General features: G+C 52.8%; 39 protein-coding genes, 1 tRNA gene and 1 pseudogene. 27 read left to right on the top strand and 14 right to left on the bottom strand.

The window, feature by feature from the left end; genetic code table 11:
- The 6 genes and pseudogenes from SJI19_RS21650 to SJI19_RS21625 form a co-directional block, all read right to left on the bottom strand.
- Nucleotides 1-242, bottom strand: a pseudogene (locus SJI19_RS21650) (Rhs element Vgr protein); the annotation flags it as partial.
- 366 nt (nucleotides 243-608) lie between these two features.
- Nucleotides 609-965, bottom strand: coding sequence for a DUF1493 family protein (locus SJI19_RS21645; protein WP_323480337.1), 357 nt, complete (start codon nucleotides 963-965; stop codon nucleotides 609-611).
- Nucleotides 943-2,307: a VasL domain-containing protein gene (locus SJI19_RS21640; RefSeq protein WP_323480336.1), complete on the bottom strand. Its 1,365-nt coding sequence runs from the start codon at nucleotides 2,305-2,307 to the stop codon at nucleotides 943-945. Before SJI19_RS21640 ends, SJI19_RS21645 begins: the two co-directional genes overlap by 23 nt.
- Before the next feature lie 52 nt (nucleotides 2,308-2,359).
- The gene (gene tssE / locus SJI19_RS21635; protein WP_323480335.1) at nucleotides 2,360-2,803 is read right to left on the bottom strand and encodes a type VI secretion system baseplate subunit TssE; all 444 of its coding nucleotides are present in this window, start codon (nucleotides 2,801-2,803) and stop codon (nucleotides 2,360-2,362) included.
- 97 nt (nucleotides 2,804-2,900) lie between these two features.
- Nucleotides 2,901-4,502, bottom strand: coding sequence for a type VI secretion system protein TssA (gene tssA / locus SJI19_RS21630; protein ID WP_323480334.1), 1,602 nt, complete (start codon nucleotides 4,500-4,502; stop codon nucleotides 2,901-2,903).
- A 90-nt stretch (nucleotides 4,503-4,592) separates the two neighbouring features.
- Nucleotides 4,593-5,084, bottom strand: coding sequence for an Hcp family type VI secretion system effector (locus SJI19_RS21625; RefSeq protein WP_323480333.1), 492 nt, complete (start codon nucleotides 5,082-5,084; stop codon nucleotides 4,593-4,595).
- A 716-nt stretch (nucleotides 5,085-5,800) separates the two neighbouring features.
- Between SJI19_RS21625 and SJI19_RS21620 the strand changes: the two genes are divergently transcribed.
- A tRNA-Gly gene (locus SJI19_RS21620) sits at nucleotides 5,801-5,875 on the top strand.
- Between the two features lie 304 nt (nucleotides 5,876-6,179).
- Here the strand turns inward: SJI19_RS21620 and queG are convergent.
- Nucleotides 6,180-7,319 carry a tRNA epoxyqueuosine(34) reductase QueG gene (queG, locus tag SJI19_RS21615; protein WP_323480332.1) on the bottom strand — a complete coding sequence of 380 codons (1,140 nt, stop codon included), beginning with the start codon at nucleotides 7,317-7,319 and terminating at the stop codon, nucleotides 6,180-6,182.
- Between queG and nnr the strand changes: the two genes are divergently transcribed.
- The 13 genes from nnr (at nucleotide 7,318) to rlmB (ending at nucleotide 23,462) form a co-directional block, all read left to right on the top strand.
- Complete coding sequence (gene nnr / locus SJI19_RS21610; RefSeq protein ID WP_323480331.1) at nucleotides 7,318-8,832, top strand: bifunctional ADP-dependent NAD(P)H-hydrate dehydratase/NAD(P)H-hydrate epimerase; 1,515 nt, start codon at nucleotides 7,318-7,320, stop codon at nucleotides 8,830-8,832. The genes queG and nnr overlap by 2 nt on opposite strands.
- Nucleotides 8,833-8,841: 9 nt before the next feature.
- Nucleotides 8,842-9,321 (top strand): tRNA (adenosine(37)-N6)-threonylcarbamoyltransferase complex ATPase subunit type 1 TsaE, encoded by a 480-nt coding sequence (gene tsaE, locus SJI19_RS21605; protein ID WP_323480330.1) that lies wholly within the window; start codon nucleotides 8,842-8,844, stop codon nucleotides 9,319-9,321.
- Complete coding sequence (gene amiB, locus SJI19_RS21600; RefSeq protein WP_323480329.1) at nucleotides 9,318-10,967, top strand: N-acetylmuramoyl-L-alanine amidase AmiB; 1,650 nt, start codon at nucleotides 9,318-9,320, stop codon at nucleotides 10,965-10,967. The genes tsaE and amiB overlap by 4 nt, the downstream gene beginning before the upstream one ends.
- A gap of 20 nt (nucleotides 10,968-10,987) precedes the next feature.
- A complete protein-coding gene (mutL, locus tag SJI19_RS21595) occupies nucleotides 10,988-12,940 on the top strand; it encodes a DNA mismatch repair endonuclease MutL (RefSeq protein ID WP_323480328.1) in 1,953 nt (650 codons plus the stop codon).
- Nucleotides 12,933-13,877 carry a tRNA (adenosine(37)-N6)-dimethylallyltransferase MiaA gene (gene miaA, locus SJI19_RS21590; protein WP_323480327.1) on the top strand — a complete coding sequence of 315 codons (945 nt, stop codon included), beginning with the start codon at nucleotides 12,933-12,935 and terminating at the stop codon, nucleotides 13,875-13,877. The genes mutL and miaA overlap by 8 nt, the downstream gene beginning before the upstream one ends.
- A 112-nt stretch (nucleotides 13,878-13,989) precedes the next feature.
- The gene (gene hfq / locus SJI19_RS21585) at nucleotides 13,990-14,295 is read left to right on the top strand and encodes an RNA chaperone Hfq (protein WP_323480326.1); all 306 of its coding nucleotides are present in this window, start codon (nucleotides 13,990-13,992) and stop codon (nucleotides 14,293-14,295) included.
- A 96-nt stretch (nucleotides 14,296-14,391) separates the two neighbouring features.
- On the top strand, nucleotides 14,392-15,672 hold the full coding sequence (gene hflX / locus SJI19_RS21580; RefSeq protein ID WP_323480325.1) for a ribosome rescue GTPase HflX: 1,281 nt from the start codon (nucleotides 14,392-14,394) through the stop codon (nucleotides 15,670-15,672).
- Nucleotides 15,673-15,729: 57 nt separating this feature from the next.
- Entirely contained in the window at nucleotides 15,730-16,998 is a 1,269-nt protein-coding gene (gene hflK / locus SJI19_RS21575; RefSeq protein ID WP_323480324.1) for an FtsH protease activity modulator HflK, read from the top strand.
- Between the two features lie 2 nt (nucleotides 16,999-17,000).
- Nucleotides 17,001-18,014 carry a protease modulator HflC gene (gene hflC / locus SJI19_RS21570; RefSeq protein ID WP_323480323.1) on the top strand — a complete coding sequence of 338 codons (1,014 nt, stop codon included), beginning with the start codon at nucleotides 17,001-17,003 and terminating at the stop codon, nucleotides 18,012-18,014.
- A 60-nt stretch (nucleotides 18,015-18,074) separates the two neighbouring features.
- On the top strand, nucleotides 18,075-18,275 hold the full coding sequence (locus tag SJI19_RS21565; protein ID WP_323480340.1) for a DUF2065 family protein: 201 nt from the start codon (nucleotides 18,075-18,077) through the stop codon (nucleotides 18,273-18,275).
- A gap of 100 nt (nucleotides 18,276-18,375) precedes the next feature.
- Nucleotides 18,376-19,674 carry an adenylosuccinate synthase gene (locus SJI19_RS21560; protein WP_323480322.1) on the top strand — a complete coding sequence of 433 codons (1,299 nt, stop codon included), beginning with the start codon at nucleotides 18,376-18,378 and terminating at the stop codon, nucleotides 19,672-19,674.
- 467 nt (nucleotides 19,675-20,141) lie between these two features.
- Entirely contained in the window at nucleotides 20,142-22,634 is a 2,493-nt protein-coding gene (rnr, locus tag SJI19_RS21555; protein ID WP_323480321.1) for a ribonuclease R, read from the top strand.
- A gap of 84 nt (nucleotides 22,635-22,718) precedes the next feature.
- Nucleotides 22,719-23,462, top strand: a complete 744-nt coding sequence (gene rlmB, locus SJI19_RS21550) for a 23S rRNA (guanosine(2251)-2'-O)-methyltransferase RlmB (RefSeq protein ID WP_323480320.1) — start codon at nucleotides 22,719-22,721, stop codon at nucleotides 23,460-23,462.
- 5 nt (nucleotides 23,463-23,467) lie between these two features.
- Here the strand turns inward: rlmB and bsmA are convergent, their stop codons facing one another.
- Complete coding sequence (gene bsmA / locus SJI19_RS21545) at nucleotides 23,468-23,773, bottom strand: biofilm peroxide resistance protein BsmA (protein WP_323480319.1); 306 nt, start codon at nucleotides 23,771-23,773, stop codon at nucleotides 23,468-23,470.
- A gap of 100 nt (nucleotides 23,774-23,873) precedes the next feature.
- Between bsmA and yjfP the strand changes: the two genes are divergently transcribed.
- The 5 genes from yjfP to rplI all read left to right on the top strand — a co-directional run bounded on the left by yjfP (nucleotide 23,874) and on the right by rplI (nucleotide 26,299).
- A complete protein-coding gene (gene yjfP, locus SJI19_RS21540) occupies nucleotides 23,874-24,623 on the top strand; it encodes an esterase (protein WP_323480318.1) in 750 nt (249 codons plus the stop codon).
- Nucleotides 24,624-24,856: 233 nt separating this feature from the next.
- Nucleotides 24,857-25,252, top strand: coding sequence for a 30S ribosomal protein S6 (rpsF, locus tag SJI19_RS21535; protein ID WP_323480317.1), 396 nt, complete (start codon nucleotides 24,857-24,859; stop codon nucleotides 25,250-25,252).
- A gap of 6 nt (nucleotides 25,253-25,258) precedes the next feature.
- On the top strand, nucleotides 25,259-25,576 hold the full coding sequence (gene priB / locus SJI19_RS21530) for a primosomal replication protein N (protein WP_323480316.1): 318 nt from the start codon (nucleotides 25,259-25,261) through the stop codon (nucleotides 25,574-25,576).
- Nucleotides 25,577-25,580: 4 nt separating this feature from the next.
- Nucleotides 25,581-25,808 carry a 30S ribosomal protein S18 gene (rpsR, locus tag SJI19_RS21525; RefSeq protein ID WP_048637617.1) on the top strand — a complete coding sequence of 76 codons (228 nt, stop codon included), beginning with the start codon at nucleotides 25,581-25,583 and terminating at the stop codon, nucleotides 25,806-25,808.
- Between the two features lie 38 nt (nucleotides 25,809-25,846).
- Complete coding sequence (rplI, locus tag SJI19_RS21520) at nucleotides 25,847-26,299, top strand: 50S ribosomal protein L9 (protein ID WP_323480315.1); 453 nt, start codon at nucleotides 25,847-25,849, stop codon at nucleotides 26,297-26,299.
- Nucleotides 26,300-26,516: 217 nt separating this feature from the next.
- Here the strand turns inward: rplI and SJI19_RS21515 are convergent, their stop codons facing one another.
- A complete protein-coding gene (locus SJI19_RS21515) occupies nucleotides 26,517-27,026 on the bottom strand; it encodes an OapA family protein (RefSeq protein WP_323480314.1) in 510 nt (169 codons plus the stop codon).
- Between the two features lie 375 nt (nucleotides 27,027-27,401).
- Between SJI19_RS21515 and SJI19_RS21510 the strand changes: the two genes are divergently transcribed.
- The 3 genes from SJI19_RS21510 to SJI19_RS21500 all read left to right on the top strand — a co-directional run bounded on the left by SJI19_RS21510 (nucleotide 27,402) and on the right by SJI19_RS21500 (nucleotide 29,724).
- Nucleotides 27,402-28,022, top strand: coding sequence for an FKBP-type peptidyl-prolyl cis-trans isomerase (locus SJI19_RS21510; RefSeq protein WP_323480313.1), 621 nt, complete (start codon nucleotides 27,402-27,404; stop codon nucleotides 28,020-28,022).
- Between the two features lie 111 nt (nucleotides 28,023-28,133).
- A complete protein-coding gene (gene cysQ, locus SJI19_RS21505) occupies nucleotides 28,134-28,880 on the top strand; it encodes a 3'(2'),5'-bisphosphate nucleotidase CysQ (RefSeq protein WP_323480312.1) in 747 nt (248 codons plus the stop codon).
- A gap of 637 nt (nucleotides 28,881-29,517) precedes the next feature.
- Nucleotides 29,518-29,724: a DUF1107 domain-containing protein gene (locus tag SJI19_RS21500; RefSeq protein WP_323480311.1), complete on the top strand. Its 207-nt coding sequence runs from the start codon at nucleotides 29,518-29,520 to the stop codon at nucleotides 29,722-29,724.
- Between the two features lie 255 nt (nucleotides 29,725-29,979).
- Here SJI19_RS21500 and SJI19_RS21495 read toward each other — a convergent pair whose 3' ends face one another.
- The gene (locus tag SJI19_RS21495; RefSeq protein WP_323480310.1) at nucleotides 29,980-31,311 is read right to left on the bottom strand and encodes a hemolysin family protein; all 1,332 of its coding nucleotides are present in this window, start codon (nucleotides 31,309-31,311) and stop codon (nucleotides 29,980-29,982) included.
- A gap of 154 nt (nucleotides 31,312-31,465) precedes the next feature.
- Nucleotides 31,466-32,047 (bottom strand): peptide-methionine (S)-S-oxide reductase MsrA, encoded by a 582-nt coding sequence (gene msrA, locus SJI19_RS21490; RefSeq protein ID WP_323480339.1) that lies wholly within the window; start codon nucleotides 32,045-32,047, stop codon nucleotides 31,466-31,468.
- A 285-nt stretch (nucleotides 32,048-32,332) separates the two neighbouring features.
- Here msrA and tamA point away from each other — a divergent pair, with 285 nt between their 5' ends.
- Genes tamA through SJI19_RS21475 form a run of 3 tightly spaced genes read left to right on the top strand, consistent with a single transcriptional unit; the run spans nucleotide 32,333 to nucleotide 38,231 of the window.
- On the top strand, nucleotides 32,333-34,069 hold the full coding sequence (gene tamA / locus SJI19_RS21485; RefSeq protein WP_416347585.1) for an autotransporter assembly complex protein TamA: 1,737 nt from the start codon (nucleotides 32,333-32,335) through the stop codon (nucleotides 34,067-34,069).
- The gene (tamB, locus tag SJI19_RS21480; protein ID WP_323480309.1) at nucleotides 34,066-37,881 is read left to right on the top strand and encodes an autotransporter assembly complex protein TamB; all 3,816 of its coding nucleotides are present in this window, start codon (nucleotides 34,066-34,068) and stop codon (nucleotides 37,879-37,881) included. The genes tamA and tamB overlap by 4 nt, the downstream gene beginning before the upstream one ends.
- A gap of 2 nt (nucleotides 37,882-37,883) precedes the next feature.
- Nucleotides 37,884-38,231: a gamma-glutamylcyclotransferase gene (locus SJI19_RS21475; protein WP_323480308.1), complete on the top strand. Its 348-nt coding sequence runs from the start codon at nucleotides 37,884-37,886 to the stop codon at nucleotides 38,229-38,231.
- A 157-nt stretch (nucleotides 38,232-38,388) separates the two neighbouring features.
- Here SJI19_RS21475 and ppa read toward each other — a convergent pair whose 3' ends face one another.
- Nucleotides 38,389-38,916 (bottom strand): inorganic diphosphatase, encoded by a 528-nt coding sequence (gene ppa / locus SJI19_RS21470; protein WP_323480307.1) that lies wholly within the window; start codon nucleotides 38,914-38,916, stop codon nucleotides 38,389-38,391.
- 256 nt (nucleotides 38,917-39,172) lie between these two features.
- Between ppa and SJI19_RS21465 the strand changes: the two genes are divergently transcribed.
- Nucleotides 39,173-40,786: a methyl-accepting chemotaxis protein gene (locus tag SJI19_RS21465; protein ID WP_323480306.1), complete on the top strand. Its 1,614-nt coding sequence runs from the start codon at nucleotides 39,173-39,175 to the stop codon at nucleotides 40,784-40,786.
- An 81-nt stretch (nucleotides 40,787-40,867) separates the two neighbouring features.
- Here SJI19_RS21465 and fbp read toward each other — a convergent pair whose 3' ends face one another.
- Nucleotides 40,868-41,872, bottom strand: coding sequence for a class 1 fructose-bisphosphatase (fbp, locus tag SJI19_RS21460; RefSeq protein ID WP_323480305.1), 1,005 nt, complete (start codon nucleotides 41,870-41,872; stop codon nucleotides 40,868-40,870).
- Nucleotides 41,873-42,149: 277 nt separating this feature from the next.
- On the opposite strand from fbp, the gene mpl reads away from it, so the two are divergent.
- Nucleotides 42,150-43,523 (top strand): UDP-N-acetylmuramate:L-alanyl-gamma-D-glutamyl-meso-diaminopimelate ligase, encoded by a 1,374-nt coding sequence (gene mpl, locus SJI19_RS21455; protein WP_323480304.1) that lies wholly within the window; start codon nucleotides 42,150-42,152, stop codon nucleotides 43,521-43,523.
- A gap of 193 nt (nucleotides 43,524-43,716) precedes the next feature.
- On the opposite strand, the gene SJI19_RS21450 is transcribed toward mpl, so the two are convergent.
- The gene (locus SJI19_RS21450) at nucleotides 43,717-43,980 is read right to left on the bottom strand and encodes a YdgH/BhsA/McbA-like domain containing protein (RefSeq protein ID WP_323480303.1); all 264 of its coding nucleotides are present in this window, start codon (nucleotides 43,978-43,980) and stop codon (nucleotides 43,717-43,719) included.
- Between the last annotated feature and the right edge of the window lie 173 nt (nucleotides 43,981-44,153).

Raw genomic sequence — 44,153 nt, 5'->3', positions numbered from 1 at the left:
TGGGTGATCACCCCATGTACCACCTTATTATCCCGCATTGAAAAACTGGCGTACTTCATCAGGACCTGTTCAGGGCGAATAGTGCTCTGCGGGGTAGTGAATTCAATACGCCATGAGAAAGGCCGGCTCAGGCATTCGGTGCCACGAAAGCGCAGTACCTCAGGCGTTACCGGGCTGTCATTGATATCAAGGGCATAACGAGAGTGAGAAATGTTGCCTGCTGCTGTTGGGTCCGTCAACATAGTGCCATCCTGATAGTGATCATCGAGCCATATCCTACGGGTGCGTATTACGGTGATTCCGAGCGCGCTTTTCCCGCGCGCTTTCTCTCTCTGAACTCAACTCGCAGACGCTCCATTTTGCCCGCAATGGGCTAACGCCACATAGCGTATCTGCTATGTGTTCAACATTCCTACAACTGGTTACGGGTCGTTCTTGATAGTATGAAAATGGCTCATCCGAGTCTGATGCATACACCGGCTCAATCCGGCCACCGATTACCGGGATCTCTTTAGGATAAAGGGTGCACGCTCACTACCATTTTTAGTGCCATCATCGTTTAAAAATAAGTGAACAGGTACAGCCATTTTTAAGCACCTTGCTTGTGATTATTTGTACAACCATTTCCCGGCCTTTGCTGACTCAATCAACATGCCAATAGTGAAAATGGGTATATCTACGATGTGTTTCTGGAAGGGATTCCATGAAATCGGCACATCAGGGTAATAGGTCTCAAGTTTGAAGTTTCCTCGAGCTGTGTTGAATTCTGTAAAAAATTCATCCATCAATTCTTCTGCGTCATCAACATCAAGTCGCACATCAAAGTGAATATTGGATTGTGCTGTGTACGTGTCGTATTGCTTTTCCCTGAACATGTATATACCGCTGTGTTGAGTGACGAGGGCGATGACTCGGCGTTCAACGTTATCCGTTCGGTATGACCTAGCGGTAGCGGATGAGCGCATAACGATTCAGTAGCTGCGATAAATGACGCTCGATTTCCATCTGTACCAGCGCCGAGTCACCGCTTTGCAGTTGGCGTAGTTGCTCTTCCACCGGGGGGTGCTGGTTGAACGCTTGCATGGATGAATAGACGATGGTTTTCAGCTCGCTTACCGTCAGGTACTTGCCTCGTTTTTCATCCAGTCGGTTGAGCTGGTTGGCCAACTGCTGCAACTGTGTCATGCCTTGATGCCAGCCTTCCAGACTTGCGGCAGGCATGGCACGGGCATCCAATTGTTGTCGCCAGTCGTGGACCAAAGCAAGGGTGTGTGGTGTGTTCGGCCAAAGCTGCTGGGTCTGATGCAATAACCGGGCAGCATACGCGGCTGACCAGTCTGGTGGCAGGTCCGCCAGCGCGGCTAGCCGTGCCTGGGTTTGCGTTGCATAGTCGTTGTTGTTATTTATCCACGACGGCGTTTGCTGAACCAATAATTCCAGTTGGTCACGCGGCAGCGTTACCGGCAGCGGGGCCACCGAGGCCATTAGACTGTCGCGTAACGGATCTTGCGTGAAGCGTAGATAACCCCACCCGCCCAGACACATCATGACCAGGGCGACCATCACACCGGCCATAAATGCCCGCCAGGGCCGGGCAGGGATTGGCGGGGTGATGACAACCGCCACCTTCGGTTCAGGTTCCTGGTAAGCGACGTATACCCAGCGCTGACCGTTGGCTGATGATAGCCGTTGTTTTGACTCGCTTGACGACGGCGGCAGTGCGGGCGTGTCGAATGGCGATAACCGTCGCCCCGCGTCCTCGTTTTGCGTGTTATCACCGACATCGCTGTGTTCCAACCTGACCGCAGCGTTATGCAGTTGGTGTCGCAGTTCGTCCATTCGGCTGAGATGTTTGAGTTCGAGGCGCTGTAAGGCTTCACCTAGCCGTGCCAAATGTTGTTCTGCCTGATATAGCGGGCTGAGGTCGGCATAGCTTAGCGTTGACATGCGCATGATCTGTTGCAGACGTTGACTTAATCCGCTGAGGATCTCCATGCGTGCATGCACCGGCTGCGGCCAGACAGCATGCCACTGATGGGTGACTAACGCGTCCAGTATCGCCAGCCCTTCATTTAAACCATACACTCCGGCCAGATGAGTACGGATTTGCGTATACCAGGCCGCCGTTTGCAGTTCCACGCCGTTATGTTCAAACAGCGCCAGACAGAGTTTTTCAGCATAACGCCAGTTCACATCTGGGCGAGCCGGGTGGGTCAGTTTGTTTAACTCGTCGCGCAATGCGGTATAGTCGGCGAGCGTACGCGGGTCGCCGCCGGTTTTCAGGTAGTGTTGCGGTAGGTGTGTCATGGGTAGACATGTTCCGAAAGGCGAGCGTTAGGGTAATTGGCGCAATAAAATATCACCGGCCTATAATGTTTTGTTGTTTCAGATGACGGATAAGCACCCGTCCCTCAGGCATAAATTCAGTACCGTAACGCACCAATCCGACCTCATTGAGCTCGGCATCAAGGGCATAGCGCAATTCACCCGGCATGTGCTGTTCAAGCAGCGCTATCGCGATATGCTTGATGCGCGGTTCATACTTAAGCAGTACGTCGGATAAGGTGCCGACCAGCTGATGCGCGGTACCGGGCATGCCCTGCAGTATGGTTGTCATATCCGGCAGACCATAGTCCGGCAGGTGGGCAAGGGTTCCCGCCCGGGCATTGAGAATGCGCTGGATATTGTCCAACACCGAGATCACCACCTGCTGTGGTTCACCGAGCGTTGGCAGGTCCAGTCCGCCGGTAAAATTGCCAAACAGCGTCTCATACAAAGAAGGGGTAAAATGTGGGCCATCCATCCGGTCACTCCGGTTGATCCAGTCGTACGACTTTATAAGGTATTGAGTTCGATCCCCCGGGCTTTATCGGGGGGCAAACGATTAGCGACTATTGACATTACCCACACAGCACCATGGCGCGAGCCGGGTCGATGGCGATCAATCCCGCGAGTAACCGCTCCATTTCGGGCTGCAAACGGGCTCGGTCTGTCTCACTGCGTCCCCCCTTCACCCGCAGTAATTTCAGGCAGCGCGCGTTAACCTCAAACAGTAACTCGGGTTCCCAATGCGTGAGCGTCAGCGACACCGCCGTGGCAGCCAGTTCGCCCAGCAGATGCAGCGCCATGTCATTGCGGCCATACTGTTCCGCGACACGGGCCATCAACAGTCTTATCAGCCAGCGGTTTCGGCAGGTGGTGATGTCGGGACGTTGTTGTAACCAACTTAACGCGGCCTCTGGTCCGTCACTATCGGCGAGCTGCAGCGCCTCCGGCTCGAGCTGTAATATAGCGTCATCACCTGCCGTGCCGGCCGTCGGACGCGTGTCATCTTGCCAGCCGACCGGATTATCCATCGCCAGTTGATGAAGCCATTGGCGCGTGACCTCATCGGCAAAGGGGGTGCCATCATTAAATGCCAACACCTCCAGACCTGGCAACCGCAGCAATAACCCTTTCACATCCTGCGCGATGATGTTGGCCCAGGCGGCATAATGGCCGCCCATCCGGGTTAATGCCTGATGGATGTACCACTGCAAATCCAGCCAGAGATGACAGGCACCGCGTGAAAACAGGCCATCAGCCTGCTCAAGGAGTTCCAACCAACTCTGTTGCAAATACAGGCGTTTGAGCAGTGCACGCTGGTCCGGTTTCGGCGGTTCAATTCGGGTGCGTCCATCCCCCGCAAGCGGGGGCAACTGGTGCAGAGTATCGTGACGCAGGCTTTTCATCAGATGATGTCCGGCGAGCCAACCGTCTGGTTGGTCACGCAGATACTTGGCCAGCGCACGGACCTGATCAAGCAGCTCCCGCCCCGAGGTGATCGCGGTTAACGCGGGGCTAACGCCGCTGCTCACCACCGGCTGGCGAGCATCGGTACTGATATTTTGCGGTACGAGCGCATCAGCGCCACCGGATTTTTCCAGCCGAATGGCCAGGGCATGGTAGAGCCCGCCCAGATCAGGGCGTATATCAGCCTGCAACCGTTCGGCGGTCTGTTCAATTAAAAACAGCGCGCCGGCAATGCGCGCCAGGTCATTTTCCGTAACCTCCGGATAGAGCGATAAACTGTCGAGCACGCGCTGTCCTGCCAGCCATTCCAACGCGGCCTTGCGGCTGCGGTTGCGCTGTGGATGGAGTTTGTCACCAAAATACTGTAGCAGTCCGGCCAGCAACTCCAGCCCGTCGGCGAGCCCCGCCTCACCATCACGCTGCAGACGCGCCCAGATATAATAGGTGGCGACGCGGATATCTTTGGTGGTGGTGGTGAGCAGTTTTTCCGCCAGTTGGCTGACCAGATCGGTATCAGCGCCAGACAGTTTATTCACCTGCTCGCGCATGCACTGAAAGTCATCATCATAGCCAGGATCCTCGCCGGTGGGGGCGACGGGTGAAATCGGCTTTAGCCAATTTTCCCACAGGATAAGTTGCTGTTGTGCCTGCTGTTGGACCACTGCTGGTGGCTCCCGGCAGGCGCAAAGTAGGGATTGCAGTGTTGCCATTAGTGGTTGGCCTCCATGTCGTCCCTCGGTTTCAGCCGCAGTGCAGAGATTAAGGAAAAAAACGGACGGGAGTCCCCATCCGCGGGCGTGTTACGCGGTAGCGCGTTCGTTCCAGGAATCGGAATGTATGATATTGCCGTCAATATAGGTCCAGGTGATTTTTTCGTAACGCAGTTCTACCTGTTCCAAATGGTTGTGTTTCTCTTTGGTGGGATCTTTGATGTTATGCATAATCGATTGAATCATAACAACTTTAACATTTTCAAGTTTAGTATTGAAATACTCGACTTCCTGACCCGCGTCGTTGATGCGGTACCACTTGAATTCAGCCGATGCCAGGGCCTTGCCGGTGGATACCGCTTTGTTCAGGTAAGGGCTGGACGCATCAATTTCTTTGGTGAACATGAACGGGGTATGTATGCGGGTACCGGTCAATTTGCCGGTGTTATTGTCGGTGGGGATGTACAGCTTATGTTCCTGTGCTACCACCTCGATACTGCCTTCTCGGTCTTGTACATCCACCGAGCCCTTGATATCCGCACCGCCATCATCTTTCAGCCACAAATAAATAGGAATTGCCATTGAATCGTCTCCATGGTGTTTTTGGTATCGCCACCTTCCGGTGGTGACGTTGTGGTTATGCCGGGTGTCCTGCAAGCATTGGCCTGCGGCACCAAACATCATGCAACCCGGCGGTTCACTGCATGATGAATGCGAAACAACAGGGGAGACCACAGGGTTGCATTCTTATCGTTTCGTGTAACTGTAAAACAATAAACTGAAATAAATCATCAATGCAGTTGTTAAACTTTCACTAAGTTAATTTCTTGGCATATATCACTACATGGTGAAATGATAGGTTATCAACAATAAGGAAGAATATAAAAAGGAGTGGGGTGCTATCGACCTGGCTTCATTGGATTCTCAATCACCTATGTCGATTTATCCGGGTATTAAGTATTCTGGTCCGAAAAGGTGTCCCGTGGGCATTAATTGTCAGCGACCCATAAGCAATCCTTGTTAATGGGGATTTTGGTCTGCATGTCCTCTTGACAGGCCTTAAAAATAAAGCCATAATTGCGTCCTCTCATCGGGAATAATCATTAAAATCGCATAAAAATCAATAAGTTATGTAGTTTTAGTGCTGTAATTCACACTTTGCCGATAAGTGTTTTATGCAGACTCATTTTAGGATGTTGGCGAAATGAGATGTCAAAACTGAACATTACGCTGTCAAGTGAAGCACCGCTCCAGGCGGACATGTACAGTTTGGTAAGCTAGAGATAACCACTTTTAATGCGGGAATAGCTCAGTGGTAGAGCACAACCTTGCCAAGGTTGGGGTCGCGAGTTCGAGCCTCGTTTCCCGCTCCAATTTCAGTGATTGATTTTAATCGATAGTCCAGCGTAACGTGCGGCCAAATGTTCAGCACGCTTAACACGCCAAAAATGTTTTAAACAGAGTTATCCACAGTTTCCTCAATTATTAATCATTTATCGTAATCAATGTTTAAATCAACGATCGATTTTAACATATTGATAATATTCAAAAAAAATTAATTAAAAAACGTCGTATTTTCCTCTTGTCTTTTTTCTGGTAGTTGATTGCCAAAGGATTTTTATTTTTATCCACAGAAGAAAAGTTATCATTTATGGTAATTTTTTTTAGGTCATCACGTTACGCATCACGCAATAAGCCCTTCTCAATTGACCTCACTAGCCGTTGCTGCTGTGCCGATTGCACGTTGACGGCTAAGGCTTGTCGGTGGTTTTGTTGCTGAGCCAGCGCCCATTCAATATGGATATCCAACAGCAGACTTTCGCCCAAGCGAGTTTGCAGGCTTAACACAATGTCATCCTCATAGGGCGCATTGCCCAGGGCCACTGCAATATTGCGCAACCAACGGAAATGGCCGATGCGCCGAATGGCTGACCCTTCGGTCGCGCGCAAAAATTGCTCCTCGCTCCAGCTAAATAATGTGATCAACTGTGGCGCGTGCAGTTCGGCACGTGGGCTGAAGTCGTTTTCATCGGTCAATTGCGCAAAGCGATTCCATGGGCAAATTAACTGACAGTCATCGCAGCCATAGATGCGGTTGCCTATCAGCGGGCGCAAAGCTTCGGGAATCTCGCCCGCCAATTCGATGGTAAGATAAGAAATACAGCGGCGTGCATCCACCGTATAGGGCGCAACAATAGCGCCGGTAGGGCAGGTGGTGATGCACGCGACGCAACGGCCGCATTGTTCTGGCTGCGCGACGTCCACCGGCAGCGGTAAATTGATCAGCAGTTCGCCCAAAAAGAACCAGGAACCGGCTTCGCGATTAAGAATAAGTGAGTGTTTACCAACCCAGCCAATCCCTGCTTTAGCGGCCAACTGGCGTTCCATGATCGGGGCGGAATCTACAAATGGCCGGAAGTTGACGTCTTGGCACCAATCCTGAATTTTGTTGCCCAACTGTTTGAGGCGCTGGCGTAACACTTTGTGATAGTCGCGTCCCAGCGCATAGCGACTAACATAACCTAACCGGGGATTTTTTAGGGTACTGGCAAATGCGGCCTTGGCGGGTAGATAATTCATTCTGACGCTGATAACCCGTAAGGTCCCAGGTAACAGTTCCTGGGGTCGCGCGCGCAGCATACCGTGACGAGACATCCAGTCCATATCGCCGTGATATTGTTGGTCCAGCCAGGTTTGCAATGCGCCTTCGTGAGCAGAAAGATCGGTATCACAAATGCCGACTTGTTGAAAACCGAGCTCACGCCCCCATTGCTTAACTAAGTGGGCTAATTCTATAAGATCAAAAGGGTATGACATGGCCGACCGTAAAAAAGAAACATGCTCGATAAGTTTACCACATTCCGTTTATGGTGCGCAGTGGCTGCGGGGTTGGGAGAGTCAGGCCGCAGAGCTGGCGGGGCTATCGTTGTACCAACTGATGGAGCGTGCCGGTGCCGGCGCGTTTTGCGTTCTGAGCTGGGTTTACCCCTTCGCCCGCCACTATTTGATTCTGGCTGGTCACGGCAATAATGGCGGCGACGCCTATGTGGTGGCCAGACTGGCTGCGGCAAGGGGGAAAACGGTGACGCTCATAGAGTGCCCCGGCCGCAGCCCATTACCTGAGCCGGCTAGTCGGGCGCGCCAAGCCTGGTTAGATACCGGTGGCAGCATAGCGCCGGCCGATACGCTCTGGCCGCAAGATATTGACGTTATCGTCGATGGCCTGTTGGGCACCGGCTTACAGAATGCGCCGCGGCCACCTTGCTCGGTGCTGATTGAGACAGCCAATGCTCATGGCGCGCCCATCGTGGCGCTGGATATTGCCTCGGGATTGAATGCCGAGACCGGTGCGGTGGCCGGTAGTGCGATTCGTGCAGCGCATACGGTAACCTTTATCGCGTTAAAGCCAGGTCTATTGACCGGCAAGGCACGCAGCGTCACGGGCCAACTGCATTATAACGACCTTGGCCTGGGCGAGTGGCTGCAACCTCATCCGCCGCTGATGGCGCGCCTCACCGCCGAGGATCTTACGCGCTGGCTTATGCCGCGCGATCCCTGCTCCCACAAAGGTGATAACGGTCGATTATTGATCATCGGTGGTGATCATGGCCTGTCCGGTGCCATCCGCATGACCGGCGAAGCGGCGTTGCGCACCGGGGCGGGGCTCGTGCGGATACTGACCCGCGAAAGCAATATTGGCTCGCTGCTTAGCGCCAGGCCGGAGCTGATGGTTGAATCGTTAAATGATGATTCTGTGCGGCAGGGATTGGATTGGGCTGATGTGGTAGTGATTGGCCCAGGGATGGGACAAACGGATTGGGGCAAAAACGCGCTGCGTATTGCTGAAAACTGTACTAAACCCATGCTATGGGATGCTGATGCGTTGAACCTGCTGGCAATCAATCCGCAGAAACGTCACAATCGTATTATCACGCCCCATCCGGGGGAAGCCGCCCGTTTGTTAAATATCAACACAGGTGTGATTGAAAAAGACCGCGTAGTGGCCGCCAGAGATATCATCAAGCGCTACGGTGGTGTGGTGGTGCTTAAGGGCGCGGGTACGTTGGTCGCGGATGCCTCCGGTCATATGGCCCTGGCCGATGTCGGCAATGCCGGTATGGCTTCCGGGGGGATGGGCGATCTGCTTTCGGGCATTATTGGCGGGTTGCTGGCGCAAAAACTATCACTGTACGACGCGGCGTGCGCGGGTTGTGTCATCCATGGCGCGACCGCCGACCTGCTGGCGTTGGAAAAAGGAACGCGAGGCATGTTGGCTACGGATTTACTGCCGGCGTTGTATCAATTTGTTAATCCTGAACGAATCACATAGAAATCAGACATGGAAAACAGTGTATTACCTTTGCCGGATGAATCGGCGACAATCGCATTGGGCGCGGCGTTGGCCGCTGCCTGTGATCAATCCTGTGTGATTTATCTGTATGGCGATTTAGGCGCGGGCAAAACCACCCTGTGCCGGGGATTTTTACGTGCCCTGGGCTATCAGGGAAATGTGAAAAGCCCGACTTATACGCTGGTGGAACCGTACGAATTAACGCCCAGAACCGTCTATCATTTTGATCTTTACCGCCTGGTCGATGCCGAAGAGCTGGAATTCATGGGGGTGCGAGATTACTTTGACCATGATGCTTTGTGCCTGGTGGAGTGGCCTCAGCGCGGTCAGGGTATGTTACCCGATGCCGATCTGGCGTTGACGTTGGACTATCTCCCTTCCGGCAGGCGCGCAACGCTGGAATCACACTCGGCCTGTGGCGAGTCGATCCTTGCGCAATTGGCACCACGGTCGGAAATCAATACATGATGCTGAAAATCAGGATAATTTTGGCAGTAGTGTTGTGTTGTCTGATTGGGCAGGTAAGCGCGGCAAATCTCACCGATATCAACGTCACCAACGGGGCAGAACGTTCTACAGTAACGTTGGGTTTCAGCGACAAACCGGTTTACGCTTTTTTTGTATTGCGCAACCCGGAGCGGGTGGTGGTGGATATTAACCACAGCAGCGCAGCCCAAGGTTTGCCGCTGGATTTTAATGGACAGAATATTATCCAGCGCATTCGTGGCAGCAAGCCGGTGAAGTCCGACACCATCCGACTGGTGTTTGAACTGACCCGTAAATCACGGATACAGGCCAATCTGGCGCAGGGAAATGGTCACTATAACCTGGTGTTTACCTTGATTGCTCCCGCGTCGTCAGCACGGACTACGCCATCGCCTAATCGTCGCACCGAGTCGTCACACGCCAGTGTGGGGAAACAAACCACCTCCTCGGTTGAGAGCGTGGCTGTGCCTGCGGCCGCTGCCCAGTACAGTAAAAATGAGCCGGTGGTGGTGGCTATTGATGCTGGCCACGGCGGGCAGGATCCTGGTGCTATCGGGCAACACGGCTTGAAAGAAAAAGATGTCACTATCTCCATTGCCCGCAAATTAAAGCGGTTGCTGGACGCCGATCCTATGTTCCGTCCGGCGTTGACCCGCACCGGTGATTATTTTATTTCGGTCATGGGGCGTTCCGATGTTGCGCGCAAACAGGGTGCCAATGTGCTGGTCTCGATACACGCCGACGCAGCACCTAATCGTAGCGCCACCGGTGCATCGGTGTGGGTGTTGTCCAACCGGCGCGCCAACAGCGAGATGGGTAATTGGTTGGAACAGCATGAAAAACAGTCGGAATTGTTGGGGGGGGCCGGAGATCTGCTGGCCAATAGCGCGGCCGACCCCTACCTCAGTCAGGCGGTGCTGGATTTGCAGTTCGGCCATTCGCAGCGGGTTGGATATGACGTCGCCACCCGGGTGCTGCGTCAATTGCGCAAGGTGGGTCGGTTGCATAAAATCCGCCCTGAGCATGCGAGCTTAGGGGTACTAAGGTCACCCGACATCCCTTCGCTGCTGGTGGAAACGGGATTTATTAGTAACAGCACCGAAGAACGCTTGCTGGGTAGCGAGGGTTATCAGGATAAAATTGCCAAGGCTATCTACCTGGGATTGCGAGCCTATTTTATTTCACATCCTCTGCAAAACGGGCCCAGACTAGAGAATCGCCCTAAGGGCGTGAGCTCCGCAGCAGACGCAGGCGCCAGCGGAACCCAGGCGGTATCGCAACTTACCGCCAGTGTGGTGCCTGCTGCGACGACGCGGCACATTGTCCAACGGGGGGATACCCTCTCCGGCATTGCCGCCCAATATGGCGTCAGCATGGATGCTTTGCGTGATCTGAATAAATTGAAACGCGACGTGGTATGGGTAGGGCAACGGTTAAAAATCCCAGCAGGGTCGGTCACTCAGCGCTCTCAGGTCACCCGTGTGCGTCGGCATAAAGTGGTCTCGGGCGATTCGTTGACCGGGATTGCCGCGCGGTATGGGGTCAGTATCGATAGGATAAAACAGGCCAATAAACTCAAATCCGATAAAGTGATGCTGGACCAAACATTGATTATTCCACCCGCATAAGCCAGAGGACTTTTTTCAAGATGCCGATTCAGGTTTTGCCGCCACAACTCGCCAACCAAATCGCCGCCGGTGAGGTGGTGGAACGGCCCGCGTCCGTGGTGAAGGAGCTGGTGGAGAACAGCCTGGATGCCGGCGCCACCCGTATTGATATTGATATAGAAAAGGCCGGGGCCAGGCTTATCCGTATCCGCGATAATGGCTGTGGCATCGGCAAGGACGAGTTGTCTTTGGCCCTGGCTCGACATGCCACCAGCAAAATCGTTACTCTCGACGATCTTGAAGCGATAGTGAGTCTTGGTTTTCGTGGTGAAGCACTGGCTAGCATCAGTTCGGTTTCCCGCCTGACCCTGACGTCGCGTACCGAGGCACAAAGTGAGGCGTGGCAGGCTTATGCTGAAGGGCGTGATATGACGGTAAGCCTAAAACCAGCCGCACATCCCGTCGGCTCCACGGTGGAGGTGCTGGATTTGTTTTACAACACGCCGGCTCGTCGTAAGTTTATGCGTACGGAAAAAACCGAGTTCGCACATATTGATGAAGTGGTTAAGCGTATCGCGCTGGCACGTTTTGACGTCACTTTTACTTTGCAGCACAACGGCAAACCGGTGCGCCAGTATCGCGCGGTGAGCCAGCCGGAACAACATCTGCGCCGATTGGGCAGTTTATGTGGCCCCGCGTTTGTGCAGCGGGCGCTGGCGGTGTCATGGACTCATGGCGATCTTGCTATTCGTGGCTGGGTGGTGGACCCCCGCAGTGGCGGAGAATTGCCGGAAATGCAGTACTGCTATGTCAACCAGCGCATGATGCGCGATAAGCTGATTAATCACGCTATCCGTCAGGCTTATCAGGAGCAGTTAACCGAGGGGCAGCAACCGGCGTTTGTGCTTTACCTGGAGGTTGATCCACATCAGGTTGATGTTAATGTTCATCCAGCAAAACATGAGGTACGGTTTCATCAGGCACGGTTGGTGCATGATTTTATTTACCAGGCCATCATCGCCGTACTGCAGCAAAGTGCCGAACCGGCCTTGCCAGACCATGATGACGCGTCTTCCTCCGCCCATTGGTCACCTGAAAACCGCGTGGCGTCAGGGCGAAACTCGTTTAACGTTGATGTGCCGCCCGTCGACGGGAAGGGGGCTAGGGCGCTGATCCCCGCTGCGCGTGAGCCGGTACCCTACGCCGAACGTGCGTTAGGCAAAGGGGCTGCCGCACACAGTGACAGCCACCGCGGCCAGGCGCGTGAGCCGACGACGCCCTATCAGGCAGCCGGAGGTTATCAGAAAAAAACGGGCGAACTGTATCGCCGTCTGGTGCAACCCGGTGAACCCCCTGCGACAGCGAGGGCTGGCGCACGCGTCGTCGCCGAGTCCGCACCGGGTGATGATCCCCAGAGTTTTGGCCGGGTACTGACTCTCTATCCGCCTTGCTATGCGCTGGTGGAATTTCGCCACCGGTTGGCGCTGTTATCGATGCCGGTGGCCGATCGATGCCTGAAACGCCGGCAGCTTACCCCGTACGACGAGGCCTTAAAGGCTCAACCGCTGTTGATTCCGCTGCGCATGACGTTAAAACCGCAGGAAGCCGATGCTTATCGCCGTTACCACCAAGAGTTAACCGCGCTGGGCATTCAGTTGGAGGTTAATCAACAGCAAGCCACGCTAAATGGCGTACCTTTACCATTACGCCAACAAAATTTACAAAACTTGATTCCCGACCTGTTAGGCTATCTCGCGGGAATTGAGCATCCTGTCCCTGATGATCGTATTCCTGAAAATAACGTCCCTGAGCATCTTGCGGACTGGATAGCCCGCTATCTCACCAGCGAACAGCGCGAATGGAGTCTTTCCCAAGCGATACAGTTGCTCGCCGAGCTAGAACGTCTTTGTCCTCAGTGGGTAAAAAAACCGCCGGGAGATCTCTTGGTATTGCTTGATCTGGAGTCCGCCATTGAGGCCCTGAACCATGACTGATTCCGTGCAACAACAACCGCGCCCGCCGGCAATATTTTTGATGGGCCCCACCGCGTCGGGTAAAACCGCATTGGCAATGGCGCTTTGTCAGCATTTACCGGTGGAGATCATTAGCGTCGATTCTGCGCTGGTCTACCGGGGTATGGATATCGGAACGGCCAAACCCGGACCGGATGAATTGGCGCGGGCGCCGCACCGGTTAATCAATATAAACGACCCCGCCCAAGCTTACTCGGCGGCAGATTTTAGCCGAGATGCGCTGGCAGCGATGGCAGAGATTACCGCTAGCGGACGTATACCGTTATTGGTAGGGGGGACGATGCTCTATTTCAAGGCGTTGCTGGAGGGATTATCGCCATTGCCCCCGGCAAATGCTGAAGTACGGCAGCAGATCGCCCGTGAAGCTCAAGCTTCGGGCTGGGAGGCGATGCACCGACGATTGCAAATTATTGATCCGGTCTCTGCTATGCGTATTCATCCTAATGATCCCCAAAGACTGTCAAGAGCACTGGAAGTTTTTTTCGTTTCAGGTAACACTCTAACAGAACTGACAAAAACGTCTGGTGAGGCATTACCTTACCAGGTTTATCAGTTTGCGATTGCGCCATCAAGCCGCGAGCTGTTGCATCAGCGTATTGAACAACGCTTTCATCAAATGTTAACAGCGGGTTTCGAGTTGGAAGCCAGAACGCTGTTCCAGAGAGGGGATTTGCATAAAGATCTGCCGTCCATTCGTTGCGTTGGATATCGTCAGATGTGGTCATATTTAGCTGGCGAAATTAATTATGATGAAATGGTTTTTCGCGGAATTTGCGCTACCCGTCAGTTGGCCAAACGGCAGATGACCTGGCTGCGGGGTTGGCATTCGGTACATTGGCTCGATAGTGAGGAACCGGACTCGGCCTTAGATAAGGTATTACAGGTTGTTAGTGCATAGGCCGGGTGATTGTGTACAATTGAAAAGTACTGAACGCATTTTTTTTTACATCGTTAATTTTAGAGCCGCAGGGTTCTTGTTACAAACAACAAACAAATAAGGAAAAGATAGAATGGCTAAGGGGCAATCTTTGCAAGATCCGTTCTTGAACGCATTGCGTCGGGAAAGGGTTCCGGTTTCTATTTATTTGGTGAATGGTATCAAATTGCAAGGCCAGATTGAGTCATTTGACCAGTTTGTCATTTTGTTGAAAAACACGGTCAGCCAGATGGTGTATAAACATGCCATTTCAACCGTAGTGCCATCACGTGCGGTGTCGCATCACAATAACAATCCGGCCACTGGTGCGAGTAATTTTCATCATGGTAGCAATCCTGCGGCGCCTCAACAGCCCCAGGAAAACGATGACGCCGAATAAGGCGTATCCAGCTTGACCATACTGCGGAGTTTTAGCGTGTCGCTGATGCTAGAACTCCGTTACAACAGCGGTTTATCCGCGTGAGAGGTTGTACGCTTGTTTGACCGTTACGATACCGGTGAGCAGGCCATACTGGTTCATATTTTTTTCTCGCAAGACAAAGACATGGAAGATCTACAGGAGTTTGAATCGCTGGTATCTTCCGCCGGGGTGGAAACATTGCATGTCATCACCGGGAGCCGCAAGGCACCCCATCCCAAATATTATGTCGGAGAGGGAAAAGCTGATGAGATCGCGCAGGCGGTTAGAACCAGTGGTGCGTCTGTCGTTCTGTTTGATCATGCTTTGTCCCCGGCTCAGGAGCGAAATCTCGAGAGCCTATGTCAATGCCGTGTCATCGATCGAACTGGACTGATTTTAGATATCTTCGCACAGCGCGCCCGTACCCATGAGGGGAAATTACAGGTTGAGCTGGCCCAGTTGCGTCACCTTGCCACGCGGCTGGTGCGGGGATGGACACATCTTGAGCGGCAAAAAGGCGGCATAGGTTTGCGCGGGCCGGGTGAAACTCAGCTTGAAACCGATCGCCGGTTGTTGCGCAACCGCATTACACTTATTCTCTCCCGTCTGGAGCGGGTGGAAAAACAGCGGGAGCAAGGACGTCGCGCCCGCAATCGCGCCGAGGTACCCACTGTATCGCTGGTAGGCTACACTAACGCCGGCAAATCCACCCTGTTTAACCGCGTGACCGAGGCGGGAGTGTATGTCGCCGATCAGTTGTTCGCAACGCTTGACCCCACGCTTCGGCGTATTGAGGTCGTGGACGTTGGCGATACCGTATTGGCGGATACGGTGGGTTTTATCCGCCATTTGCCCCATGACCTGGTGGCGGCGTTTAAGGCGACGCTGCAGGAAACGCGGGAGGCCACGCTATTGATGCATATCGTGGACGCTTCGGATACCCGTGGGCAGGAAAATATCGACGCTGTAAACACGGTGCTGGCAGAAATCGATGCAGATGAAATCCCGGTTTTATTGGTTATGAATAAAATCGATATGCTGGATGACTTTGTTCCGCGCATCGATCGCAACGAGGATAACCTGCCGGTAAGGGTGTGGTTGTCTGCTCAGTCCGGTGACGGCATTCCGCTGCTTTTCCAAGCGTTGACCGAACGTCTATCGGGCGAGATTTCCCAGCATCAGCTACGGTTGCCGCCGCAGGCTGGCCGGCTGCGTAGCCGTTTCTACCAACTTCAGGCCATTGAAAAAGAATGGATTGAGGATGATGGCAGCATGGGATTGATCGTCCGGCTGCCCATCATTGATTGGCGGCGTCTTTGCAAGCAGGAAAATGAGTTGGTGGACTATCTTGTCTGACCGTCCTTTGGGAATTAAAGCCTGAAGAATACTAATTAAGTAAAATGGAGCTAAAACATGGCGTGGAATCAGCCCGGAAACAACGGACATGACCGCGACCCGTGGGGAAGCAGCAATAATAATAGCGGCGACTCTGGCGGTAATAATAATAAAGGCGGACGTGAACAAGGACCCCCCGATTTGGACGATATATTTCGTAAACTCGGTAAAAAACTGCGCGGGTTCGGCGGCGGAAATAAAACCCCGGATAATACCGGTGGTAGCAAAGGCCCCGCCCATAATGGCCGCTATGTCACCCTGGTCGCCGCGGCGGTGGTGATTGTTTGGGCTGGCAGTGGTTTTTATACCATTAAGGAAGCCGAACGCGGCGTGGTGACACGCTTTGGTAAATTCGATCGGCTGGTGCAACCCGGGCTGAATTGGAAACCGACCTTTGTCGATCATGTCATTCCCGTCAATGTTGAATCTGTGCGCGAGCTTGCGGCTTCCGGGGTGATGCTTACCGCTGATGAGAACGTGGTACGGGTTGAAATGAACGTGCAGTATCGGGTCACCGATCCAGAGCGTTATTTGTTTAGCGTTACCAATGCGGACGATAGCCTGCGTCAGGCTACTGACAGCGCACTACGTGGCGTGATTGGTAAATACACCATGGACCGCATCCTTACGGAAGGACGGACCGTGGTCAGAAACGATACGCAGCGGGTCTTGGAAGAAACCATTCGTCCCTATGATATGGGGATTACCCTGTTGGACGTTAACTTCCAGGCTGCCCGTCCGCCGGAGGAAGTGAAAGCGGCCTTTGATGATGCTATTGCCGCCCGTGAAAATGAGCAGCAATACATTCGCGAAGCCGAAGCCTATGCCAATGAGGTACAACCGCGTGCCAACGGCCATGCACAGCGTATTCTGGAGGAAGGCCGGGCCTATAAGACCCGTACTATACTCGAAGCGCAGGGTCAGGTGCAGCGTTTCGCTAAATTGCTGCCGGAGTATAAAGCCGCACCGGAAATTACCCGTGAACGGCTCTATCTCGACTCCATGGAGCGTTTATTGAGTCATACTCGTAAAGTTCTGATTAGCGATAAGGGCAGCAATAATCTGATGGTCCTGCCGTTGGATCAGCTATTGCGCAATGCCTCTGCGACCGATGCTACGGGCAAAGCGACCAGCTCTTCATCCCTACTGCCGTTGCCACCCTTGACTAAACCTGCCGCCGGCTCGGTGGAATCAAGTTCATCTGACACCAGCAGCTCAGGTTCGGTTATGGACCAGCGCAGAGCGAATGCCCAGCGTGGCAGTACCACGCGTGTAGGGGGAGAATAACCATGCGTAAACCCTTAATCTTTATCGTTGTTGTGGTGTTGGTTGCCCTCTACGCCTCATTGTTTGTGGTACAGGAAGGCCAGCGTGGCATCGTCCTGCGCTTTGGCAAAGTACTGCGTGATAGTGAAAACAAACCGGAAATTTTTTCACCCGGTCTGCATGTTAAAATTCCGTTTATCGAAACGGTTAAGACTCTGGATGCCCGCATCCAGACCATGGAAAACCAGGCTGACCGCTTCGTGACCATGGAGAAAAAGGATCTGATAGTCGACTCTTATATCAAATGGCGTATTAGCGACTTTAGCCGCTACTACCTGGCAACGGGCGGCGGTGATGTCTCTCAGGCTGAGGTGTTGCTTAAACGTAAATTCAGCGACCGGTTGCGTTCTCAATTAGGCCGGTTGGACGTTAAGGGCATTGTTACCGATTCCCGCAACCGTCTGATGACCGATGTACGTGATGAGTTGAACAGTGGCACCGCCGGCGATGGTGAGGTGGAAACCACTGCAGCGGATAGCGCTATTGCTTCCGCTGCCGCAAGGGTGGAGCGTGAAACCAAAGGCGTGCAGCCAGCGGTTAACCCAAACAGTATGGCGGCGCTGGGTATTGAAGTTGTGGATGTGCGTATTAAGCAGATCAGTTTGCCCGCAGAAGTTTCAGACGCCATTTTCCAACGCATGCGGGCAGAACGCGAAGCGGTAGCCCGTCGCCACCGTTCACAAGGTAAGGAAGCTGCAGAAAAACTACGGGCAACAGCGGATTATGAAGTGACCCGCACGTTGGCTGAGGCGCAACGTACTGCGCTTATCACCCGTGGTGAGGCTGATGCCGAGACCGCCAAGCTGTATGCTGATGCATTCAGCCAGGATCCGGATTTCTTTGCTTTCGTTCGTAGTCTGCGAGCTTATGAAACCAGCTTTAGCGGTAACAACGATGTTATGGTATTGAATTCCGACAGTGATTTCTTCCGCTTTATGAAATCACCGGCGGTAGCCATTCCGGCCGCCCGTCACTGATTCATACCACCACCAATATGCCAAGGCCCGTTTACGCGGGCCTTTTTTTTAGAGGTCATGATGAACCCTACTATTTGGATGGCCCTCGGGCTAGTGTTGGTACTCGAAGGTTTAGGTCCGATGCTGTTTCCCACGGTGTGGCGCAAGATGATCGGAACCATGGCCCTGCTGCCCGATAAATTATTGCGACGTTTCGGTGGCGGTTTAGTGGTTGCGGGCGGTGTAATCTACTACATGTTGCGTAGCAGAATGGGAGGATGATCGCACAGATAAAAAACAGTGAAAACTGGTGTTAAAAAGTACTGAAAGCAGCGGACTGAGATGGTAGAATCCTTTTTTAAGCAATCTGGTGAATTGAGAGATGGGTAAGAACGTTGTCGTACTGGGCACCCAATGGGGTGACGAAGGTAAAGGCAAGGTCGTCGACCTGCTGACTGAACGGGCTAAATATGTTGTTCGCTATCAAGGCGGCCATAACGCCGGTCATACTTTGGTTATCAACGGTGAAAAAACCGTTCTGCATCTGATTCCCTCTGGTATTTTACGTGAAAATGTAACCAGCATCATTGCCAACGGCGTAGTCTTATCGCCGGAAGCGTTAATGAAAGAGATGGGCGAACTCGAAGCGCGCGGTATTCCGGTACGTGAACGTCTATTGATCTCCGAAGCCTGCCCCCTAATCCTTTCGTATCACGTCGCTCTGGATATGGCCCGTGAAAAAGCCCGTGGCGATAAAGCCATCGGCACGACCGGGCGTGGTATCGGCCCTGCGTATGAAGACAAAGTTGCCCGTCGCGGCTTACGCGTTGGCGATCTGTTTAATATGGAAACTTTCGCCGTCAAGCTGAAGGAAATCGTTGATTATCATAATTTCCAATTGGTAAATTATTATAAAGTTGACGCGGTTGATTATCAGAAAATACTCGACGATGTGCGACCGATTGCCAGTATTATCACCGGCATGGTGGTGGACGTCTCCGAATTGTTGGATGTTGCCCGTAAAAACGGCGAACTGATCATGTTTGAAGGTGCTCAGGGTACGTTGTTGGATATTGACCATGGCACCTATCCTTACGTGACCTCGTCTAATACCACGGCGGGTGGTGTTGCCACCGGTTCAGGTATTGGTCCGCGTTATGTGGATTATGTGCTGGGCATCGTCAAGGCCTACTCCACCCGCGTGGGCGCAGGTCCGTTCCCTACCGAACTCTTTGATGATGTCGGTGAATATCTCTCCACCAAAGGCAATGAGTTCGGTGCGACCACGGGCCGCCGCCGCCGTACCGGTTGGCTGGATGCGGTTGCGGTGCGCCGGGCGGTGCAAATTAACTCCTTGTCCGGTTTTTGCATGACCAAGCTGGACGTCCTTGATGGTCTAAAGGAAGTTAAAATCTGTATCGCGTACCTCATGCCAGATGGCCGGGAAATGAAAACGACGCCCTTGGCAGCCGAAGGTTGGGAAGGTATCGTACCGGTTTATGAAACCCTGCCGGGTTGGAGCGAAAGCACCTTTGGCGTGCAGGAACTGGCTAAGCTTCCCGAGGCTGCTCGGCGCTATATCCGCCGGGTTGAAGAAGTGACCGGCGTACCGATTGACATTATCTCAACCGGACCTGATCGCACTGAAACCATGATTTTACGCGACCCATTTGATGCCTAAAGGCGTCGAAAGCGTAAAACAATAAAAATGTAACAAACCGGGTAATTCCCGGTTTGTTTTTTGTTTTCATAGAGTTATCCTTCCTTTAACCTCTGTCTCTGTCCCAGTCGATGACAAGTTCTATAGCCTGTTTGGTTCCTAAAGGTTACTCTTATTACATCTGTTTACCTGTCATCCGTCGCGTCGTCGTCCTATATCGGGTTGGGCGGGAATACACGGTTAGCAGGGTTAACATCCCGATCGATAAATACTGGTTTATTTGTAGTGCGACCATAATGCGTAATCTGGTCTTTCACTCTGCCCACCGTTTGAAACAGATGTGGCAGCAGGGGATTGTGATACGTCCATCCCATAATCGATAATCCTTGAAGGTGAGATTTTAGGTGAAAAGGTCCGTCGCTCTACAGAATATTGCTTGTTGAATGACATCAGCATAGCAACCCGTTTTTGGCAATGGAGATAGCGCAATGTCACAAGATCCCTTTCTCGAACGAGAGGCAGAAAAATACGAATTTCCCATCCCTAGCCGGGAGTTTATCCTGGCTCACCTGGCCAAACGGGAAACCCCGGTCAGTCGTGAAGAGTTGGCCAACGATTTAGAGATCACCGGAGAAGATCAGGTTGAGGGTCTGCGCCGCCGCCTGCGTGCCATGGAACGTGATGGACAGCTTATTTTCACCCGCAGACAGTGCTACGCGCTGCCTGAACGGTTGGATTTGCTCCGCGGCACGGTGATTGGTCACCGCGACGGTTTTGGTTTTTTACGCGTGGAAGGCAGTAAAGACGATTTTTATCTTTCCGCTGAACAAATGAAAATGGCCATTCACGGTGATGTTGTGATGGCCCAACCGCTGGGTGCCGATCGCAAGGGCCGACGTGAAGCCCGTATTGTTCGGGTATTGGTTCCCAAGACCAGCCAGATTGTCGGCCGCTATTTTACCGATGCAGGCAGCGCCTTTGTGGTGCCGGACGACAGCCGGCTCAGCTTCGATATCTTGATTCCGCCAGAGGAAACAAGCGGCGCCCGTATGGGATTTGTGGTCGTGGTGGAACTCACGCAACGGCCAACACGCCGGACCAAGGCCGTCGGCAAAGTAGTGGAAGTTCTGGGCGAAAATATGGGTACCAGCATGGCGGTGGATATTGCCCTGCGCTCCCATGACATCCCTTATGCCTGGCCGCCGGAAGTTGAGGAACAGGTAGCGGAACTCAAAGAGCAGGTTCCCGAGGCCGCCAAGCGAGGTCGCGTAGACTTGCGTAGCCTACCGCTGATGACCATCGATGGAGAGGACGCGCGCGACTTCGATGACGCTGTGTACTGCGAGAAAAAACGTGGCGGCGGTTGGCGATTGTGGGTGGCTATTGCGGACGTCAGTTATTATGTGCGTCCCAATACGCCGCTGGATAATGAAGCGCGCAGCCGCGGCACTTCGGTCTATTTCCCCTCGCAGGTGATTCCGATGCTGCCTGAGGTGCTTTCTAATGGGTTATGTTCGCTCAATCCTCAGGTAGATCGGCTGTGCATGGTTTGCGAAATGACCATTTCATCCCAGGGCAGGCTCTCGTCATATAAATTTTATGAAGCGGTGATGAATTCCCACGCACGTCTCACTTATACCAAGGTCTGGCATATACTGCAGGGCAATAGCGAGCTGCGCGAACAATACCACCCTATGGTCAAACCGCTGCAAACGCTGCATGAAATGTATCAAATCCTGGAACAGGCCCGGGTGCAACGTGGTGGGATCTCTTTTGAGACCGAGGAAGCCAAGTTTATCTTTAATGCCGAGCGGCGTATTGAGCGTATCGAACCGGTTATGCGCAATGATGCACATAAACTGATCGAAGAGTGCATGATCCTGGCGAATATCGCTGCCGCGCGTTTTGTTGAGAAAAATGGCGAACCGGCGTTGTATCGGGTACATGATCGTCCTAGTAACGATCATATTACGTCACTGCGCACGGTTCTGGGTGAACTAGGGCTGTCGCTGGGCGGCGGGATTAAACCCGAACCGAAAGACTATGCTGACATGATGACTCTGGTTGCCGGTCGGCCGGATCATGAGATGCTGCAAACCATGTTGCTGCGCTCAATGAAGCAGGCCATCTACGATCCTGAAAACCGCGGCCACTTCGGCCTGGCGTTACAGGCCTATGCTCACTTTACCTCCCCCATTCGCCGTTATCCGGATTTGTCGCTGCATCGGGGCATTAAATATTTATTGGCCAAGCAGGAAGGGGAAGCTAACGGTCGCGCGACATCCACCGGCGGCTGGCATGCTGAAATGGCAGAAATGCTGCAACTCGGCCAGCAAAGTTCCATGAGCGAACGACGTGCTGACGAAGCAACCCGGGACGTTGCGGATTGGCTGAAATGCGACTTTATGCAGGATCACGTCGGCCAAGTGTTCAACGGCATTATTGCCAGCGTCACCGGCTTTGGTTTTTTTGTCCGTCTTGACGATCTGTTTATCGACGGTCTGGTGCATGTTTCCACCCTGGACAATGACTACTATCGTTATGACAATGTGGGTCAGCGTCTGATTGGCGAGTCGGGCGGTCGAGTATATCGCCTGGGCGACGCGGTAGAAATTAAGGTGGAAGCGGTTCATATGGATGAGCGGAAGATTGACTTCTCCTTGGTCTCCAGCCGTCGCCAGCCAAGAGGTGCGGGTAAAACCGAACGTGGGCGGACGCAACAGGCAGCCCGGGGTGCAGCCACCAGTGGCACGTCCAGCAGCGATGGCAAGCCGCCGCGTCGTCGCCGTTCCAGTAAAAAACCGACTAATTTCGAACCAGACAGTGCTTTTCGCAAGAGTGATGACAGTGGCGCAAAAGCCAAAACGCCCGTGGCCGAATCTCCTGGCGGCACCCAGCCTAATGCGCCTAAAAAAACCACGAGCGGCAAACCGCGCCGCAGCAGAAAAAAAAGCAGTGCGCAATCGAAACCGGACCAATAACCCGGCCTGTTTTACCCGCGTCCGATAATAACGGCGACACACCACCTATGGGCCGGAATGGCCCATATAGCGAAAAAGAGCAACATGAGCGAAATCATTTACGGTATTCACGCCATCAAGGCATTATTAGACCGCGAGCCGCAGCGTATTCTTGATGTATATATAGCCAAAGGCCGCGACGATCGCCGCCTGCACGAACTGGTCGTTCAATTGGAAACGGCGGGTGTGGTGATCCAGGTGGCTAATCGCCAATGGCTTGACGAGACCGTCGAAGGCGCGGTGCATCAGGGCATAGTGGCGCGAATTCAAGAAGGACGCCAACTGCAGGAAAATGACCTGGAGGCGTTGCTCGAACAGCACGCGGCACCCTTTCTACTGGTGCTTGACGGTGTGACTGACCCGCATAATCTGGGTGCTTGCCTACGCAGTGCCGATGCAGCAGGCGTTCATGCGGTCATTGTGCCTCGGGATCGATCGGCACAACTTACGGCTACGGCCAAAAAAGTGGCCAGTGGCGCGGCGGAAACCGTACCGGTGATCCGCGTGACCAATCTAGCCCGCACCTTGCGCTTGTTGCAAGAGCATAATGTCTGGATTGTTGGCACCGCCGGCGAGGCGGATCATGATCTTTATCAGAGCAAATTGACCGGTCCGCTGGCGCTGGTCATGGGCGCTGAAGGTGAAGGCATGCGGCGCTTGACGCGTGAACACTGCGACGAGTTGATGAGCATCCCCATGGCCGGTTCAGTGTCGTCGCTGAATGTCTCGGTGGCGGCGGGGGTTTGTTTGTTCGAAGCGGTACGCCAGCGTCAGCCGGCCAAGGTTTAGCCTGGCTAGCGGTATAAAATGGCTTCTGCGCGCCATATCCCCGGAGTAATGGTTTCCCCCAGCATGATAATCTGGTAATAGGTGGCATGGTGGGCATTCGCCTGGTAGGCAATTGCCCGCTCTGCATCCATCGGACTGCCGCGCTCATTAACGGTAACCCGGTCGAAGGGGGTCAGACTGGCGGTCTGGTCTCGCTGGATCTCCTGCGCGCGATCGGTGGGCGCGGGCGGAGCCACGGGGGTGCCGGTCAACACGGCGCAGCCGCTCAGCAGCATAGCCAGAATAAACATAATAGCGGGAAGTGTTTTCATCTATTCATATTCCACTGTTTACTCGCTCAAGTATACAGTAATGGTCGGTGAATCGAGCGATAAAACAGCGCATTTTCCATCAGATCTATCAGGAGGCAACGTGGTCGAAATGCATCAGGAAACGGTGGACGGCATTGAGGTGATTCATGCGGTGCCGGCGGGCCGACACTCGCACCCGTTGCCTACGGTGTTCTTTTACCATGGTTTTACCTCCTCGAAAGAGGTGTACAGCTATTTCGGTTATGCCCTGGCGAAGGCCGGCTTTCGTGTCATTCTACCCGATGCCGCCATGCATGGTGCCCGATTTGACGGAGATCAGCACCGGCGCTTGAGCCACTTTTGGGATATCCTGCGTTGCAATATCGATGAACTGCCGGCACTCAACGATCATTATGCGCGGCGGGGGCTAATCGACCACGCGCGCGTGGGCGTCTGCGGCGCGTCTTTGGGGGGCATGACGGCGCTGGGCGCAATGGCGCGTTATGATTGGCTAAACGTGGTGGCCGATTTTATGGGGGCCGGTGATTATTTACCGTTATCGAAAACCCTGTTTCCGCCGGTAGCGCTCGCCGCCAGCGAACGGCAAATGCAATGTGAACCACACCTGGCGCCCTTGGCAGAGTATGAGGTGTTTCATCAATTGGACAAACTCGCCAACCGCCCGCTGTTAATTTGGCACGGCGAGGCTGACCTACTTGTACCGGTGGAGCACAGCCGTCGTCTGTATGAGGCTCTGGCATCCCGTGAGGGGTCACATCAGGCGACATTACTGACTGAGCCTGACATTGGCCATAAAATCACCGTCACAGCACTGTCGGCGGCGGTGGATTTTTTCCAAGCGCATCTGTAACGCAGCGGGCCAATAAAAACACGCCAAAGCACGGGGCTAAATCATATGCCCCCTTATTTTCGTTGTCCGTTGCTCGTTGCGCGGTTTTTCCCACCATCAGCCCTTGTATTCTTCGCCCCATAAATGTAAGATTGCGCGTCATTTTTCAGCCGCACAATTATCACGTTCCTTGCTTCCATGGGCCGCGGTTGACCCTGACAGGAGGCTGAATAATCCGTAAGGAGCAATTCTGTATGCGTCATTACGAAATCGTTTTTATGGTTCATCCTGACCAAAGCGAACAGGTACCCGGCATGATTGAGCGCTACTCCGCTGTTATCACCAATGCGGAAGGTATCATTCATCGTCTGGAAGACTGGGGCCGCCGTCAACTAGCTTATCCGATCAACAAACTGCATAAAGCCCACTACGTTCTGTTGAACGTTGAAGCTTCGCAGGAAGTGATCGATGAGCTGGAAACAAACTTCCGCTTCAACGACGCCGTTATCCGCAACATGATCATGCGTGTTAAGCATGCGGTCACCGAAGCTTCACCGATGGTTAAGGCGAAAGATGAACGTCGCGATCGCCGTGAAGATTTCGCTACCGAAGCTCATGATGATAATGATGCTGGGGATTCTGAAGAGTAATCGCTGATGGCGGCGAACCGACTAATGTTGTCCGGCACAGTATGCAGGGCACCCATTCGTAAGGTCAGTCCGTCAGGTATTCCTCACTGCCAGTTTGTGCTTGAGCATCGCTCGCAGCAACAGGAAGCCGGTTTTTCACGACAAGCATGGTGCCGTATGCCCGTGGTAGTGAGTGGAAAACAATCACAAGAGATTACTCGCAGTATAACGGTCGGTACGCAGCTTACCATTCAAGGGTTTATTTGTTGCCATCAAGGGCGCAATGGGCTGAACAAAATGGTGCTGCATGCCGAGCAGATTGAATTGATAGATTCTGGAGACTAGCCACATGGCACGTTATTTCCGTCGTCGCAAATTCTGCCGTTTCACCGCGGAAGGCGTTATTGAGATCGACTATAAAGACATCGCTACGCTGAAAAACTACATCACCGAAAGCGGTAAAATTGTCCCGAGCCGTATTACCGGTACTCGTGCCAAATACCAACGCCAGTTAGCTCGCGCTATCAAACGCGCACGCTACCTGTCTCTGTTGCCGTACACTGATCGTCATCAGTAATCGGTCACTGTCCAACACGACTTTGAGAGGATAAGGTAATGCAAGTTATTCTGCTTGATAAAGTTGCCAACTTAGGTAGCTTAGGCGAACAAGTTAACGTTAAAGCGGGTTACGCCCGTAACTTCCTGGTACCGAAAGGTAAAGCTGTTCCGGCCACCAAGAAAAACGTTGAATATTTTGAAGAGCGTCGCGTTGAGCTGGAAGGCAAACTGAATGAAGTTCTGGCTGCCGCCCATGCTCACGCCGATAAAATTACTGAACTTGGCAGCGTCACCATCGCGTCCAAAGCTGGCGATGAAGGCAAGCTGTTCGGTTCTATCGGTACACGTGACATCTCCGATGCCATCACCGCCGCTGGTGTTAAAGTGGCCAAAAGTGAAGTGCGCCTGCCTAACGGTGTATTGCGCACTATCGGCGATCATGATGTCAGCATCCAGGTTCATAGCGAAGTTTTCGCTACCCTGAATGTGATTGTGGTAGCTGAAGCTTAATCGTCAGGCTTAAGATAAAAATCTACGCTGAATTACCGATTGAGTGAAAGATAAAACGCCGGCATTATGCCGGCGTTTTGCTGTCCAGAATTGAGTGCCGCAGCGCTACGGTTCCCACTGTCCGGCCTGGTAGGGTGCCGGTGGGGGAACCGTGTCAGTCCTTCCCCGTTGCGGTGGTGAAAGTGTATTTCCATGGTCTGGAAACCTCGGGCAATGGCTAGTTGCGTAGGCGTGAATAACTACCGTCAGCTTGCCGGACAAAACGCACGCTGCTGTTGGTGCCGGTTTCAACGACCAGCGAAGTGACCATACCCTGGGCATTTTGCTCGATATCTACCCGCTGGCCAGGTTGTAAACTGCTTAGCGGTTTGTCCTCACCCTCCGACTGGGCCATCGCAAATACATCCTCTACCGGCAGGTTGTGCTGACGAAATAGCTGTGCCAAGGTCTGCCCCTCGACAATCCGGTAATGGTGTAGTTGGCTGTTCTCAGTGCTGGGTGGCGGTGTGATCGGGCGATTATCCACCAGTTCGGCCTGCATGACCTGATGTTGCGCAATATGAACCGGCACCGGGCGGATCGGGGTATTGGGTGGGGTATAAGGCCAGAGGATAACCAACAAAATAAACATCGTGGCAATCAACACCCAGCGACGATGGGGCAGCGGCAAGGCACCCATCCAATGGAATTGGTCAGGTAAATGCCAAAACGTTTTCAACAGAGCCATCAACCGATGCTGTGGTGGGGCGTTTTCATCGGGTTGCGCACGTGAGGGCCACTTCCATTTGAATCCGCCATCTCTTCGCAAGGAAAAACCCTGAGTTTTGTTTTTCCCGGGCGACATTCTGCCCATGATGACCTCTCTTACAATGGGTTACTTGTGACCAAAGGAAGTATAGAGCGACACAGGGTGAACCTCCATGCTTAATTGAGACGCGAGTGAGTCCTGCTAGTGTCTGCAACGGGCGATCCATCACTGAGTGTGGCCTAATCCTTAGCTGATAGCTCGGTGTGCCACACATAATTGTTAATGAAGATTTTACCCTAATCCCCCACGCTGTTATGCTGCGCCTTTCGCTTTTTACCCATTCAAGGAACAAATATGAGCGTAACATCGTTAGACAGTGTTGAAGCCCAAGCCAGTTATGGTATCGGTTTGCAAGTGGGTCAGCAGTTGCAGGAATCGGGTCTGGAAGGATTAATGCCTGAGGCGCTATTAGCGGGCCTGACTGACGCCTTGACCGGCAATTCACCGGCGGTACCTGTGGATGCCATTCACCGTGCGCTGCGCATCATCCATGAACGCGCTGATGCCGTACGCATCGAGCGTCAGCAACATCTGGCGGTAGCGGGGCAGGAATTTCTTGATAGCAACGCCAAGCAGCAAGGCGTAAGGGTTACCGAGTCTGGTTTACAATTCAAGGTCATAACCCAGGGTGAAGGAACCATTCCTACCCGGCAGGATCGGGTTAGCGTGCATTATACCGGCCGGTTACTTGATGGGACGGTATTTGACAGTTCGGTACAGCGCGGACAGCCGGCGGAATTTCCGGTAAACGGCGTGATCCCGGGCTGGATTGAAGCGTTGACGCTGATGCCAGTGGGCTCCAAATGGGAGCTGTTTATTCCTCATGGCTTGGCTTATGGTGAGCGAGGCGCCGGTGCGTCCATTCCTCCGTTCAGTGCGCTACTATTTGAAGTGGAACTATTGGAGATTCTGTAAAACAGTCACCGGGGTGTCAGCCGAACTCTCCACGGCGGTAGACGCAGGAATCGAAAGCCAAAAATCGCTCGCAGGTAACTGATTAATATAATGTTATATCCGAGGTGCGAAATGATTGAACCTATTTGCCGTTTGGCCCGTGATGCGGGAACAGCCATTATGCGGGTCTACGACGGCGATCGGCCGCTTGAGCTGACTCACAAGACCGATGACTCACCTCTTACCGCTGCCGATTTAGCCGCGCATAAGGTGATTGAGGCCGGTTTGCGTTCGCTGACGCCCGACATTCCTATTCTGTCGGAAGAGGATACCCCTGGCTGGGATATTCGCCGCGGTTGGACCCGTTATTGGCTGGTCGATCCCCTTGATGGCACTAAAGAATTTCTGCGCCATAACGGTGAATTCACAGTGAATATCGCGTTGATTGAAAAGGGTCAACCGGTGATGGGCGTAGTTTACGCTCCCGCTACCGATATTCTTTACGCCGCGGATGCAGGCAAAGCCTGGAAGATGACCTCTGATGGCACTCGGATGGATATCCATTGCAAGGATGCGCGCCCTCCGTTAGTGGTGGTCAGTCGATCACACGGTAATGATTCGGAGTTGCAGGATTATCTATTACAATTAGGTGAGCATCAGACGGTGACCATGGGTTCTTCGCTGAAATTTTGCCTGGTAGCGGAGGGAAGTGCCCAGCTCTATCCCCGTTTCGGGCCGACCAGCGTCTGGGATACCGCTGCCGGACATGCCGTGGCCGCCGCTGCCGGGGCGCAAGTTAACGACTGGACCGGCCAAACCTTAGATTATCATCCTCGGGAATCTTTTCTGAATCCGGGATTCAGGGTATCGCTGTTCTGATCGGTTTTATGCTACACCGCCTGCTAACAGGCGGTGTAATAGGTTGATTACGCACGGTATCGAGACCATAGTTTACCCGTCACCCTCGCGATAACGCATTTGCACTTGGGCATCCAGCACGATGATTGCCGATCCCTTGGGCTGCAGCCATCTCCCTTGCCCGCCACGCTCCCGACAACAAGCAGCATGGCGACTGGGCCGTTATTTTCTTTATGCTTTTAATCCAATGGACCACGAATCAGCCACTAGACGCGCTGGGCATCGTTTTATTGACGATAGTCGTCATTTGGTCATATTTGAACGCTACACTCGCGTCCTTGGTGAATTCTATCAATGCGGTAATTATTCTGATGGCCGAGGTTCGGTCGCCGAAGCTGGATGGCGGATGGTCGACCCGCGAATAAACCGTCGAATAGACGGTAGATTGAGTTTAGAGGAATATAGTTTAAAAAATACATTGCCACGTGTTACGGCTATATAGCGTTCTGTAAAATTATGTAAAAACAGCTTAGAGTTCTGTAATCGCGTGAACTTACGCACATATGAGAGCTCTTATTAAGTGTACGGTTAGTGCTTCAGGTCAACGCCAGAACGGTTGACCTGAAGGATAAAAATTACGGGAGGCAAGTAAACAAAAATGAGAATCTTCCATCGCTATAACGCTATTAAGGTCGCTACCTACGTTAAAACCTTATTCCGCGGCAGGATCTATATCAAAGGATTCGGCGCATTTGAATTTGATAAAGGCAAAATTCTGTTGCCCAAAGTCCGCGATAAACTGCATTTCCACGTCATGTCGGAAGTTAACCGACAGGTGATGCGTCTGCAGTTAGATATGGCCTGATCCACCAGGGCCACCCCTGCGATACCCTCTGACATCAGCCGGTGATCCCTGCACCAAACTGCGGCATTTGCACGCAGGGGCCACCAGGTAACCGCGCTGCTGCCGGTGACACTGCGTTAATGTAGGGCGAAAATAGAACAGCTACGCTCCCAGGCCCACCCCAGAGTGAATGCGCTAAGTAGTACCTGCGCTTCAAACGGGGGTGGGCCTGTTTCCAAACTAGGGTAATGGAAAACGGGCGGGGCAGTAATACGGTTATGCGACGTTTGACGTATCGGTGGGTTTCGTCAGGACTAAGGGTGATTTCTCCTCAATGCGGGTCACCAGCAACTGGTCGATTTTATAGCTATCGATATCCACCACTTCAAATTTATAACCGCCATAGCGCACAAAATCCGTGCGTTTGGGTATTTTACGCAACATAAACATCATAAAACCGCCGATGGTTTCATAATTGCCGGCCTGCGGAAATTCATCAATATGCAGTACTCGCATGACGTCATCGATAGGTGTGCCGCCCTCGATAAGCCAAGAATTTTCGTCACGGGTGACGATTTGCTCCTCCAATCCTTGCCCCACTAGATCACCCATCAGGGTGGTCATGACGTCATTCAGGGTAATAATCCCCACCACCAGCGCGTATTCATTAAGGATCACTGCGAAATCTTCACCCGCGGTTTTAAAACTTTCCAATGCTTCCGACAGCGTTAGGGTATCCGGTACGATCAAGGCCGATCTGATCTGTACCCCACTGTTCAGTGCCAGGCTTTGATTGCCCAGCACCCGGTTGAGCAGATCCTTGGAATCCACATAACCGACGATATGGTCGATATTTGCGTCGCACACCAAAAACTTCGAGTGAGGATGTGTTGAAATTTTCTCCTTGATACTCTCTTCAGTTTCGCGCAAATCAAAAAAGATAATGCTTTCGCGCGACGTCATGGAAGAGGGCACAGTGCGGGATTCAAGCTCAAACACATTCTCAATCAGCTCGTGCTCCTGCTTGCGCAGCACGCCAGCCAGGGCGCCGGCTTCCACCACCGCGTAAATATCATCGGAGGTAATATCATCCTTGCGCACCATCGGCAGTTTAAGCAGACGGAAAATAAGGTTAGCCAGGCCGTTGAACACCCATACCAGTGGACGAAATACCATCAGGCAGAAGCGCATCGGGTTGATGATCCGTACGGCACAGGCCTCAGGTGAGATCATACCGATGCGTTTCGGGGTTAGGTCAGAAAACAGGATAAATAGACTGGTAACCAGCGTGAAAGAACAAATGAAACTGATCTGATCGGCCAGTTCCGGCGACATAAACCGAACCAGCACTGAAGCAAAGGAGGGAGAAAACGCAGCATCCCCCACGATACCGCCGAGGATGGCCACCGCGTTCAACCCAATTTGTATCACGGTAAAAAAAATACCGGGCGTTTCCTGAAGTTTTAGCACATGTTTGGCATTGATATTGCCGTCATCGGCCATCAGTTTCAGCTTGATCTTGCGCGAAGCGGCCAGTGATATTTCCGAGACGGAGAAAAAAGCGCTTACCGCAATCAGCAGTAGGATAAGCAGGATACTGTTTAGCATATTTTGACCACTTCGGGCTGGCGTTTATGCCAGCACGCCTTTGAAGGGCAATGTAGAGTGAAAAGATAACGTTATATACTGATTACGGGCGGTGTAGATCCCTGTCCCAACAGTAGCACCAGTATAACAGCAGCCCTGCTGGGGCTGCTAATGTTTACGCTTGCGGCGGCAAGCAAACACCGATCCCACCCAAATTACAGTACCCCTGTGGATTTTTGTACAGATATTGCTGATGATCATCCTGGGTATAATAGAAAAGCGTCGCCGGCTCGATGGTGGTGGTAATAGAACGCCGATCCCCGGCTTGCTCCATCGCCTGCTGAAATAGTGCTTTGCTGGCCAGCGCTTCCTGCTGCTGCTCGGCAGTCAACGCGAAAATGGCGGAGCGGTATTGAGACCCGATATCATTGCCCTGGCGCATTCCTTGGGCTGGATCGTGGTTTTCCCAGAAATACTGTAATAAATCGGTATAAGAAAGGCTTTTGGGATCGAAAACCACCCGCACGGCTTCTGCATGGCCGGTTTGCCCGCTGCAAACTTCGCTATAGGTTGGATTGGGTGTATAACCGCCGGCAAATCCAGCAGCGGTGCTGTAAACCCCCGGAATTTGCCAGAACAGACGCTCCACGCCCCAATAGCATCCCATGGCAAACAGCGCCACCTCCATGCCGTCCGGCACGAAACTCATAGAATGCCCATTGACACAGTGAAGGGAGGCTATCGGCATCGGCGTCATACGACCCGGTAGAGCCTCTTTTTGCGAGATCGGTTGAGTTTTGTCAAAAGGTTGCGCCACGATAGACTCCTGCTAGTCTGATATTGTAAAAAAAAAGGTATTGAGGGTTGTTTAACACGTTTTCTTTACAGACACTAAACATTGATATTACGTTAAGATAGCGCTTCACGCTGAATTTTAGGGTTAACGTATAAAAAACACCCCCCGAACCGGTTAATAATTGGAATGATGACGATGGTGCGCGTAAGGAATTCATTCACAGGAACGTAAATTTCAGGAGCCTGCGTGCAAAAGAAACGCTGTATTTGTCTGTTATGCATCATGTTGGTCGTCCCTTGGTCCCATGCCGCCAACGTTCGTTTGCACGTTGAGGGGCTGGATGGCGAATTGCAGCGCAATGTCCGGGCGCGGCTGTCGACCATTGGCGCGGATGAAGTTAACGGCGATGCCCGTTTCCAGGCGCGGGTGGATCGAGCGGTCCGCGAAGGTTTGCGTGCGTTGGGGTATTATTCTGCGCAGATTGATTTTGAGTTTCGACCGGCGGTGAACGGCGGACGTCCGGTGCTGGTGGCCAAGGTCAACCCAGGCAAGCCGGTGAAGATTGCCGGGGTTAACATTACGCTGCGGGGTGACGCGCGCCAGGATCGGGATTACCTGCGCTTGGTACAACGAAGCCGTCCGGCTATCGGCAGTGTGCTTAACCATGGCGATTATACCCGGTTTATTAACAATATGACCGGATTAGCCGTGCGTGATGGCTATTTCGATGCGGCGTTTACGCAGCGCGAGTTAGCGGTTTCCCCCTCCCGCTATGAAGCCTTCTGGGATGTGATTTTTGACAGCGGCCAGCGCTACAAATTCGGCAAACTTCGTTTTCATGGCGCGCAAATCCGTGAGGATTACTTACACAATATTCCCTCCATACGTCCAGGTGATGAATATAGCGCCACGGCGCTGGGAGAGGTCAATCGTCAATTGGCGGCCACCAACTGGTTCAACTCGGTGGTGGTGTCGCCGGATTTTAGCCATTCTGCTCAGGACAAGATACTGCCACTGGATGCGGTGGTGACGCCGCGTAGCCAAAATATTATCGAAACCGGAGTGGGATTCGCGTCTGACATCGGACCACGATTTAAAACGACCTGGAACCGCCCTTGGCTGAACTCCAGAGGTCACAGTCTGCAGACCAATCTGAGTGTGTCAAAGCCGGAGCAGGCGCTGGACTTCAACTATAAAATTCCGCTGCAAAAAAGCCCCCTTGAACAATATTATATCCTGCAAAGCGGCTTTAAACGTGAAGATCTCAACGACACCAAATCTGATTCCACCACGCTCAATGTGGCGCGCTTTTGGGATTTCTCCCATGGCTGGCAACGTTCGGTCAATTTGCGTTGGAGCCTTGATCACTTTACTCAGGCTGCCGTGACCGATACCACCATGTTGCTCTATCCCGGTTTCACCGTCAGCCGTACCCGGCAGCGGGGTGGCGCGATGCCGAGTTGGGGAGACACCCAGCGTTATTCAATTGATATCTCCAATACCATTTGGGATTCGGATGTGGATTTTGTGATCCTCCAGGCGCACAACGTTTGGATCCGTACTCTGGCGGACAAGCATCGTTTTGTGGCGCGCTACACCCTGGGCTGGATTGACACCGACAATTTTGATCGGGTACCACCGTCGCTACGTTTTTTTGCCGGTGGCGATCGCAGTATCCGTGGCTACAGTTTCCGATCCATATCACCTCGGGATGATAACGGCAAACTGACCGGAGCCTCATCATTGGCCACCGGTTCGCTGGAATACCAATATAATGTTACCGGCAGATGGTGGGGGGCGACCTTTATCGATTCCGGGCAGGCAGTCAATAATTTTAGAAAAACCAATCTAAAAACCGGTGCCGGCGTTGGGGTGCGCTGGGAATCGCCCGTGGGGCCGATCAAGCTGGATATAGCCCGCCCCATCGGCGATCCCAATGAACATGGGCTGCAATTTTACATAGGGTTAGGGACAGAACTATGAGGCTTGCGAAAAAAATCGCCCTGGGCATACTACTGACGCTATTGATCTTGCTCGGTGCCCTGACCTGGTTAATAGGCACCGCCAGCGGCCTGCATCTGTTGGTGAATGGTGCCGCTCGCTGGGTGCCTGGTTTGGCCGTCGAAAGTGTTGCCGGCGGCTGGCGTGATTTGACGCTTAAGGGCATCCACTACCGAATGCCTGGGGTGACTGTCGCCGTCGGTCAATTTTCCTTGGCCTTGGACCCAACCTGCCTGCGCCATAGCCAGCTGTGCCTGAATTCCATCGCCTTGCAAGATGTTGATGTAGAGGTGAATACCGCCGAGCTGGCACCGGCACCGGCGGCTCCGGCGGCCGAAGACACGAGCGGTGCTCTGCACACGCCTTATCCACTGATCTTACGTCAGTTGCGATTGGATAATGTCCGAGTACAGATTGACCATACCATGATTGCGTTGGCTACATTTAGCACTGGCATGGATTTTCATGGCAATAATTTGACTATTATGCCCACCGAGATCGATAATTTGCGGGTGGCTTTACCCAAAACCGCTGAGGTGATTGTCGATAGGGCGCTGGGCGATGTCAGCCAAACGGCGGCGCAAAAACAGGCGGTCGCCCATGTTGAGCGACCAACGGCCACCACACCGCCTCAACCCCCGCTGGCCGATACGTTACGAGCCCTGTTTGCCAAACCCCTATTGTCGGATTTGCCGGAGGTGCGTTTGCCGGTCAATATCCGCGTGATGGCCCTGCGCGGGCAGAATCTGCGGTTAACCGGCGATACCGACATTATAATTGATCAATTTTTCATGCAGGGCCAAAGCGTCGATGGCGAGGTAAAACTTGAAAAATTGCAGATAAATGCCGCCCAAGGCGCGCTTTACGCCAGTGGTGAGGCGCAACTGAAACAGCAATGGCCTCTCCACTTAACCGTTAACGCCGCGTTGAATGTCGCTCCTATGAAGGGCGAAAAAATCAAACTTACCCTACGCGGTGCCTTGCGCGACCGGTTGGTCTCTACCCTCAATCTTTCCGGACCGGTAAAAGCGCAACTGACGGCCTCAACCCAGTTAGCGGTGGCCGGCCTGCCGCTGGATCTGGCGTTGACGAGCCCAGGTCTGCAATGGCCAATACAAGGAGACGCACAATACCGGGTAAGTGATCTGGCGTTAAAGCTCGGCGGCCAGGCCGTGGATTATCAACTCCAGTTTCGTGCAGATCTCAGCGCAAAGGGCTTGCCGCCCGCGGGCATTACGCTTACGGGTAAAGGAAATCCGGCCCAGTTTACGCTGTCACGACTGCGCGTCTCGACATTGGAGGGTTACGGTGATCTGAGTGCCGTGGTGGACTGGAGCGATGTCGTCAGCTGGCGCAGCGAGTTGACCCTTACGGGGATTGATACTTCCCGCCAATGGCCGGACTGGCCAGCCAGGCTTGCCGGTAAAATCGTCACTCAAGGCAGCCTGCACGGCGGTAGCTGGCAGTTGCGCATTCCTGAGTTCACGCTTGATGGCAATATCAAACAAAACCAGCTGACCGCCCGTGGCTCCCTGAGTGGCAATGCTGCCGGGCAATGGCATATTCCTGGGCTGCGTTTGGTGTTGGGACGCAATAGCCTGAATGTCACCGGTAATATAGATCACCAACTGGCTCTGGATGCCGTGCTTGATGCGCCAAATCTGAACGGTGCGCTGCCCGGGTTGGCGGGTAATGCCCATGGCACGTTAACTCTGCGCGGCGAACGTCGTGCGCCCAGGTTAGCCATGGATCTGTCTGCCGCCGGATTGCGTTGGCAGACCTTATCCGTAGCGAAGATCGCCCTGAACGGCAATGTGAGCGCCAGCGATATCGTGCGGGGAAATGTGGATATGCGCATCAATGGTCTTAAACAGGGTGATATGTTGGTGCGTCAATTGACTCTGGCGGCCAGCGGGGATGAACGCCGGCATCAGCTTCGTCTCAACGTCCAAGGCGATCCGGTTTCCGGGGGGCTGGTACTCAATGGCGGTTACGATCGCCAGCAACAGCGCTGGCGTGCCACCCTAAGCCAGACTGCGTTCACCACCCCGATGGGGCCGTGGCGGTTGAGCCGCGATATGGCACTTGATTACCAGCAGGGTATACAAAGAATCACTATCGGCCCCCATTGCTGGATAAACCCCCACGCAGAGCTCTGTGTTCCGACGGCCATTAACGCTGGCGCTAGCGGCCAGGCCACACTGTTGCTTAATCGCCTTGATCTGGTCATGCTCAAACCCTATTTACCCCCGCAAACCGAGCTTGACGGCCTCTTTAGCGGTAGAGCCGATATCAGCTGGCAACCCGGCGGCGGTTTGCCCCAGGCCAGAATTAGCCTGGTTGGCAAAGGCGTGAAGATGACACAAGGGGTGCAGGGCGGTTCGTTGCCTATCGCCTTTGACACACTCAATCTCAACCTCGGCGTAGAACGAGACCGTGCCCGTTTTGACTGGCAGATAGGTATTGCCGGCAATGGACAATTTAACGGCCAGATCCAAGTGGCCGATCCTTTGGGGCGGCGCAGTCTGTCCGGGACCATTGCTGTTCGTCAGTTGTCGTTGGCGATCGTCAACCCCATTCTCTCCAATGGCGAAAGCGTCGGCGGCATGCTTAACGCGAACCTGCGTATCGGGGGCGATGTTGCCCAGCCGCAGCTGTTTGGGCAATTGGGACTTGATCAGGTACTCATTCGCGGCAACTGGATGCCATTTGCCATGACCGAAAGTCGCCTTGGCATGACCTTTTCCGGCACCAGCTCCACACTGGCGGGAACCGTCCATACCACCCAAGGGCAGATCAACTTGACCGGTAGCGCTGATTGGAGCCGGATTAACGACTGGCGCGCCAGAATTGCAGCCCAGGGCACGCGAGTCAGGATCACTGTCCCCCCCATGGTTCGTTTAGACATATCGCCGAACATAATTTTGGAAGCCTCGCCGCAGCAATTTACGTTGAATGGTAAGGTTGATATTCCCTGGGCGCGGATTGTGGTAAAAGAGTTGCCTGCGAGCGCCGTTGGTGTATCCCAGGATGAAGTGATTCTTGACGATCGTCTGCAACCGGTGGCGCGCAGGCAAGTCTCGACCGCCATAAACAGTAATTTGATTATCCATGTCGGTAACGATGTCAGGCTGGATGCCTTTGGCCTCAAAGCGCGATTGGATGGGGATTTGAAAATGGTCCAGGATAAGCAAGGACTGGGTTTGAATGGCCAAATCAACATCCCTTATGGCCGTTTCAGCGCTTATGGGCAAGATTTGATCGTTCGGCGCGGGCAACTGCTGTTTGCTGGTCCGCCCGATCGCCCGGTGCTTAATATTGAGGCGATCCGCAATCCGGACTCAACCGCTGACGGCGTAATCGCCGGGATCAGAGTCACCGGGATGGCGGATCAACCCAAGCTTGAGGTATTCTCGGATCCGGTCAAATCCCAGCAAGAAGCGCTGTCATATCTGCTGCGCGGTCAGGGTTTGAATGCGCCTGGGGCCGACAGTAGCGCAATGACCTCCATGTTAATCGGCATTGGGGTTGCGCAAAGTGGTCAACTTGTGGGTAAAATCGGTGCGGCCTTTGGCGTGAGTGATTTAACTCTTGATACCCAGGGGGTCGGCGACGACTCACAGGTGGTGGTCAGTGGTTATCTCACCCCGGGTTTGCAGGTGAAATATGGTGTCGGTATTTTTGATTCATTGGCAACGATAACATTACGTTACCGTTTAATGCCTAGACTTTATCTGGAAGCGGTGTCTGGTCTTAATCAGGCATTAGACTTGCTCTATCAGTTTGAGTTTTAACGATGCGAATAATTGTCTACGGTAGTCTGCGACGCAATCAGGGTAACAGCCATTGGATGACCAATGGCCAATGGCTGGGTGATCATCTTATTTCCGGTTTCGAATTATACGATCTCGGACATTATCCGGCGGTAATCCCTGGTGTGGGAACGGTGTACGGTGAAGTCTATCGAATTGACTCCTCGACTTTGGCCGAGCTGGACGAACTGCGCACTAAAAGTGGTGAATATAGACGGGCGTTGATCTCGACGCCCTATGGCAGCGCCTGGATGTATGTTTATCAGCGTTCGGTAGAGGGCTTACGTCAGCTAAAGGGCGGTGACTGGCTAAAGCGCACCGAGGAACCTTAACGAAAGGCTGGCGATGCAGTGAACCCCAGTCCATTACGTAAGTAAAAGACTGGGGTAAGCCAAGCGAGCCAAACCAGTGTACCTGCAACGTGGAGTAGGGCGGTTTACCCGAAATAACTCACGTATTGACTGACGCGTCGGTTGGCTTTCGTCGATCTTATTTCTTGGCGCGTTCGAAAGAGGCGATAATTTCCGCTTTTGCGGCTTCCGCATTTTCCCAGCCCGCGACCTTCACCCATTTACCGGCTTCCAAGTCTTTATAATGCTCAAAGAAATGAGTGATTTGCGCCCGTAGCAGCGGCGACAGGTCGTCCACATCCTTGATGTGATCGTATTCTTTGGTCATCTTGGTGTGAGGCACTGCCACCAGCTTGGCATCCTCACCCGCTTCGTCGGTCATCTTCAACACGCCCACCGGGCGGCAGCGAATAACGGAACCGGGTTGCAGCGGATAAGGCGTGGGTACCAGAACGTCAACCGGATCCCCATCCAAGGAAAGCGTATGGTTGATGTAGCCATAATTACATGGGTAGAACATCGCGGTGGACATAAAACGGTCGACGAATAACGAGCCTGATTCCTTATCAATTTCGTATTTGATCGGCGAGGCGTTGGCCGGAATTTCGATCACTACATAAATGTCATCGGGAAGGTCTTTTCCTGCCGGTACCTGATTCAAACTCATGTCAATTTCCTTTAGCTGTTTTAAAAAAGGGCGTGGCGTTCATTATAACCAAAATTTTTTATTGTTCATCGCTGATTCACCTATCGTCACTATTTTATCCGTTAGCGAAACTTGTGAGTGGTTTCACAATAAGCGATTAAAAAAAAGCTAAATGATAAAGTAATAACCCCCGCAACCGATAACCGATGCAAGTTGGAGTCTATAGCTTGCTCCAGTGATTTGTTTTCAACAACTTTTGATATGCAGGGTAGCCATCATGTTCAAAACTATGAGTATCAAAGCAGGGTTACTCACCTGGCTGGTATTGATGACAATCATACTATTTGTTGTCAGTGGTATCAGTATCCACACTATTCGACAGGGTGCTGAGTTTCTGCAATCCACCAACCGAGTACAAGGCGAAGAGTTGGGAACGCTTAGCAGTGCCTATACTGCGTCACTGCGCGCCCGCGCCGAAGCGACCTTGGCGGCCAGACAATTTGAAACAGGCCTGACGAGCAAAGCCCAGGCATCGACTAACCTTGCCAAGGCGCTGGACAAGCAGGCCGATGAGAAGATGGCCGCTTTTTTAGTTGCGGCTTCGGTGACCACGGAGGGTGCCAGGCGAGCCCAACAACTGAACAACGTTTACCAACGTTATAGCAAACAGGGCGTTAATGCGATGCTCACTGCATTAAGCGAAGCGGACGTCTATGAATACTATCAAGTGCTGGAAAATGTCCTGGCCCCACTCAGTATTGAAATGGAAAAGCAGCTCGACAGCTTTCAGCTGTATGCGCAGCAAACGGGGAAGGATATTCAGGTAGACGCTGCCCAGGGTGCTCGCACGCAGTTAGCGTTGGTCATTCTCGCCTGTTTACTCAGCCTGGCACTGGCGACGGCGGCATGGCTGTTGGTGAAATTTATTGTCTTGCGCCCATTGGATAGTGCGATTGCCCATTTGGAACAAATTGCCAGCGGAGATTTGTATCATCCGGTGGCAATCAGCCAAAATAAAGAACTCGGGCGTCTGAGTCGTGCTTTGGCGCTAATGCAGGACGCGTTGGCGGAGGCGGTGGGTAAAGTTCGCCAGGCCGGTGCACAAATTGATGCGGGTACTCGCGAGCTGGCGTCCGGCAATATTAATCTGTCCCAACGTACTGAAGCATCGGCTGCGGCCCTAGAGCAAACGGCAGCCAGCATGGAGCAACTGACCCAGACGGTAAAACTAAACGCTGAACACTCCCGGCAGGCTCATGAGTTGGCTAAAACGGTATCTGACACCGCCGATAAAGGTGCTGAGGTCGTGTGTTACGTTATTGAAAAAATGCAGGCTATTACCACCAGCTCACGACGTATTGCCGACATCCTTGGGGTTATCGACGGCATCGCTTTTCAAACCAATATATTGGCGCTCAATGCAGCGGTGGAAGCCGCACGTGCAGGTGAACAAGGGCGCGGTTTCGCCGTGGTGGCTGGCGAAGTCCGTAATTTGGCTCATCGCAGTGCTGAAGCAGCCAAAGAGATCAAGGGGCTGATCAATGAATCCCAGGGTAGGGTCGACGAAGGTTCCCAAATGGCCTTTACGGCAGGCGAAACCATGGACAACATCTCTGAAGAGGTCTCGCGTGTAACCCGGCTAATGCATGAAATTACCAATGCCACCGACGAACAGAGCTTGGGTATCGAACAAATCGCCTTGGCGGTGTCGCAGATGGATGCGTTGGCTCAGCAAAATGCCTCGCTGGTGGAGGAATCAACCGCAGCAACCCGTTCTTTACAGGCTCAGTCGGATGATCTGATAGCCAGTATGGCAGTATTTCAACTGGAAGCAACGCAGACGAGCTTGCTCGAGGTGCAAGAGATGAAAACTCAAGTGGCCGCCGCCTAAAACAGCTGTCCTCGCCATCAGCAAACGGCGAGGACAGGCAGTGGCGTCGTTTTCACCCCATGTTAAGACTCGTTTTACTGCCTACTCGTCAGGAAACTCTCGCATGAAACGTTCGGCATCGTTAACCATCGATTCGGTACCAACAAAAAACGGCGAACGCTGGTGAAGTTTTTCTGGTTGAATATCCAGAATCCGATTTTTTCCATCGCTGGCTTTACCACCGGCCTGCTCGGCCAAAAATGCGATCGGATTGCACTCATAAAGCAAACGCAGCTTGCCTTGTGGATGTGTGGCGGTGCTGGGATACAGATAAATCCCGCCTTTTAGCAGGTTGCGGTGAAAATCGGAAACCAGTGAACCGATATAGCGTGACGTATAGGGGCGGTGGGTTGCCTCATCCATTTCCTGGCAATATTTGATGTATTTTTTAACGCCGGTAGGAAACTTAATATAATTACCTTCGTTGATGGAATACATATTGCCAGTGGCGGGAAAACGCACGCTTTCATGGGATAAACAGAACACGCCAATGGAAGGATCATAAGTAAAAGCATGAACCCCGCAGCCGGTGGTATACACCAGCATGGTGGACGACCCGTAGACCACGTAACCCGCGGCAACCTGTTGACTGCCCGGCTGTAAAAAATCGGTCTCGTTAACCGGGCTGCCCATAGGGGTAATTCGGCGATAAATAGAAAAAATAGTCCCTACGGATACGTTGACGTCGATATTGGACGAGCCGTCAAGCGGATCCATCAGCACCACATATTTACCGCTGGTCGAACGCTCGCCGTCGAAAATAACGATGTTGTCTTCTTCTTCCGATGCAATGCCCGCCACTTGTCCACGGGCCTTTAGCGCCGCTTTCAATTTTTCGTTAGCGAACAGGTCGAGTTTCATCTGTACTTCGCCCTGGATGTTCGACACCCCACTGGTACCCAGAATGTCCACTAAGCCCGCAGTATTGATATCGCGATGAATGATTTTCGCACCTAATTTAATCGCGGAGAGTAACGCGGTAAGTTCACCGGTGGCATGTGGAAATTCGTGCTGCTTTTCAACGATAAACTCGCCTAAGGTTTTCATAATACTTTCCCTGAATAGAAATAAGACACTTTTGCTATGGATGAAAAGATGTACTATTAATTATTAACCAATAATACCCCTAAACCACTACCATTAACCGAAAACCACTGTCTGTCTCAACCGAAAACACTGCCTAGCCTAGCCATAACCGATGCTGCTCTACCCTAGATATGGATAGTTTAGCTTAAACGAATGCGGGTACATCATCAAATTCGTTTATATCATCCGGTCACGGCTGTAGAATAACCACAGTTTGTCGTTAAAAAATGGAAAAATTATGCGCATACACATTCTCGGCATCTGTGGCACGTTTATGGGCGGGCTGGCGATGTTGGCTCGTTCCCTGGGGCACGATGTCACCGGGTCCGATGATAATGTCTACCCACCGATGAGTACGTTGCTACAAGATCAGAGCATCCAGCTTATTCAGGGCTACGACCCGGCTCAGCTGATGCCGGAACCGGATTTGGTGATTATCGGGAATGCGATGAGCCGCGGTAATCCGTGTGTGGAAGCGGTGCTTGAACGTGGTATACGCTATGTATCCGGCCCGCAGTGGCTGCACGACCAGGTATTGCAGCAACGCTGGGTCATTGCCGTGGCGGGTACCCACGGTAAAACCACCACCGCTGGCATGGTGACCTGGATTCTCGAAGTCTGCGGTTATCAGCCAGGGTTTGTTATCGGTGGTGTGCCCGGCAATTTCACGGTGTCCGCGCGTTTGGGGCAAGGGAATTTTTTTGTGGTGGAAGCCGATGAATATGATTGCGCCTTTTTTGATAAGCGTTCCAAGTTCGTTCATTATTGCCCACGCACGCTGATCCTGAACAATCTTGAATTCGATCATGCTGATATTTTTGACGATCTTAAAGCGATCCAAAAACAATTCCACCATCTGATCAGGTTAGTCCCTGGTCAAGGTAAAATCATCCTGCCCGATAACGACCCACATTTAAAACAGGTGATGGCGATGGGGTGCTGGAGTGAACAGGAATATGTAGGGGATGAGGGTTGCTGGCGCGCGAAAAAACTGACGGCTGATGCCAGTGTGTTCCAGGTTTTGTTCCAAAATCAGCTTATCGGCGAAGTGCGCTGGGGCTTGGTTGGCGAGCATAACATGCATAACGCGCTAATGGCGATTGCCGCCGCCCGGCACGTAGGCGTGCAACCCGTGGAGGCGTGTCAGGCTTTGGGATCGTTTATCAATGCCCGACGGCGTTTGGAACTAAAAGGCACCGCCAACGGGGTAAAACTGTACGATGATTTTGCCCATCATCCGACGGCGATACTCGCTACGCTGGCTGCGTTACGCAGTAAGGTCGGCGGGACGGCGCGTATCTTGGCCGTATTGGAACCCCGCTCAAATACCATGAAAATGGGCCTGAATAAAAACGAGCTAGCGCCGGCCCTGGGGCGCGCGGATGAGGTTTTCCTCTTTCAGCCGCAGCATATCCCGTGGCAAGTGAGTGAAGTTGCCGAAGCCTGCGTGCAGCCGGCCCATTGGAGCGCCGACGTTGATATCCTAGTCGATATGATCGTAAAACGGTCACAACCGGGGGATTATATTCTGGTTATGAGCAACGGTGGTTTCGGCGGTATTCACGGCAAACTGCTGGCCCAATTAAATCTTAAGGCCGGCCTGGCGATATAATTGCCGGGAACAGGCAAAAAAAAACCCCCGCAAGCGGGGGGAAATATCGTCGAATCGGACGACGAGAGGGAATCAATAACACACATCCGGTTATGGCTGCGACACAGGAATAACTGAGGGTGACGAGGTTATTGATAGGTAAAATCATTGAATACGCCGGGAGTATGGCGTGCCAGCCCGGTTTGTCAGCGCATTATTTATACCGTGCCGCGGTGGCTTGCCAAGTATCATTATCGTGCGCTTCGGTCACTCGATATGACATCGCCCCTTTAGCCTCGGCCGCCTGGTTCAGTGCTGGGTGAATGCTGGAAGCTGCACCATCAATCCCGCCTGCGCTGACGGAATCAAATGTATGTAAGTGGTTTGCCTGTTCTTGGTTAATGGACTCATCCGCAAAAGTGCCAAAAGACAAAGCCGAAATGACGGTCATTAAAGACGTCGCTGTGGTTATTTTCATTTTATTACCTCTACTCTTTTCACGTTTAACCAAATAGCTGACACAAAACGTGATATGTGTCACGTGGATAAGTATACGCTAGTAACTTGAGGTATTAATAGTCTGCTCACAATCATTTATGCGATTTTGGTATGTAAATTGTGTATTGATATGCATTTTAGTGATTAAAATAG

The organism is Acerihabitans sp. TG2, from assembly GCF_035013185.1.
Lineage (GTDB): Bacteria > Pseudomonadota > Gammaproteobacteria > Enterobacterales > Enterobacteriaceae > Acerihabitans.
This window is presented reverse-complemented; position numbering and strand designations above follow the sequence as displayed.

Excerpts from the sequence above, each read along its gene's own strand:
- SJI19_RS21465 (WP_323480306.1), top strand. The coding sequence starts at position 39,173 with ATGTTCAAAACTATGAGTATCAAAGCAGGGTTACTCACCTGGCTGGTA.
- SJI19_RS21560 (WP_323480322.1), top strand. The coding sequence starts at position 18,376 with ATGGGTAAGAACGTTGTCGTACTGGGCACCCAATGGGGTGACGAAGGT.
- cysQ (WP_323480312.1), top strand. The coding sequence starts at position 28,134 with ATGATTGAACCTATTTGCCGTTTGGCCCGTGATGCGGGAACAGCCATT.
- SJI19_RS21495 (WP_323480310.1), bottom strand. The coding sequence starts at position 31,311 with ATGCTAAACAGTATCCTGCTTATCCTACTGCTGATTGCGGTAAGCGCT.
- tssE (WP_323480335.1), bottom strand. The coding sequence starts at position 2,803 with ATGGATGGCCCACATTTTACCCCTTCTTTGTATGAGACGCTGTTTGGC.
- amiB (WP_323480329.1), top strand. The coding sequence starts at position 9,318 with ATGATGCTGAAAATCAGGATAATTTTGGCAGTAGTGTTGTGTTGTCTG.
- SJI19_RS21500 (WP_323480311.1), top strand. The coding sequence starts at position 29,518 with ATGAGAATCTTCCATCGCTATAACGCTATTAAGGTCGCTACCTACGTT.
- tsaE (WP_323480330.1), top strand. The coding sequence starts at position 8,842 with ATGGAAAACAGTGTATTACCTTTGCCGGATGAATCGGCGACAATCGCA.
- rpsR (WP_048637617.1), top strand. The coding sequence starts at position 25,581 with ATGGCACGTTATTTCCGTCGTCGCAAATTCTGCCGTTTCACCGCGGAA.
- SJI19_RS21625 (WP_323480333.1), bottom strand. The coding sequence starts at position 5,084 with ATGGCAATTCCTATTTATTTGTGGCTGAAAGATGATGGCGGTGCGGAT.
- rplI (WP_323480315.1), top strand. The coding sequence starts at position 25,847 with ATGCAAGTTATTCTGCTTGATAAAGTTGCCAACTTAGGTAGCTTAGGC.
- miaA (WP_323480327.1), top strand. The coding sequence starts at position 12,933 with ATGACTGATTCCGTGCAACAACAACCGCGCCCGCCGGCAATATTTTTG.
- SJI19_RS21515 (WP_323480314.1), bottom strand. The coding sequence starts at position 27,026 with ATGGCTCTGTTGAAAACGTTTTGGCATTTACCTGACCAATTCCATTGG.
- SJI19_RS21565 (WP_323480340.1), top strand. The coding sequence starts at position 18,075 with ATGAACCCTACTATTTGGATGGCCCTCGGGCTAGTGTTGGTACTCGAA.
- bsmA (WP_323480319.1), bottom strand. The coding sequence starts at position 23,773 with ATGAAAACACTTCCCGCTATTATGTTTATTCTGGCTATGCTGCTGAGC.
- SJI19_RS21475 (WP_323480308.1), top strand. The coding sequence starts at position 37,884 with ATGCGAATAATTGTCTACGGTAGTCTGCGACGCAATCAGGGTAACAGC.
- rpsF (WP_323480317.1), top strand. The coding sequence starts at position 24,857 with ATGCGTCATTACGAAATCGTTTTTATGGTTCATCCTGACCAAAGCGAA.
- mpl (WP_323480304.1), top strand. The coding sequence starts at position 42,150 with ATGCGCATACACATTCTCGGCATCTGTGGCACGTTTATGGGCGGGCTG.
- SJI19_RS21510 (WP_323480313.1), top strand. The coding sequence starts at position 27,402 with ATGAGCGTAACATCGTTAGACAGTGTTGAAGCCCAAGCCAGTTATGGT.
- mutL (WP_323480328.1), top strand. The coding sequence starts at position 10,988 with ATGCCGATTCAGGTTTTGCCGCCACAACTCGCCAACCAAATCGCCGCC.
- SJI19_RS21450 (WP_323480303.1), bottom strand. The coding sequence starts at position 43,980 with ATGAAAATAACCACAGCGACGTCTTTAATGACCGTCATTTCGGCTTTG.
- queG (WP_323480332.1), bottom strand. The coding sequence starts at position 7,319 with ATGTCATACCCTTTTGATCTTATAGAATTAGCCCACTTAGTTAAGCAA.
- nnr (WP_323480331.1), top strand. The coding sequence starts at position 7,318 with ATGGCCGACCGTAAAAAAGAAACATGCTCGATAAGTTTACCACATTCC.
- SJI19_RS21640 (WP_323480336.1), bottom strand. The coding sequence starts at position 2,307 with ATGACACACCTACCGCAACACTACCTGAAAACCGGCGGCGACCCGCGT.
- ppa (WP_323480307.1), bottom strand. The coding sequence starts at position 38,916 with ATGAGTTTGAATCAGGTACCGGCAGGAAAAGACCTTCCCGATGACATT.
- tssA (WP_323480334.1), bottom strand. The coding sequence starts at position 4,502 with ATGGCAACACTGCAATCCCTACTTTGCGCCTGCCGGGAGCCACCAGCA.
- tamB (WP_323480309.1), top strand. The coding sequence starts at position 34,066 with ATGAGGCTTGCGAAAAAAATCGCCCTGGGCATACTACTGACGCTATTG.
- SJI19_RS21645 (WP_323480337.1), bottom strand. The coding sequence starts at position 965 with ATGCGCTCATCCGCTACCGCTAGGTCATACCGAACGGATAACGTTGAA.
- rnr (WP_323480321.1), top strand. The coding sequence starts at position 20,142 with ATGTCACAAGATCCCTTTCTCGAACGAGAGGCAGAAAAATACGAATTT.
- hfq (WP_323480326.1), top strand. The coding sequence starts at position 13,990 with ATGGCTAAGGGGCAATCTTTGCAAGATCCGTTCTTGAACGCATTGCGT.
- hflK (WP_323480324.1), top strand. The coding sequence starts at position 15,730 with ATGGCGTGGAATCAGCCCGGAAACAACGGACATGACCGCGACCCGTGG.
- hflC (WP_323480323.1), top strand. The coding sequence starts at position 17,001 with ATGCGTAAACCCTTAATCTTTATCGTTGTTGTGGTGTTGGTTGCCCTC.
- fbp (WP_323480305.1), bottom strand. The coding sequence starts at position 41,872 with ATGAAAACCTTAGGCGAGTTTATCGTTGAAAAGCAGCACGAATTTCCA.
- priB (WP_323480316.1), top strand. The coding sequence starts at position 25,259 with ATGGCGGCGAACCGACTAATGTTGTCCGGCACAGTATGCAGGGCACCC.
- rlmB (WP_323480320.1), top strand. The coding sequence starts at position 22,719 with ATGAGCGAAATCATTTACGGTATTCACGCCATCAAGGCATTATTAGAC.
- msrA (WP_323480339.1), bottom strand. The coding sequence starts at position 32,047 with ATGACGCCGATGCCGATAGCCTCCCTTCACTGTGTCAATGGGCATTCT.